44 protein-coding genes and 2 pseudogenes are annotated in these 57,671 nt (G+C 69.1%); 22 read left to right on the top strand and 24 right to left on the bottom strand.

The genetic code is table 11. The features are described 5' to 3' along the window. Positions 1–819: NAD(P)/FAD-dependent oxidoreductase (locus DN069_RS40125; protein ID WP_165845559.1), on the top strand; the 819-nt coding region annotated here is incomplete at its 5' end. Between the two features lie 27 nt (positions 820–846). Here DN069_RS40125 and DN069_RS20220 read toward each other — a convergent pair. The 6 genes from DN069_RS20220 to DN069_RS20250 all read right to left on the bottom strand — a co-directional run bounded on the left by DN069_RS20220 (position 847) and on the right by DN069_RS20250 (position 12,157). Further along, positions 847–2,517, bottom strand: coding sequence for an aKG-HExxH-type peptide beta-hydroxylase (locus DN069_RS20220; RefSeq protein ID WP_243639490.1), 1,671 nt, complete (start codon positions 2,515–2,517; stop codon positions 847–849). Positions 2,518–2,817: 300 nt separating this feature from the next. After that, positions 2,818–3,933 carry an effector-associated domain 2-containing protein gene (locus DN069_RS20230; protein ID WP_111502781.1) on the bottom strand — a complete coding sequence of 372 codons (1,116 nt, stop codon included), beginning with the start codon at positions 3,931–3,933 and terminating at the stop codon, positions 2,818–2,820. Beyond that, complete coding sequence (locus DN069_RS20235; RefSeq protein ID WP_111502783.1) at positions 3,930–5,111, bottom strand: alpha/beta fold hydrolase; 1,182 nt, start codon at positions 5,109–5,111, stop codon at positions 3,930–3,932. The genes DN069_RS20230 and DN069_RS20235 overlap by 4 nt, the downstream gene beginning before the upstream one ends. 82 nt (positions 5,112–5,193) lie before the next feature. Further along, the gene (gene fxsT / locus DN069_RS20240; RefSeq protein ID WP_111502785.1) at positions 5,194–9,588 is read right to left on the bottom strand and encodes an FxSxx-COOH system tetratricopeptide repeat protein; all 4,395 of its coding nucleotides are present in this window, start codon (positions 9,586–9,588) and stop codon (positions 5,194–5,196) included. Then, entirely contained in the window at positions 9,588–10,706 is a 1,119-nt protein-coding gene (locus DN069_RS20245; RefSeq protein ID WP_111502787.1) for an AAA family ATPase, read from the bottom strand. The genes fxsT and DN069_RS20245 overlap by 1 nt, the downstream gene beginning before the upstream one ends. After that, positions 10,703–12,157: a VMAP-C domain-containing protein gene (locus DN069_RS20250; protein ID WP_111502789.1), complete on the bottom strand. Its 1,455-nt coding sequence runs from the start codon at positions 12,155–12,157 to the stop codon at positions 10,703–10,705. The genes DN069_RS20245 and DN069_RS20250 overlap by 4 nt, the downstream gene beginning before the upstream one ends. 215 nt (positions 12,158–12,372) lie before the next feature. Here DN069_RS20250 and DN069_RS20255 point away from each other — a divergent pair. The 3 genes and pseudogenes from DN069_RS20255 to DN069_RS20265 all read left to right on the top strand — a co-directional run bounded on the left by DN069_RS20255 (position 12,373) and on the right by DN069_RS20265 (position 14,062). After that, positions 12,373–12,980 (top strand): annotated as a pseudogene (locus DN069_RS20255) (mycothiol-dependent nitroreductase Rv2466c family protein). Positions 12,981–13,016: 36 nt separating this feature from the next. Beyond that, positions 13,017–13,472 carry a GNAT family N-acetyltransferase gene (locus DN069_RS20260; RefSeq protein ID WP_111502791.1) on the top strand — a complete coding sequence of 152 codons (456 nt, stop codon included), beginning with the start codon at positions 13,017–13,019 and terminating at the stop codon, positions 13,470–13,472. A gap of 89 nt (positions 13,473–13,561) precedes the next feature. Then, a complete protein-coding gene (locus tag DN069_RS20265) occupies positions 13,562–14,062 on the top strand; it encodes a VOC family protein (RefSeq protein WP_111502793.1) in 501 nt (166 codons plus the stop codon). A gap of 555 nt (positions 14,063–14,617) precedes the next feature. On the opposite strand, the gene DN069_RS20270 is transcribed toward DN069_RS20265, so the two are convergent. Next, entirely contained in the window at positions 14,618–15,787 is a 1,170-nt protein-coding gene (locus DN069_RS20270; protein ID WP_133259982.1) for a hypothetical protein, read from the bottom strand. Between the two features lie 384 nt (positions 15,788–16,171). Here DN069_RS20270 and DN069_RS20275 point away from each other — a divergent pair, with 384 nt between their 5' ends. Next, positions 16,172–16,693 (top strand): hypothetical protein, encoded by a 522-nt coding sequence (locus DN069_RS20275; protein ID WP_111502797.1) that lies wholly within the window; start codon positions 16,172–16,174, stop codon positions 16,691–16,693. A 36-nt stretch (positions 16,694–16,729) separates the two neighbouring features. Here DN069_RS20275 and DN069_RS20280 read toward each other — a convergent pair. Beyond that, positions 16,730–17,534, bottom strand: a pseudogene (locus DN069_RS20280) (hypothetical protein). Positions 17,535–17,880: 346 nt separating this feature from the next. Here DN069_RS20280 and DN069_RS42425 point away from each other — a divergent pair. After that, positions 17,881–18,015, top strand: a complete 135-nt coding sequence (locus DN069_RS42425) for a hypothetical protein (protein WP_279387914.1) — start codon at positions 17,881–17,883, stop codon at positions 18,013–18,015. On the opposite strand, the gene DN069_RS20285 is transcribed toward DN069_RS42425, so the two are convergent. From DN069_RS20285 to DN069_RS20310, 5 genes are all read right to left on the bottom strand, one after another. After that, positions 18,006–19,847, bottom strand: coding sequence for a HEAT repeat domain-containing protein (locus DN069_RS20285; RefSeq protein ID WP_133259983.1), 1,842 nt, complete (start codon positions 19,845–19,847; stop codon positions 18,006–18,008). The two genes, DN069_RS42425 and DN069_RS20285, sit on opposite strands and share 10 nt — an antisense overlap. Before the next feature lie 216 nt (positions 19,848–20,063). Then, a complete protein-coding gene (locus DN069_RS20290) occupies positions 20,064–20,621 on the bottom strand; it encodes an SMI1/KNR4 family protein (RefSeq protein WP_111502881.1) in 558 nt (185 codons plus the stop codon). Positions 20,622–20,623: 2 nt separating this feature from the next. Beyond that, entirely contained in the window at positions 20,624–21,544 is a 921-nt protein-coding gene (locus DN069_RS20295; RefSeq protein ID WP_165845560.1) for a DUF2199 domain-containing protein, read from the bottom strand. Positions 21,545–22,141: 597 nt separating this feature from the next. Next, the gene (locus tag DN069_RS42870; RefSeq protein ID WP_424556306.1) at positions 22,142–22,948 is read right to left on the bottom strand and encodes an IS3 family transposase; all 807 of its coding nucleotides are present in this window, start codon (positions 22,946–22,948) and stop codon (positions 22,142–22,144) included. Positions 22,949–22,965: 17 nt separating this feature from the next. Continuing rightward, positions 22,966–23,280 carry a transposase gene (locus tag DN069_RS20310; RefSeq protein WP_111502803.1) on the bottom strand — a complete coding sequence of 105 codons (315 nt, stop codon included), beginning with the start codon at positions 23,278–23,280 and terminating at the stop codon, positions 22,966–22,968. Positions 23,281–23,710: 430 nt separating this feature from the next. Here DN069_RS20310 and DN069_RS20315 point away from each other — a divergent pair, with 430 nt between their 5' ends. The 4 genes from DN069_RS20315 (at position 23,711) to DN069_RS20330 (ending at position 26,473) form a co-directional block, all read left to right on the top strand. Then, positions 23,711–25,435, top strand: a complete 1,725-nt coding sequence (locus DN069_RS20315; RefSeq protein WP_133259984.1) for a S8 family serine peptidase — start codon at positions 23,711–23,713, stop codon at positions 25,433–25,435. An 11-nt stretch (positions 25,436–25,446) separates the two neighbouring features. Next, positions 25,447–25,734: a hypothetical protein gene (locus DN069_RS20320; protein ID WP_111502807.1), complete on the top strand. Its 288-nt coding sequence runs from the start codon at positions 25,447–25,449 to the stop codon at positions 25,732–25,734. A gap of 161 nt (positions 25,735–25,895) precedes the next feature. Next, positions 25,896–26,312 (top strand): Pepco domain-containing protein, encoded by a 417-nt coding sequence (locus DN069_RS39450; protein WP_133259985.1) that lies wholly within the window; start codon positions 25,896–25,898, stop codon positions 26,310–26,312. Beyond that, on the top strand, positions 26,309–26,473 hold the full coding sequence (locus DN069_RS20330; protein WP_279387915.1) for an ATP-binding protein: 165 nt from the start codon (positions 26,309–26,311) through the stop codon (positions 26,471–26,473). The genes DN069_RS39450 and DN069_RS20330 overlap by 4 nt, the downstream gene beginning before the upstream one ends. Positions 26,474–26,870: 397 nt before the next feature. Here the strand turns inward: DN069_RS20330 and DN069_RS20335 are convergent, their stop codons facing one another. Next, positions 26,871–28,913, bottom strand: a complete 2,043-nt coding sequence (locus DN069_RS20335) for a hypothetical protein (protein WP_111502811.1) — start codon at positions 28,911–28,913, stop codon at positions 26,871–26,873. Positions 28,914–29,210: 297 nt separating this feature from the next. On the opposite strand from DN069_RS20335, the gene DN069_RS20340 reads away from it, so the two are divergent. Continuing rightward, on the top strand, positions 29,211–31,199 hold the full coding sequence (locus DN069_RS20340) for an ATP-binding protein (protein ID WP_111502813.1): 1,989 nt from the start codon (positions 29,211–29,213) through the stop codon (positions 31,197–31,199). Between the two features lie 67 nt (positions 31,200–31,266). Here the strand turns inward: DN069_RS20340 and DN069_RS20345 are convergent, their stop codons facing one another. Genes DN069_RS20345 through DN069_RS20365 form a run of 5 tightly spaced genes read right to left on the bottom strand, consistent with a single transcriptional unit; the run spans position 31,267 to position 38,672 of the window. Next, a complete protein-coding gene (locus tag DN069_RS20345; protein ID WP_111502815.1) occupies positions 31,267–32,040 on the bottom strand; it encodes a DUF6339 family protein in 774 nt (257 codons plus the stop codon). Beyond that, entirely contained in the window at positions 32,037–32,969 is a 933-nt protein-coding gene (locus DN069_RS20350) for a hypothetical protein (RefSeq protein WP_133259986.1), read from the bottom strand. The genes DN069_RS20345 and DN069_RS20350 overlap by 4 nt, the downstream gene beginning before the upstream one ends. Then, on the bottom strand, positions 32,966–34,897 hold the full coding sequence (locus tag DN069_RS20355) for a hypothetical protein (protein WP_111502819.1): 1,932 nt from the start codon (positions 34,895–34,897) through the stop codon (positions 32,966–32,968). Before DN069_RS20355 ends, DN069_RS20350 begins: the two co-directional genes overlap by 4 nt. After that, positions 34,894–35,883, bottom strand: a complete 990-nt coding sequence (locus DN069_RS20360; protein ID WP_165845561.1) for a PD-(D/E)XK motif protein — start codon at positions 35,881–35,883, stop codon at positions 34,894–34,896. The genes DN069_RS20355 and DN069_RS20360 overlap by 4 nt, the downstream gene beginning before the upstream one ends. 41 nt (positions 35,884–35,924) lie before the next feature. Further along, positions 35,925–38,672: a Z1 domain-containing protein gene (locus DN069_RS20365; RefSeq protein WP_111502823.1), complete on the bottom strand. Its 2,748-nt coding sequence runs from the start codon at positions 38,670–38,672 to the stop codon at positions 35,925–35,927. A 140-nt stretch (positions 38,673–38,812) separates the two neighbouring features. On the opposite strand from DN069_RS20365, the gene DN069_RS20370 reads away from it, so the two are divergent. After that, positions 38,813–39,280: a very short patch repair endonuclease gene (locus DN069_RS20370; protein ID WP_111502825.1), complete on the top strand. Its 468-nt coding sequence runs from the start codon at positions 38,813–38,815 to the stop codon at positions 39,278–39,280. Positions 39,281–39,352: 72 nt separating this feature from the next. On the opposite strand, the gene DN069_RS20375 is transcribed toward DN069_RS20370, so the two are convergent. From DN069_RS20375 to DN069_RS20385, 3 genes are all read right to left on the bottom strand, one after another. After that, positions 39,353–40,462, bottom strand: a complete 1,110-nt coding sequence (locus DN069_RS20375; RefSeq protein ID WP_111502827.1) for a DNA cytosine methyltransferase — start codon at positions 40,460–40,462, stop codon at positions 39,353–39,355. A gap of 585 nt (positions 40,463–41,047) precedes the next feature. Continuing rightward, positions 41,048–42,121 (bottom strand): UDP-N-acetylmuramate dehydrogenase, encoded by a 1,074-nt coding sequence (locus tag DN069_RS20380; protein WP_111502829.1) that lies wholly within the window; start codon positions 42,119–42,121, stop codon positions 41,048–41,050. A gap of 25 nt (positions 42,122–42,146) precedes the next feature. Next, positions 42,147–43,481 (bottom strand): NsdA family TPR-like regulatory protein, encoded by a 1,335-nt coding sequence (locus DN069_RS20385; protein ID WP_111502831.1) that lies wholly within the window; start codon positions 43,479–43,481, stop codon positions 42,147–42,149. Between the two features lie 250 nt (positions 43,482–43,731). On the opposite strand from DN069_RS20385, the gene DN069_RS20390 reads away from it, so the two are divergent. The 8 genes from DN069_RS20390 (at position 43,732) to serS (ending at position 53,426) form a co-directional block, all read left to right on the top strand. Next, entirely contained in the window at positions 43,732–44,247 is a 516-nt protein-coding gene (locus tag DN069_RS20390) for an ATP-binding protein (RefSeq protein WP_111502833.1), read from the top strand. Positions 44,248–44,372: 125 nt separating this feature from the next. Then, positions 44,373–45,191 carry a sugar phosphate isomerase/epimerase family protein gene (locus DN069_RS40130; RefSeq protein WP_165845562.1) on the top strand — a complete coding sequence of 273 codons (819 nt, stop codon included), beginning with the start codon at positions 44,373–44,375 and terminating at the stop codon, positions 45,189–45,191. A 20-nt stretch (positions 45,192–45,211) separates the two neighbouring features. Continuing rightward, a complete protein-coding gene (locus DN069_RS39225; protein WP_279387916.1) occupies positions 45,212–46,261 on the top strand; it encodes a Gfo/Idh/MocA family protein in 1,050 nt (349 codons plus the stop codon). A gap of 1 nt (position 46,262) precedes the next feature. Beyond that, complete coding sequence (locus tag DN069_RS20400; protein ID WP_165845564.1) at positions 46,263–47,978, top strand: carbamoyltransferase family protein; 1,716 nt, start codon at positions 46,263–46,265, stop codon at positions 47,976–47,978. Between the two features lie 54 nt (positions 47,979–48,032). Beyond that, a complete protein-coding gene (locus tag DN069_RS20405) occupies positions 48,033–49,733 on the top strand; it encodes a radical SAM/SPASM domain-containing protein (RefSeq protein ID WP_111502837.1) in 1,701 nt (566 codons plus the stop codon). Between the two features lie 40 nt (positions 49,734–49,773). After that, complete coding sequence (locus DN069_RS20410) at positions 49,774–51,285, top strand: hypothetical protein (protein ID WP_133259987.1); 1,512 nt, start codon at positions 49,774–49,776, stop codon at positions 51,283–51,285. Between the two features lie 16 nt (positions 51,286–51,301). Beyond that, complete coding sequence (locus DN069_RS20415; protein ID WP_111502841.1) at positions 51,302–52,129, top strand: shikimate dehydrogenase; 828 nt, start codon at positions 51,302–51,304, stop codon at positions 52,127–52,129. 64 nt (positions 52,130–52,193) lie between these two features. Further along, positions 52,194–53,426 carry a serine--tRNA ligase gene (gene serS / locus DN069_RS20420; RefSeq protein ID WP_111502843.1) on the top strand — a complete coding sequence of 411 codons (1,233 nt, stop codon included), beginning with the start codon at positions 52,194–52,196 and terminating at the stop codon, positions 53,424–53,426. Between the two features lies 1 nt (position 53,427). Here the strand turns inward: serS and DN069_RS20425 are convergent, their stop codons facing one another. Together DN069_RS20425 and DN069_RS40135 are read right to left on the bottom strand one after the other, a co-directional pair. Then, positions 53,428–54,042 (bottom strand): HD domain-containing protein, encoded by a 615-nt coding sequence (locus tag DN069_RS20425; protein ID WP_111502845.1) that lies wholly within the window; start codon positions 54,040–54,042, stop codon positions 53,428–53,430. Between the two features lie 225 nt (positions 54,043–54,267). After that, on the bottom strand, positions 54,268–54,723 hold the full coding sequence (locus DN069_RS40135; protein ID WP_111502847.1) for an ATP-binding protein: 456 nt from the start codon (positions 54,721–54,723) through the stop codon (positions 54,268–54,270). A gap of 319 nt (positions 54,724–55,042) precedes the next feature. Between DN069_RS40135 and DN069_RS40140 the strand changes: the two genes are divergently transcribed. Both DN069_RS40140 and DN069_RS20440 read left to right on the top strand, forming a co-directional pair. After that, positions 55,043–55,306 carry a hypothetical protein gene (locus tag DN069_RS40140; protein ID WP_111502849.1) on the top strand — a complete coding sequence of 88 codons (264 nt, stop codon included), beginning with the start codon at positions 55,043–55,045 and terminating at the stop codon, positions 55,304–55,306. A 1,318-nt stretch (positions 55,307–56,624) separates the two neighbouring features. Beyond that, positions 56,625–57,218: a hypothetical protein gene (locus tag DN069_RS20440; RefSeq protein WP_111502851.1), complete on the top strand. Its 594-nt coding sequence runs from the start codon at positions 56,625–56,627 to the stop codon at positions 57,216–57,218. The last annotated feature ends 453 nt before the right edge of the window (positions 57,219–57,671 follow it).

Genomic DNA, 57,671 nt, shown 5'->3' on the forward strand with positions numbered 1-57,671 from the left:
GCGCCCGCCCCGCTGACCGACGCGGCCGGACGCGTCGTCGGGGTGACCGCCGTCGGGGAGGACGGCGAGTCGGCCGAGTACCGCGCCGACGTCGTGATCGCCGCCGACGGCGCGCCGGCGCGGACCGCGCTGGCCACCGGATGGCGGCGCGACGACCGCACCCCGATCGCGACGGCCGCCCGCCGCTACTACCGCACGGACGCCTTCGCCGACGACGAGTTCCTGCACCTGTGGGCGGACCTGCGCTTCGCGGGCGCCGACGCGGCGCTGCCCGGCTACGGCTGGCTCTTCCCGCTCGCCGACGGCCGGGTCAACCTCGGCCTGGGCGGTATTCCGCACCGCAAGCACGGCGCCATCGACCTGCGTGCCAGCTTCGGCGAGTGGATCAAGCGCCTCCCGGAGGGCTGGAAGCTCGACGAGGCCGCGGCGGAGTCGCCGCTGCGCAGCGCGGCCCTGCCGATGGGGCTCAACCGGCGTCCCCAGTACCGCGACGGGATGCTGGTGGTCGGCGACAGCGCCGGCATGGTCAGCCCCTGGAGCGGCGAGGGCATCGGCGAGGCGATGGAGGCGGGCGAGATCGCGGCGGAATCCGTCGCCCTCGCCCTGACCCGCCCCTCGGGCGCCCGCCGCGAGCAGGCCCTGCACCACTACCCGAAGGAGGTGCACCGCCGCTGGTCCCGCCACTACCTCCTCGGCAACGTCGTCGCCGGGCACGTCTTCGCCCGCTTCGGCTACCGCCCCCTGCTCAACCGTGCCGTGACCTCCAGCCCCGCCGCGACCCGCCTCCTGGCCGGCCTCTTCGGCCACCTGCGGGGGTGACGCGCGCCGGTGGGTGGCGGCGGGCCGTCAGGCCCGCGTCGCGAGCCAGGCGGTCAGGCGGTGCAGGTCCGCCGGCCGGGCCGGGGAGCCGGTCGCCTCGACGAGCGCGGCGAGCCGTTCGGGCCGGTACAGCACGGGCCGGTAGGTGGGCCGCTGGGCGACCGCCTCCAGCAGCCAGTCCGCGAGGGCCGAGGGCTCCGGGCGGGTCGTGAAGGCCCGGGCCGGCTCGACGGCGAGAACCGGAGCGAAGGCCGATCCGGGCACGGGGGCTCCGCCCGCGTGAAAGGCCAGAGCCAACGCCTGCCGCTCCTCGGGACGGGAGCGCAGGTTGCGCAGCCTCCACTCGACCCGATGCCGTCTGACCGCGGCACGGGCGCGGGCCCGGATCACGGCCGGAAGCGGCTCCCGGAGCCAGCCGTCGAGCGTGCGGGTGAGCCCGCGGACCAGCCGGCGGCCGACAGGGGTGAGCTGCGCCCGGGTCGACAGCGTGCGCGTCACCAGGCGGGCCTGGAGCCGCCGCTGGGCGAAACGGAAGGCGGCTTCGGGCGAGCCGGTGCGGGCGTGGTGCTCGCGCCAGAACCCGGCCACGCCGGTGAAGGCGTAGGCGCCGTGCAGCAGACCGGTGACGTGGCGGGGGTCGGAGCGCCAGGGTGCGTAGAACTCCTCCCGGCCCGAGTCCTCCAGCAGCGGGAAGAGGTGGAGCAGCGCGCCGAGCTTGCTGTGTTGGAACTCGTGCACCATCGTCGCCGCGAGCGAGGCGCCGTCCTGCGGCAACGCGACGATCATCGCCCCGAAGGCGTCCCCGGTGGAGGCGCTGTAGTCGGCCGCCGACGGGAGACCGGGGGCGGCGTCCACGTTCCAGGGGACGATGCAGCGCACCTGCTCCACGTGCAACCCGCCCGGCCGGCCCGGCGGTGCGGTCAACTGGTCCACGGCTTCGACGAAGCGGCGTCTCCACTGCTCGACCTCGGCGTCGTCCAGGCGCTGCGGCGCGATCGGCTCGTCGAGATCCCGGTACGGGTCGACATCGTCCAGCCAGGTCCAAGCCGGTGATGGAGCATCAGCCGTGAGCACATGCAGCGCGTCCCAGGCCGATCCGCCCGCGCGGTCCAACGGCCGGACCTCCACGGCGCTCCGACCGTCGTCGAGGTGCAGCGCCGGGCCGCGCAGGCGCGCCACAGCGGCCCCGTAGTCACCCGAGGACGTCCCACCCAAGCCTCGGCCGCCCGACCTCGAATCGTTGAGCCTCGCGACGCCCAGGGTCGGCAACGGCACCACGCCGTCGCGCACCGGGATCTCCGTGTCGGCGTCCAGCCCCGCCCGGACGCAGGCCGCCAGCGCGACGGCCGCGAGGTGGCCCAGGTCCACCCGGAGCGGGGGCCCGGACGATGAGCCGTGCAGTCTCCGCAGCGCGTGGCCCAGCCAGGAGCCGACCTGAGGACTCATCAGAATCAGTTCCGCAGCGGCCGGCTGAGCGCGTGCCGCGGCGGAGAGGAGTTTCCACGACCGGTCCACAGCCTCGGCGCCGCCGGGCAGGTCGCCGTCCGCACGGAGCCGGTCGAGCAGTCGGCGCAGCAGCAGCAGTCGGCGGGCGCGCTCGCCCTCCAGCAGGAAGCCGACCGCCTCGGCAGACCCCCCGCCGGCGGCGAGTTCGTCGAACCAGGCGCCCGGCATGCTCAGCGCGGGCGCCTCGCTCACTCCGCCCTGCCCGGTTCGCCGCCCATCGTGGCGCCGCCACGCGGTCGGTGCACCTGGGCCATCAGGCGTGGATGACCGACAGGAGCCACGAGCTCGCACAGGTCGGCGAGAGCCACGCCTGCGAGGTCGGGCACATCCGATGGGACGGCGCCCGATTCGATGACGTCGGCCATGACGACGTCGGGCCCGATGCGGTCCCCGGCAGTCGGTGCACCCAACGTGCGATCCCCCTTCACGCACTCACTGTTGACGTTGTCATGGTCTTCCCATACAGACGCGCCGGTAACCTGGATCGGACGGTCAGCCGGTCTCGCCGCGCTGTCCCACGCACCGCTGCACCGCGGCCTCGAGCGCCTTGCCGCGCCTCTCATCAGGGTCGAGCATCCGGACCAGATCGTAAAGACTCCACAGGCACGCGGGGGTGCGGCTGAGGTGACCTGTCATCATCACCACGTCGGTGCGCAGGACATGGTGCCGCGGCATCCGCTCCACGCAGTCCGTGCTCAGCGCGTCGACGAGGGACTGTCGTTGCACCGGGTCGGCGGTCAGCGGGTAGGCCAGCAGCGCCTCGACGACCTCTCCCCTCGCGACCGTCCGCACGGCCTGGGGCAAGGACCCCGACGGGGACGGGACGACCGCGGACTCCGGCGCGTGGACGGCGATCCGGGGCAACTGATCCGCGCTGCCCTGCCGGCGCAGTTCCGCCAGCCGCGCGTCGACAGCACGGAAGAGCTGCCGAGGCTCGGGAGGCCAGGGCCCAGCGGCCGGTGACCGCTCCAGTTCGGTCAGCACCAGGTCGGAGAAGAGACCGGTGCGCCGGTCCGGGTCGTTCAGGGCCCGCTGGCCGCGGGAGGCGCCCACCAGCAGCACCTGCTCGCAGTCCGGCACCCGTCGGCCCGCAGGCAGCCGTTCGCCGGGCAGGTCGGCGACGAAGCGGTGGTCCTCGACGAAGGTCTGGCAGGCGTCGACGATCCAGATCTGCCGGGTGAAGCAGCGGTTCAGATCGGTCGCCAGGGTGCGCCGCGCCGACTCCAGGTCGAGGTTGCGCTTGTCGGCCGCGCCCGCGTCGGCGCAGAACAGGCGCAGGTGCTCGTCGCGGTCCAGCACGCCGTGGCCGCCCCACCACACCCACAGCAGACTGTCCTGCCGTGGGGCCGAGCAGGTGGTGACGGCGTCACGCACCCGCTCGTAGACGGCCACCTGTTCGCGGGCGGCCTCGCGCGCGCCCGGCCTCTCCTCGGGGGCGGCCAGTGGAGCGAGCAGGGTCACGATGTTCGCGGCCGGGACACCGCGCCCCAGCAGCCAGGACCGGAACCGCAGCGCGTCGGAGGCCGGCCCCGGCAGGTCCCACGCGGGTCCCGCCGCGTACCGCTCCACACCCACGATCAGCGCGTGGGTGAGCTCCGGTGACGTCATGCCAGCCGCTCCGCGACGGCGCGGTAGACGGCGCGGTTGCTCCAGTAGGCACTGTGCGAGGCGGGGAACGGCTGGCCGTTGTCGACCTCCACGTCCTCGACCCGTCCGGGGAAGATCCCCGCGCCGATGTAGGAGAGCAGGTCGCGGCGGTCGTAGAGGTTCAGCCAGCGCGGCACGTGCTCGGGCAGCACCGAGGGGTACGGCAGGGTGGGCAGCGCGTCCGTCTCGTACAGGAAGGGCGCCTGCGAACCCACCGTGACCAGCAGTTCGACCTGCGGCAAGGGCTCGGCGACCAGCGTCTCCAGCGCGGCGATCCCGCCCAGGCTGTGGCCGATCAGCACGACCGGGCCCTCCACGCCGAGCACGGTCTCCCGAAGGCGGGCCCGGATCCGCTCGCCGCGCGCGAGGTAGTGCAGCACGTCGCCCGCGAACGGATGAGCCGCGTCGGTCAGGGACCGGCGTCGGCGTACCGCCTGACGGCTCGCCAGCCACAGCGGCGGACGCAGCAGCAGGCGGGTCGGCGAGGGCGCCCGGTCCGCACCGGGCGCCGCCGCGCCCATGGCGCCGGCCGCGGCGGCCACCGCCCGGTCGCGGGCCGCGCCGTCGCAGACCACGGCGGTGTCCTCGTCCAACTGTGCGGCGACGGCCGCGGCCACCACCGAGCGGGCCAGCATCAGGGCCAGCTCCTGGTCGTCGAGCCGTTCGTCCGCACCCGGCAGCAGTTCGCTGCCCTGCAACGAGGCCGCGGCGTCGGCCATTCCGTCCCGCAGCTCGGCCGGCACCGGCACGGTGGCGGGACCCGTGGCGGCGGTGAGGGCATCGGCCAGGACGCGGAGCAGCTTGCGCGGGCGCTCCCCGGGGAGCGCCGCCCCCGGCGGCAGCTCGCCGGGCTCCGCGGCGCCGGCTGCGGCGGCCGCGAGTTCGGCGAGCGGGTCCCGGTAGAGCACGTCCCAGAGCGCGACCGGGTCCTCCGGCTCGGGCCCGCCGCGTGTGCGGGCGTGTCCGGGTATCGACGCGCCGTCGGCCCGCAACCGTGCGCCCAGGTCGCCGCCCCAGTAGCAGGGCACCGCCGTCAGCTGCGGCGTCTGCTCCCCGAGCCCCTCGCAGACGCGCTGGAAGAGCGCGGAGAAGCGGGGCTCACGAACACCCGTCCCGTGTACGAAGACCGCTGTACCCATGAGCCCCTCTGTACTCCGACCTTCGAACGCCGACGACCGCCTGCCCGTGCCGCCCGGAACGCCACTCCGGGCGCGCCGCGCCTCAGATGGGCAGCGCGGCCAGGTCGAACTCGATGCGCTGGTGCAGTCCCGCGGCCGTGGTGGTGGGATGCTGCTGGCCCAGCACCCGGCGCAGGCCCTCGAGCGCCTGCGCGTGGTGCTCGTCGGCCTCCTCCAGTCGGCCGAGGCCGCGCAGGTCGAGCGCGAGGTTGGCGCGGCACGCGAGGGTGACCGGGTGGTCCTCGCCCGCCTCCGCTTCGAGCAGGCGCAGGGCCGCCTCGTCGCGTTCCCGCGCGGCCTCGAACTCAAGCGCGGCGTAGTCGTCGTTGGCGCGGCTGAGCTCCGCGGTCAGGGTGAACAGGTGGCGCTCCCCGAGCGCGCGCCGGAAACCCTCCACCGCCTCCTCGTCCAGCCGGGTCGCGCCGGAAACCTCGCCGAGCGCGCGCAACGTAGCCGCCAGGTTGACCTGCGCGCTCAGGGTGAACAGGTGGCCGGGGCCGAGGCTCTCCGCGAAGCGCTTGACGGTCTCCTCCCCGATCTCGCGTGCGGCGCCGGGCTCGCCGCGCAGCCGTCGGTCGACCATCGCGTTCATGGCGGTGCTGAGCGTGTCGATGTAGGTGTCGCCGTAGCGGGTGCGCAGGCGCTGGAGCGTCTCCTCGTTGAGCCCGGCGGCGCCGGCCAGGTCCCCGTCGCGCCGACGGCACACCGCGAGCTCACGGGCGGCGCGCACGCTGGCGGCGTTGTCCACGCCGAAGGCGGTGCAGTAGCTGCGGTAGGTCTCCTCCTGGAGCAGCCGGGCCCGCGCGTAGTCGCCCGACTCCCGCACGTCGACGCTGATGGCGTTGAGGGTGTTCAGGGTGCGCGCGTCCAGCGGGCCGAAGACCTGCTCGCGCTGCTGGGCGGTCTCCTCGTCCAGCTCCAGCGCCTCGCCGAAACGTCCCGCGAACTTGAGAGCCAGGCCCAGGTCGTGCGCGATGATCAGCGCGGAGGGGTCGTCCGGGCCGAACAGGTCGCGGGCGCGGGTGTAGGCCTCCCGGTCGATCCGGAGCCCGGCGGATACGTCGCCCCGGTAGCGCAGGGCCATGGACATCTGCCGCATGGAGTCCAGCAGTTCCTCCTCGGCCACGGACGCCCTGCGGGAGACCTCGAGGGCCTGCTCCGTCAGGGTGAACGACTCCTCGAAGCCGCCGAGGAAGCGCAGCAGGAAGGCGAGTTGCTTGGTCATCTGGATGACCAGCGGGTCCTCCTCGCCGGATTCGACCCGCCAGGCGATCAGTGCAGTGCGGGCCAGCTGGGCCGCGGTCTCGTGGGCTCCCCAGTAGAAGAGGTAGTCGACCACCGAGTAGACCAGCTCACGGACCCACGGGTCGGTGCTCTCGGCCGCCCCGGAGGCCTGGACGTGCGGCAGCAGCGCCTGGAACGCGGGCCACTGGTCGGCCGCCGAGGTGGAGCCGGCCGGCTTGGCCGCCGCCAGCAGCACCTGGGCGGCGCGGCGCATCTCCCCGGTGCGCTGCTCGTCCATCCCGGCCTGGAGCACGGCCTGCATCAGCCGGTGCATCTGCAGGGTGCCGGTCTTGTGGTCGAGGCGGATCAGTGAGAGCCGGCTCAACTCGCGCGTGGCCCGGCCCAGTTTGACCGGATCCTGGAGCACCGGGTCGAGCAGCGGGCTGACCTCGACGCTCCGGGGGGTGCGCAGCAGGCTGAGCGGGATCGGCTCCGGGGCCATGCAGGCGCAGACCTGGAGCAGGTCGCGGGCGGCCGGGTTCTCGGCCGACAGCCGCTCCAGCGAGATGTCCCAGGCGGCCGCGACCGGCAGCGGGTAGTCGGGGGCGGGGTCGAGTTGCAGGATGCCGGGGCGCCGCTGCTCGAGCAGTTCCAGGTACTCGCCGACGGTCATGCCGGTGGCCGCGTGCCAGGCCGCGGCCTGCTCGATGGCCAGCGGCAGATCACCGAGCGCCTCGGCCAGTCGGTTCGCGTCCTCGCGCGAGAGCGCCTGCGCCCGGCGCTGGAGCAGTGCGATGCTCTCCTCGCGCTGGAACACGTCCACCGTCAGCGGCCTGGCGACGCGCTCCCACTCCGGGTTGCGCGAGGTCACGATGATCTGCCCGGGGCCGCCGATCGGGAAGTAGCGACGCACGGTGTCGATGTCGGTGGCGTTGTCGAAGACGAGCAGCCAGTTGTCGTACGGCTGGCCCGTGCGCAACGCCTCGCGCACCGCCGGGACGGCCGTGTTGGCCTGGGGGCCGGTCTCCAGACCCAGGCGCACGGCCAGTTCGGCCAGGGCGCCGAGGATCAGGCTCTCGCGTTCTGCGGGGATCCACCAGATCACGTTGTACTCGTGCATCCGCCGGTAGACGTACTCCAGGGCGATCTGCGTCTTGCCGACGCCGCCCATGCCGTGCAGGGCGTGCGGGAGCACGGCGGCGGTCCCGTCCCCGCGCAGCCGGTCCGCGACCGCGCCGAGCAGTTCCTCCCGCCCCGTGAAGTGCGGATTCTTCGGTGGCACATTGCCCATCACTTTGGGCTGACCGGTGCGCACGTACCGGGTCTCCACCGGATTCTCCCTCTCCTGGTCCGACGATCCGATGTTTTCCGCTACCGCGGTGCTTGTCTCAAGGGGCGGCACTGCACCTACTCCTGACGGTCCACCAGCTGACTCGCCCTCTTTTAGCACATTTGCGGCATTCAGCGCGTTTGCTGTCGAAGGCTTGGTATGACCCGACGCGACGGATGCCGCCAGCCGTCTCGCCCGCACCGCGTACGGCCCGGAAAGCGCCCGCATCACCGCCTTCTCCACGGTGATCCACGGCTGGCCCGCCTCGGGCAGCGGCGTGCCCTCCGGGTCGATCAGCGCGGCCCGCAGCTTGGCCCCGCTCTCTCCGGCGGCGGGCAGCTCCGCGAGCGTGCTGACCACCTCGGCCACCTCGGAGCGGGACGTGGTGGCGAGCAGCGCCTCGCGCACGCCCAGGGCGAAGTCCGGCCCGGGCGTGTCCTCACGGTTCCAGTCGATGAGCCCGCCCATGAAGATCTCCGCCAGCTGGGACGGCCCGGTGCGCGGCGACAGCCGCTGCTGCAGGCTCATGATGACGTCGAACTGAAAGGCGGAGGCGGCGAGTTGGGCCGCGAGGCGACGAGCCGGGGGCGAGGCGAGCGAGGCGAACCGGCGCACCGCCGCCTGGGCGTCCTGCGGTCGGGTGGTCCGCGGCGCGCGCATCCCCGGCGCCGGGCTGCCCAGGGCCAGCGCGCCGGCCATGACGCCGGGCAGCACCAGCCGGAGCCCGGGCTCGCCCGCCACCAGGGCGGCCCAGGCCGCGAACGACTCCTTCTTGAGGCTGAGCACCGGCACCGGGACCCGTCCCGGGCCCGGCGCGGCCGCCGGGTTCAGCGGGTCCTCCAGCTCGGGTGGCTGGTCGTGCAGCAGCCGGGTGTTCGGGGCGGCGAACCCGGCCGACCCGAAGCGGGCCCGGTGCGGGACGAGGGAGCTCCGGTGCCACAACGAGGTGGGGAGCACGTGGGAGATGGCGGTGGGCCCCTTGCGGGCAAGCATGCCGAGCAGTCCGTCCATCACGCTGCCGGCCCAGCCCGGGGCCAGGCCGTCGGTGACCACCAGGTACAGCTGGGAGCCCGCCGGACCGAGTGCCTCGCTCGGGTCGCCGACGCCGCCTCCGGCGTGCCGCAGCACGGCCGCCCCGTGCTCGGGGACCTCCAGCCGCAGCATGCGGACGTCACGGAAGGCGCCGCTCCACACGGCCTGCTCGGCGATCTGCGCGACGACCTGCGCCCAGGGCGCCATGGTCGGCGCGGTGTCGACGAAGAGCAGCAGTTCGAGCGCGCGTCGGCAGCGGCGCCGGGTGTAGGGCAGCCAGAGGTCGTCGGCCATCCCGCGCTCGGCGGTGCGCTCCTCGTCCAGTTCCTGGCGTAAGGAGTCGGGGACGTCCCGGCGCAGCACCCGCAGTGCGCGCGCCAGCGGGGCGACCCCGTGACGCCGCGCCAGCCGGAACGGCAGCGCCCTGCGTCCCTGGTCGTGCGAAGCCGCGTCCTCGCCCGACGGCGGCCCGGTCCGGCCCGCGGTCGCCGGCGACTCGTCGGCCCCGGGGGCCTGGGACTCGGGAGCACCCGGTCCGAGGAGCAGCTCCCCCGGTGCGGCGTCGCCCGGGTCGGGGCGGATCAGAGCCGCGTCCGCGCCCGCCAGCAGCTCCTCGGCGCCGTCGTCCGAGGCCTCGCCGCCGACGGGGTCGGAGCCCTCGTCCGGACCGGAACCCGCGTCGGGCGTCTGCCCGGCCTGGCCCTGGCCACCGGTGCTCTGACCGCCGGTGCTCTGACCGCCGGTGCCTTGGTCACCGGCGCTCCGGAGCACCGCCGAGGCGAGCCAGGCGGCGTCGGCGATCTCGCGCCAACTCAGCCTGCCAGGGGCGCGTTCCCTGTGCAGACCCTCCATCAGCGCCCCTTCGAAAGGTCGCGGAGCAGCGTCTCCAGCAGGGTACGGTCATCCTCCTCGGGCCGATAGCCGCCCGCCACCATGTGCACCGCATTGAGTAGCTGGTCGATCGTGTGTGTGCCACCGCCGGAGCTGCGCCGGTGGAACTCGTCCAGCAGGCTCTCGATCCCCTCCGGCCGCCGGCGCAGGTGGCTGGCGACCACGGCGACGAGCTGTTCCCTGGTCGGCGGCCGCATCTCCAGCGGGAGGCAGCGGCGACGCAGCGCGGCCGGGAACTCGCGCTCACCGTTGCTGGTGATGACCACGATCGGAAAGGCGCGGCACTCCACCCGGCCGTGTCGGATCTCGGCGCGCCTGCCCGGGTCGTCGGTGAAGACGCTGACCGGGGACTCCCGACTGCGGACCAGCTCCGGGATCTCGTAGCTGCCGTTCTCCAGGACGTGCAGCAGGTCGTTGGGAAGGTCCAGGTCCGCCTTGTCGAGCTCGTCGATCAAGAGCACGCGCGGGCGCTCGAAGGGAAGCAGGGCGGTTCCCAGCGGACCGAGCGTCAGGAAGTCACCGAGCGCGGGTGGTTCGTCCGTCCCGGCCTCGGGCTCACCGTCGCGCGGGCTTCTTCCGGCCCGTACGCTGTCCCGGCTGCCGTCCCGGATGGCGTCCCTGATGCCGTCCCGGGCGGCTCGCCAGGCCGCGATCGACTGGGCGCGCCCGATCGCGTCGTACTCGTTGAGCCCGCCGCGCAGGGTGGAGCGGCTGACGATGTTCCACTCCAGCACCCGGCCGAGCCCGAGCTCTCGCGCGATCAGATGAGCCAGCGAGGACTTGCCCAGCCCCGGCGCTCCGGTCACCAGCAGCGGGCGACGCAGCAGCACCGCGGCGTTGACGGTGGCCAGCTCCTCCGGACCGAGGGTGGCCCGCGGGTCCAGACCGCCGAGCCTTCGCTCCGCCGTCGTCGGATCGCCCGGCGGTGCCTCGCACAGCGGCGCACCCGCGAACTCACGCCACGGCGGCGGATCGGGAAGCACCGGTGGTTCGCCGGCAGGCGCCTGCCCTGTGCCGCGGAACGCCCACCACCCCTCGCCAGGCGCGGCGTCCGGCGCCGAGGCCTGCTGTTCGGTCATGCCGGCTCCTCCTCCAACTCCACCGGACGGAACGGGTCATCCCACAGGCAGACGACATGACGCACCGCTTCGCCGGAGGCCGGGTCCGCGATGGCCCTGCTACGCAGGGAGCGGATCTGCTCGGGAAGCAGTCGGGGCACGTTACTGGACAGCACCATGAGTATCCCACGAGCCGACGCGGAGTAGTCGTCGTTGGCATGCCACAGCGCGAGTCCGACCCCCTGGGCGATGGCGGCCTGAAGCCCCGCCAAACCTCGTCCCGATACCGGTGGCTGATGCAGCACCACGGCGTTGAGATGCTGATTCTCGATCAGTTCGACACCCCATCCGGACGGTGAGGCGTCCGGATCGGGGAAGAGCGGGGCCCTGGCGGTCGCGAGGCTGCGCCAGCGTTGCCGCCAGTCGGTGCGCAGCCGCCCGTCGCGGGCCCACATCCGCATCCGCTCCAGGCTGCGCACGTGGACGCAGTAGCGCGACCCGATCACCACGGTGTCCAGCACCCCCGCCCGCTGGCGGAACCAGGCGACGTCATGGTTGAGCAGGGAATAGGGAAGCAGGAACTCGATGTGGGTGGCGGGCTCGCCGGGTCTGGTGTCCCAACTGCCGACCGTGGCGAGGATGATGCCCTCGACGACATCCTCCAGGGTGGCCAGGGTCGCCCGCCGGTCCTCCTGAAGGTGTGGCGCCCAGCGGTCGGGGAACCGGTTCACCCAGTGCCGCACCTCGATGTCCTCCGAGCCGTCCCGGACCGGATCGACCATGATGACCAGGCACTGCGGCACGTCCATCGGACTCGCGGCTAACTCGGCCGCCTCCTCGCGGCGGGACCGCAACGCGTCGAGAACCCCCAGCTCACGTGCCCGATCCTCGTTCCAGGCCCGCAGCAGCTCCGCCAACGCCGGGGACTCGCGCTCGGCCACACGTTCCACCAGCAGCAGCACCGGCGGCAGTTCGTCCGGCTGTGCTGTCAGCTCCAGCATGCTGTTGAAGAGCTCGACCACGGTCGAGCGCTCCGGCACGACGTGCGTCAGGTCGCGCGCCAACTGCCGTTGCAGCCAGCGCAGATCCCACACCTCGGCGCGTCTCAGCAGGCCACGGACCCGGTCCAGGTCCTCGTCCCGGAAGACCGGCGCCAGCGGGATCGACGGCGGCTCGGGCGGCGCCCCGGGAGCCACCGCCTCACGGAACCCCCGCGCCGCCTCGTGCCCCTCGAACAGCTTGACGACGTCGACGAGCAGGTCCAGCCCCGACGGGTGCCCCAGGGCCGCGCGGGCGATCTGCCGGCAGTCGTCCCGCATCCGGTCGCCGCGCAACTCGATCGCGCACGCGAGCGCCTCGCCCAACTCCTGTGTCAGCTCGTAGCGCTGCTGGGGATCTCGCAGCGCGGGCAGCGCGCAGAGTGCGTCGACGATCTTGTTCAGCGATGAAAGCCGCCCAGGCTCCCCGACCACGTGCCCCCCGACCGCCAGTGCGCCTGTTGGGCGCCGAAGTTATCACGCGTGTTCGCACACGACCACCCCGTCGCGGAGGCACAACTGGCCTGTGTTGACGGGTGGCTGACGAGTGGGACGAGCGCCGCGACCGCTCCGGTTCCCACAAAGTGGACCAATGGATCACGGTCGAATTGGCTCTCCTGAGCAGGCCAACCACTGACTACGTTAGGGGCATGCCTCAGACCCGCGTTGACTTCTACTTCGACCCCGCCTGCCCCTTCGCCTGGATCACCTCCCGCTGGATCCTCGAGGTGGAGCCGCTGCGCGACCTCGACGTCCGGTTCCACGTCATGAGCCTGTACCTGCACAACGAGGGCAACGAACTGCCCGACTGGTACCGCGATCTCGTCGACCGTTCCCTCGGTCTCGTCCGCGTCGCCGTCGCCGCCGCCGAGCACCACTCCGACGACGTGCTCCGTGACCTCTACACCGCGCTCGGCACCCGCATCCACGGCAGGGAGACCAGGACTTCGACGCGGTCGCCGTCGAGGCCCTGGCCGAGCTCGGCCTCCCGGAGACACTCGCGGACGCCGCACGTTCGACGGACCACGACGCCGCGCTCCGGCGCAGTCACGACGCGGGCAAGGACCCGGCGGCGGGCCGGTACGTGGGCACGCCCACCATGCACATCGACGGGACCGCCTTCTTCGGGCCCGTGCTGAACAGCATCCCTCGCGGCGAGGACGCGGCGCGGCTCTTCGACGCGGTCCGGACGCTCTCCGCCCACCCGGACTTCTTCGAGCTGAAGCGGGAGCGCAGCGGCAAGCTGCGGTTCGACTAGGCCTCCCATCCCACCTCGCGCAGAGAGAAACAGCCTGTGAAGGACTACGACTGGCAGTACGGCAGCGACGGCGTGGACTTCGACGAACTGTGCCGCCTCTACCGGGCGGCCCCCTTGGGGGACAACACCGCGGCCGAGCTGGCGACCGTGTACGGCAACAGCAGGTACGCCTGCTTCGTGTACGCCGACGGCGCGCTGGTGGGGGCGGGCCGCGCCCTCGCGGACGGGGTGGACTGCGCCTACATCGGCCATGTCGCGGTGCACCCCACGCACCAGGGTCAGGGGTTGGGCGCCGAGATCGTGCGCCGACTCGCGGACCAGGCCCGCGACCACAAGAAGATCATCCTCTACGCCAACCCCGGCACTGAGGCCTTCTACGGCCGGCTCGGCTTCCTGCCCATGAACACCGCGATGGCGATCTGGCGCGATCCCGACCGCGCCGTCGAGGCCGGCCTGCTCCGCCGGGAGGGCAGTCGGCTCCCGTCCGGATGAGCGGACCCTCGGCGTTTGTTTCAAATTCGAACCAGTTGGTATCGTCGAAGGGAACCAGTCCACGCTTGAACCTCGCAAGGAGGGCACCCATGCCGGTACGCCGCCTCAATCACGCGGTCCTCTACATCCGCGACGTCTCGACCTCGGTCGCCTTCTACACCGAGGTGCTGGGCTTCAAGGTCGCCCTCGAGATCCCCGGCCGCGCCGCGTTCCTGAGCGCCGACGAGACGCTCAACGACCACGATCTCGGCCTCTTCGCGATCGGCGCCGGCGCACCGGGCCCCCAGCCCGGCCACGTCGGCCTCTACCACCTGGCCTGGGAGGTCGGCACCCTCGGCGAGCTGGCCGCGATCGGCCGGGCGCTCAGCGAGCGCGGCGCGCTCGTCGGCGCCACCGACCACCACCGCTCCAAGTCGTTCTACGCCAAGGACCCGGACGGCAACGAGTTCGAGGTCATGTGGCGAGTGCCGCGCGAGGACTGGCCGACAGCTGACGAGATGTCGAACATGCGGTCCCTGGACCTGGAAGCCGACATCGCCCGCTGGGGCGCCGACCTGACCACCGGAGCGGCCGCCGGCTCCGCGACCTGAGGCCCGTCAGAGCAGCCTGCCTGCCGCGCCGCCCGGCGCAAACTGCGTGCCATGCCACCGTTTCGCCGAACCGCCGCGCCCGCCACGATCCACGGCACTCGCGCCACGCTCCGTGCTGCACTGTCGCTTACGCCCACCGTGCCGTGCTCCCACCCCGCTCCCAGCACAGGCACAAAAAAACCTGCGGCTCCATGATCAGTCATGAAGCCGCAGGTCAGATACCACCTTGGTGGTGCGCCGCCAGGGACTCGAACCCCGGACCCGCTGATTAAGAGTGAATTTGTGTCAGGTGCGGCCACTGCCATCGACTGACCAGGGACGTCATCGAATGCCTATCTGTCCAGGCCACCGCCGAGATGCCGTCCAATCGGGGCCATCGCGTGCCGACCAAGACCGGCGCCGCCGCTCCCACCACGCTCCCACCACCCGATTCGGAGGCGGTCCACGTTCTACCAGACGAATGCCCCGGACCTCGGACCTCAGAGATGGCCGGGGACACGTACATCAAGGCCGAGCAAGATCGGGGTTGAGCTGCAGTCGACGGCCCGCGCGATCTCAGCCCGCGGGCTCCGAAAGTGTAGTCGCCAGTCCTTGCGTGCCCAGCCGATCAGGCTTTCCCTGCTCAAGCACTTCCTTCAGCGGTTTGAGTATCGCTTCCACGGCTGCCTTCATGTCCTGGTACATCTCGAGGTCCGTGCGATCAGACCGCACTGGGAACGGCAGCATCCACCAGGTGAGATCGGAGCCGTCGACTGGTGCCTCAAGGTCTTGGCCAGCTTCGTTGAAGATCAACTGGGCTGCTCGGTGCATCTCTCGGAAGACCGGCCGCAGCCGTTCTGCGCTGCTGTCGGACATGCCGGTGAGACCGAAGCGGAGGGGAGAAGCTGCGCATGCTCCCCAATTCTGGATCGGTTCGAAACAAACCCCAAGCTCGGCGTCAGCACCCGGCAGCTTCTGACGGCTTCCGAACCAGTCCCAGATCCGCGCTGGACTCGACGCGTCCGACGCACGCGTCGTCTGCCACGACGGTTGAAACGGGACGCCGAGTTCTTCGGCAACGATTCCGCACAGCACACGTGTCGAGTAGATCGCCTTCGCGAAGGTCAGGCCAAAGCCGCCCTGGGTCAGCTCGCCGGCGCCCCAGGACCACAGCTCTTGCTCGTGTGTGGCCACGAACTCCTCCAACTGGTAGTGGTCTGAGGCCAGACCGGGGTCCGGCGCAAACGCGGGGGGCCGAATCAGGTCGAGAACGAGACGCCACGAAGTGATTCCGACGCGGCGGCCCCCGGTGAGGGCAAGCCACTCGACACCGTACCCGTCCCTCTCCCAGAGCGAGGTCTGGGCCGCGAGCCCCACAGCGGCACAACGCTCCATGAGCTCAGCGCGCAACCGGGGAATGCGCACAGCCGGACACACGAACAGGAGAGAACCACCACCTTCAAGCCGCTCCGCATAGACAACTGGCTGGGTGGGTTGCAGCGGGGCGTTCAACTTGACCTCGATGGACAGCCATGTCCGGCTACCAATACGTCCTTCGATGTCCACGACGGCCTTGTCATCACCGGACCTGGCCTGTGGCATGAATCGGATCTGCTCCTGCGCCTCCGCGGAAATCCCGCTGCCGGCGAGGACAGAAAGCAGTGTCGTGCGGATGGCAGGATGCCGCTGGAGCATGAAGCACAGCGCCCCGGTTGCTACATCCTCCTTGTGCAGCACCTTGAACATGTCTGCCAAGTGTCCGAGCACACCATTCGATCCCATGGCCCCCGCCTCCAGATGCTGTCCGCACATCCTAGGTCCGGGCCAACCCACGATCTGCCAAACCAATCACCTTTACTTCCAGAGGCTTTGACCATGGGCAAGTCCAAAGCGGCTCGCTCGCCAGCGCCCGACTACAGTCGTCTGAGTCAGTCTGTAACGGCGTCAGGCTGAGGATGCGGTCCGTCTCGATGGGCCAGACGGACGTCCCGAGAGCAGGTGGTCAAAGCGACAGCCAAGAGCACGGTGAAGGCCATATCGGCGCGCCGGGCCAGCGGGCACAGCGGAAGGCCGACGCACGACACCGCACTCTCTTGTCGGCAAGGCGCCAGCGCTGAGCGGAGACACCAGATGCAGCAGCCGATTCTCAATCTCAGCTCCTGGAGCGTCGAGGACGTCGAAGCTCACATGGCTGGGCTTTCGCGCGGGCAGGAGTTGGAACGGGTCCGCGTGGTTGCCCAGACCCGGGTCTATAGGTCCACCGAGCCACGCGAGGTCCGCCTGCGCTGGGCCAGGCTCGCGCTTGCGGCGAACGAGCGGTTCCACGACAACACCCCGTGGGCGCAGGCCCGGATGTGTCACCAGGAGTTCTCGCTGCGGAGCTGGGTCATCGAACACCTCGGCCCGGACGCCGATCCCGACTGGAACCCGCAGGCCCTGGCCACCGACACCCTCGCAGCGCTCCCGCTCGATCCACACCTGGCGGGATCCTTGGCGCGGGGCTGGCGAGAACTCCCGATCGAGCAGATCGGTACGCTGCGCCGCTGCAAAAACCTCACCGCCCATGTGGACCGGCTGATGCTGCACCTGCCCCCGGGACTGATCAGGGATCAGCTCGAAGCCTGGGCATCGGTTCGCGAGAACCTGCCCTGAGCCGAGGCGACGCGATCTTCGCCGGCAGTGCTCTGATCACGTCAGGTAGAGGACCGGGCGGGTCTGGAAGTCCTCGTACATGTCCTCGCCTTCGGGGCCGTGAATGAACTCGGCCATTGAGGGGTTGCGGTTGGCCGTCGCCAGCGGCAGCCACTCAACGAAGTTGCCGTAGCCGCCGCAGACCGACTCTCCTCCGTCGCCGCCGTACACCGAGTCCCGGTCGCTGGTCATCTCGGCCTGGTAGGTGTCTTAGGCGATGCGCAGGCCGAACGCGCTCGGCTGGTGCTGCGGTCCGGTCTTGTCCCCGTAGGGCGAGCGGTCCAGGGGACAGTGGTCGCCCCAGCGGAAGAGCGTGCCGACTCCGGCTCCGCAGGCGTGCTCCCACTCATCCGGACCCGGCAGCCGCAGCCCCTCGGCGGCGAGAGCCGCCGGTACCTCGTCCGGCCGCGCGGGCAGTGCCTCGTTCTCCACCGCCATGAGCACGGCGGGCACGGTGACGGTTCGGCGCGGGCTGAGGACCATGGCCAGGTATGCGCGAGGATCGGGGTCGAAGCGGAACCCGCCCGCCAGGGTCTGGTCCGCGGTAGCAGGTCAGCTGTTCAGGCGACGCCTGCCAGCGGTCCAGGTCGAAGCCGACCGTGACCACGCCGCCCGGAATCAGTGCGAACTGCCGACCGCTGCGCTCGATCAGGACGCGCTGCAGTGGGGCGCCGAGATGTTCGACCGTTTCGACCCGGACGACCCGACCTGCGACCCGGCGGGCGATCTCCTGGGCTTGCCGGGTTGCCGTAGTCAGGTCGAGGGTGCGCCAGCGGTCGAGGGAAAGATCGGCGAAGGACATGGCGCGAAGTCTGCCATCCGGCACCGACACTCGCTTCCGGGTGCAGGGCCGTCTCCGTCGACGGCTGTGCCCAGGTCGGTGGGCAGATCCTTGCAATCGAATGTCCCTCGGCACCGCCCGAGGGCAGAATGGCCGCATGGCAACTTGAAGAGCACCGGCCGGACGAAAGTCCTGGCGCAAGACGGGCCACGGCTGGTCTGTCCGCGACGGTGACCGCTGGATCTGCACTGTATGCCACGAGCCTGTCCGCTCCTACCAGTACCGCTTCCACTCTCCCGGGTCCTCCAGCTTCGAGCGCTGCATCGGGTTCGTCTGGTGCTCGGGATGCCGGATCTACTCGGGCAACATGGTCTACGTTCCCCGCGAGCGGGCCCTGGTCGACGCCCTTGCAGCGCTGCCTGCCGGTAACCGAGACCGGCTGCTCCGAAAGGAAGCCGCGTTGATCGACTATCTGGACGGACAGGGCATCGGTCAGCACTGACTGGCGCCGTGCGCAGGAGACAGCCGCTCCAGCGCCGACCTCGCGGCGCGGGCAATGTGCTCGTCTATCCGGAGTTCCTCGTCCTCGTCGCCCGTGTTCACCCCGATCCGTGTGCAACGGTGCGCCAACGCTTCGATTACGGGAACCACCTGTTGAGCGAACGGACCCATGTCGCCGAGCAGAGCGCAGGTCTCCAGGCCGAACACGTCGTCGGTGAGGTAGTCCGGTAGGAGGTCGAGGAGCAGGGGCGCGACGCCCGGGCCCTGCACATTCCAGAGCAGGCGCATCGCGCGTGGATGGAGACGCCTTGGGTCCTGCGCCATCCGGCTCAGCCGCTCCGCGTGCCGGGGTGCGAGTCCGCCATACAGGTGGAGGCGCTCCATCAGCGGCAGGACGCGGCGCATTGCCCGGACGGTGTCCGGGAGTTGGTCGAGCCGGCGCTCGGCGTGGGTGCGTTCTCCGGTCACCGCGAGGAGCACGGCCGCGCACGTGTCGGCCAGATCCTCCCGCTCGAGGCAGCGCAGCAGCGCCGGTGCGGCTGAGGAAGCCGCTGGTCCCAGAGCCGCGAGGACGTCAAGGGCCCGGCGGCGGACCCACGAGCGGCACGTCTGCGACGAAGACACCGACGTGTCCACCAGTGCCACGAGTTCGGGAACCAGTGGCGCGGCTGCCGCCCCCAGACTGACGGCGGCGGCCAGGGCCCCAGCCAGCGGACAACCCGTGTGCCACCGGTTCTCGGGGCAGTGCTTGTCAGCCGCGCGAAGGGCCTCACGCGCAGCATCCACCCACAACGCCGGGTCGGTGCTTGGCGGGATGACGCCCTCGACGGCCTCAACGAAACCGCGCGCCATGAAGCCTGTTCTCACGAGACCACTCAGTACAGCGGCAGCGCGTTGATCCCCCACCCGTCCGAGACCCATGGCAGCCTCGGTCCGAATCCCCGGGTCCTCCAGCACCGCGGCCAGAACGTCCACGCACAGCCGGGAGGCGTCCAGACTCGCACAGATACTGCTCACCGCCTCGCTGCGCACCCTGGCGTCGATGTCGCCGACAGCCGCGCTCAGAGGCAGGCAGAGCCGGTCGGGCGCGCCACGCCAACGGCGCAGCGCCCCACGGGCGATGTCAGCGCCGGCCAGGCGAGCGACCGAGGACGGGTGGGCGACGAGACGCGACGCCCAGCTGTAGGCCGCCTCCTCGCGGTCCTGCCGGACCAGCGCGAGCGACCACCACCAGCCGGGACGAACGGCAAGCTTGGAGCCTGGGCCTCCCAGGCGCTCTCCGGCCGACGGCAGGCAGGACAGTGCGAGGTCCTCCCACATCGGCCACTGCTCCTCTGGAGCAACGCGGACCGCTGCGAGGGCTGCACGGAGTCGGACTGCTTCGTCCGGGTCGGTCCGCAGGCTTTCGGCGAGCGTGGTTGCCGCGTCGCCGGTGAGGTCCCCGTGCGAGCTGAACATTGCCTCCACGAGGGCGAGACGAGCCACCGGGTCAAGGGGCGAGTCCGGTTCCCGGACCATGTCGAGGGCGTGCTCCGGGTCGGCGGTCGCGAGGAGCCATGCCGCGCTGCGGCGGACGGTTCCGTCCGGATCAGCAAGGCACGATCGGGCATGCTCCGCGGCCACGTGCCAGGGTTGCGCACCCCAGCTCATGTCGTTCAGAAGCTGCAGGGTCCGGCAGCGGGCTTCGGCATCAGGATGCTCGCAGTAGCCGAAGAGCAGGCGGGCCACGGGGCCGTTGCGTTCTTCGCGCACGGCGGTGAACAGGGCGCTGCGGGCGTCACCGTAAGCGCTCCCCCTCGGGTCGGCGAGTGCGGCGGCAAGCCATGCGTCCACGAGTTGGTCCGGCTCGAAGGCCGTTCCGCCGGGGGTCACCGGCTGGAAAGGGCACTGCCCTTCAACAGAGTCGTCATGCGGCCGATCATGTCCAGTCGACGCAGGTTCCGCAACCGGATTCGGGCTGCCCTGACGGTGAACAGGTGCCGGAGCGGTGCTCTGACCCGCACATTCTGCTCGCTGGCCTCCAATCGCTCGGCACGGGCAAGGTGTTGGTCAGGACCCGTCCTCGATGACGTCGCACCACGGCTTGCCTTCGGCCCAGTGACGAACCCAGCCGGCGAAGCCCGACTGGCCCGTGGTGCCGCCGAATTCGGCGCCGAAGGGAGAGGCCCCCTCGCCGCAGATGAACCAGACGTGACCGCGGTGCTCGCCGGTCACGATCAGATGCCAGTTCATTCCGCATCCGTCGGTCCCCAGGACGATGGAGCCGTTCAGGAAGACAGCGTCCGTGTCGGGTTCCTCCTCGTCCTCCTCCCATACCCATCGTTCGGTGAGCGGGAAGGGGATACTCAGGTCGCGCTCTGCGAGGGCGTCCGGCCAGTCGGCGGGCAGGTCGCCGATCGGGAGGATCCCGTCGTAGTCGGTGGGGCCGAGCGATGTGCCGTCGGTGATCTCGGCGACGAAGGTCCGGTAGGGCTCGGGCAGCACGACACCGTTGTGTGCCTCGAAGGCGTGGACCGCCTCCCAGCCGAGAGCATCTTCCGGCCCGCCGTCCCCGAACTCCTCTCGGAGCAACTGCAGGTCGACCGGGGAGGCGTGTTCGGTGTTCAGGGTCATCGGGTGGTTTCCTCTCCGTCCTCAACGCGGATGGAGCGCCAGACGTGCTTAGCCCACGCCAGGTCCACGGTCTCGTCGAAGACGCAGCCGGTGACCAAGGCCGCGCCAGGCACCACGACAAAGCCGTAGAGCGTGTGCTGCTCCTTGCCCTCCCGCACGGTGGTCGTCCAGAACGCATGCCGCAGGCAGCCCGGTTCGCGCTCAGTGAGCTGCTGCTCGGCCGGTACGGACGGGGCGCCCTGGAGAAGCGCGGCGAGCTGGGCTTCAAGGTCGGCGTCCGGCTCGCGCCGCGTCAGGGCGTCGAGGAAGACCGTGCGGCCCGGGCCATGGAAACGGTGGCTGCCGTCGACGACTCGGCCTTGTAGGCCGGGTGTGCGCTCCATGGACCAGCGCCCGTCGACGCGGGTGCGAACGGCCACCGGAAGCGCGTGGCCGAAGCGGCTCAGGACGTAGTCGCGGTCCCATTCCTCGGTCAGGATCTCGGAGACGGCCGTGCTGTCCGCCGCCGTCACATACGGGATCTCGCCCTCGTTCAGGACGGTGGCGGTGACCCGCGCGTCTTGGAGGCGGTCCTGCCAGGGGCGGGTGGCGTTCGCCAGGGTTCCCTCGAACACCAGGTCGCGATAGGCGGGGGTCTCCCACGCCTCCGCGGCGCGGGCGAGGTCGGCGTCGGTGATCCGCAGCCAGGTGCCTATCACCAGCTCGATCCCGTCCGTGAGGCGGACCGGCAGCAGGCAACGGACGAAGGAGCCGTGCCCGTCTGCCTGCAGCAGGGCCTGCAGGTCCGCCGGGTGCCGTCGGCCCTGCTCGTCACCGCCGAACACGGCGTCCGGGAGGCCGAATCTGACATCGATGCGCTTGTCGTCCGGCGTGGGAGCGCCGCAGCAGGAGCAAGCTGGTACTGGATGGCTGATCACGGCGCGCAGCCTAGCCGGACCCGCTGACACCGAAGCACGGAGCGCCATGCGCGGTCCGAAAACCCCTTGCGGCCAGTCGGCCTGCTTGGTGGGATGCGGGGGTTTCGGCGGTGGGAGGGGACGGCTTGGCGGTGTTCGGGTGTGCCGGCTGTGGCGCGGTGCTGACCGCGGCGGTGTCGGAGGTGGCGTTGCCAATCCACCTGGCCAGCACGCATTGGGAGACGTTGCACCCGCCTCTGCTGGAGTCTGGTACGTATGCCGTCGACCCCGAGCCGTATGGGCCCCCGTGGCAGCAGTGGGACGAGGTCGGGGCGCGCGAGGCGGCGGAGCGGGGGCGTTTCGCGCCGTTCGGCGCGCTGTCCGACGGGCCGTCGGGCACTGTCCTCCTCGCGCCCGGCGACCTGCGCGGCACCCGGCTGATCCTGGAACGGGCCGGCGGCTACTGCATGGGAATCGACGGGAGAGACGGGCCGAACCTTGCCTGCCTGGGCTGCGATCTGCCGGTCGGCACGAGGATGGACGACTGCGGGTGCTGGCAGGTGGTCCGGCTCGTCCCGCAAGCGGTGGTGCGGCTGCCCGGCCCACCGGAGCGGCCGGTCATGGACTGGACGGAACTGCTGGCCGCTGGCGCGCTGTGGCACCGGCTGAGCAAGTACCGGGACGTCCCGGCGGGCGTCGCTCTCGCCCAGGTCGTGGTGGCCGCCGGGGACACGGCGGTCGAGGTGTCGCCCGGGCCGGTCGCCGAACTCCTCGGCCGGGCGCTCGGCGCGCTGCAACCCACCGGGGAAAGCGCGAAGCGGCTCGACCTGGCGGGGCCAGGATTCGGCGAGCCAGCCGCCGACCTGGTGCTGGTGCCGGTCCACCCAGAGACCGGAGACATCTGGCAGCCGCACTGCGGGGCGGTGCCGATTCGATCGCGGCGATGTAGTCGTGCTGGTTCGCGGTGGGCGACACGTGCCAGCCGAGCTCGTACTTCGACCAGTAGTCCCGGCAGCCCGCAAGCCGCCAGATGCCGCCGCCGGTCGTCTCGAACTCGGAGAAGTCGAGCTGCCAGACCTGGTTCGGGCCAGTCGGCTCGGTCGCGAAGGCGGCATTGCGGCGGGCGGCGAGCTGGCGCCGTTCCCGCTGGTAGTTCGCCTCCAGGAGCAGGCCCTCGTCCCGCAACAGCCGCAGCACGGTCGCCTGGGAGACGCGGTGGCCGTCGTGGCGGCACATCGCCCACACCTTGCGGTGGCCCCAGGCCGAGTGCGCGAGCGCGTGTCGGCGGGCGGTCTCCCGGACGCTCTCGCGAGCCGGGCGCGGCCACGGTCCTCTGGCCTGCGCGCCCTGGCGGCCGCGGGCCTGGTGGCGACGCCAGGTCCGCTCGGGCACGCCGATGAGCCGGCAGAACCTCGCGGTCGGCATGCCCGCCTCGGTGCGGATCACCTCGAGGTCCTCGAAGGGCCCAGCCGGCCCTCCGCGGACTTCTTCCACACCCGCAGCTCGACTGCCGCCTCACCCAGTGCCTGGGTCAAGTCGGCGACCTGGGCTTCGAGTTGCTGTTCCCGGGTGCTGGGGCCGGACTTGCCCGCGAGGCCGGCCCGGCTGGACTCCAGGAACTGGCGCTTCCAGGTCCCGATCGACTGCTCGGACACCTTCGCCCGCCGCGCGGCCTCAGCGACGGTCATCTCACCGGCCAGGATCGACAGCACGATCCGGACCTTCTCCTCCGGCGGCAGTGCCGGTGGCCTCACCATGATCGATCAGGCTCCTTCAAGCAGCAGGACCCGCAACAAACGAGCCCTGCCACAAAGTCTGACGCGCGACAGGACTACCCCCGGCCGCCAAAACCAGACAGCACCCAACAGGCCTGCGCAGCTTGAACCAGCAGGTCAGCACCCCGCAGTCGCGCGGGTAGCAGCACCGGTCGCCTCAGCAGGGCCCCACCTCGCACCCATCACAAACCGACAAAGCAAAAGGCGGCCAACTCGCGAAGGGTCAACCGCCTGATCAGGCTGCCACTTGGGCAATCTGTGCTTTGTGCGCCGCCAGGGACGCGAACCCCGGACCCGCTGATCAAGAGCGCGCACGTCTGGCGCCAGCTGCCCCGCTCGCGAGCCGCTCGCGAGTCGACGACAATTGAATCCGCAGGGCGTGCATGAAGAACAGTTCAAATTGGGGGCAATCATGAAGTTCAACAAGCTTGCCCCTGGGTTGGAGTTCATCTACCAAGAGTTCCTAGCGCACGGGGCCGAAGGTGCGGCGCGGGAGGCGGAACTGTGTGGCCTCACTGGAGTGGACACCACGGCCAGAATGCCTCGCATGCATGTCTTCCTGGAGTTCATCCCGGAAGCCAGGCTGAGCAACCTCAAGGACCACGGTGCAGTCCTGCATGCCGGGGGTGGATGTGTGCGAACAGCAACCGTTCCACTCGAGAGCTTGGCTGACCTGAGTGACGATCCAGAGATCGAATACATCGCCCCTTCTCATCAAGTGCATGCTTGTATCGATGTTGCGGCCGTGAGCATAGGCATCGACCTGATGAGAGCTCGATGGGGGAACGGCATCGGAAATGGCGAAGGCGTACTCATAGGAATTATCGACACAGGCATTGACCCGACACACCGCGCATTTTCTGGCCGCATTGATCGGATCTGGGACCAGACCCTGCCCGGAAAAGGTTTGCCGGAAGGTAACTTCGGTGAAGAACTACTCGGTGACGGAATCCTCAAATCAACAGATTCGCAAGGACACGGCACTCACGTCGCCGGAATCGCTGCCGGACAGGACTCACAGTTCATGGGAGTGGCCCCGGCAGCACACATAATCGTTGTCAAGGCCCTGCCCGGGACGTTGGGCCTGTCCGCAGGAATCAACTACGTCTTTCGCATTGCAGGACAACTCGACATGCCGGCCGTAGTCAATGTGAGCTGGGGAAGTCATGGCGACGCCCATGACGGAACTGACCCGCTCTCCCGGATGATCGACTACTGGGCCCGGCCAGGCCGGATCGTGTGCTGTGCCGCAGGCAACGAAGGACAACGCGACATTCACGCAGGCGTGGATATCTCTCCGGGAAGTTCTGAGGAAATCGCAGTACAGTCTGACGCTCTCCCAATCAACATAGAGGCCTGGTGCGCGGCGGAGGCTCAACTTAGGATGAGCGTCGTCTCTCCGTCTGGACAGGCGACACCTGTCGAACCACTCGCCCCAGCCCCCGCGAAAGATCCATACACGCTTCCCGAAGGCCGTGCGCGTCTGGTGACCAGGAAGGATCCGGGGAACCAACACCATCACATGAAGGTCTCAATCCGCCCAACGTCGGCGAGGCCGGGGTACCAGTGGCGGCTACACCTGGAGAACGTTGGAACCGAGGCGGTCTATGTCGATGCATGGCTGGCCAATGTCAGGGAAGTCCGTGAAGATGTGAGGTTCATCGGGCCTGGCGTAGTCCGCGGAATGCGAATCGGTTCCCCAGGAGCGGCAACATCCGCCATCACGGTCGCTAGCTACACCACCCGAACGAGTTGGCGTTGTCAGGATGGTTGCGAGAAGAGCCTTCCGCTGACCCCCGGGGCGATCTCCGACTTCAGCAGTGACGGACCTCGACGCGACGGGGCACCGAAACCAGACCTCGCCGCACCGGGCGCGATGATCATTTCATGCCGGTCGCACGCTTACACGGCCACGACGGACTGGCTCATCGACGACGACTACATGATCATGGGTGGAACCAGCATGGCATGCCCCTTTGTCGCCGGGCTTGCTGCACTTATGCTGGAGCGCCAGCCGTCCCTTGATCCCCTGCAACTGAAGGAGATCATGAGGGTGCACTGCGTCAGAGCGGGGCATACCCCAGATGACTTCGACACGAAGTGGGGCTTCGGCCTAATCGATGCCTCCTACCTCTAGGGGTTTGTCAAGTGGACGAGCTCAAGATCGACGCGGACCTGCTGGAAGCGCTCGAGGCGCTGCCTGACGCCAGCGAGCAACGTCTTGCCGTCTTCATCCACCTGGCCGACGAGCCGACCAGCGAGGAACGCGAACTGCTTGCACACGTGGGCGCGGCAATGTTGCCTGCAAGCTCCACGACGACTTACGCGATGATGACCCCCCGCGACGTTAGAGCGCTCTCCGAGGAGCCTTGGGTCTTCGCCCTCACGCTCTCCACCCCGGTGCATCCGCTAGCTTCGAGCAGCTGGCTGGACTGAGTAGTCGTTCCGCGCCCCCACCACCAGCCGGAGCCTTCCCAACTGGCGCGCTTTCCCCCAATGGCCTAGCAATGCGTGAGCCTCGCCGCGGCTTGGGCATACTAGCCCCAGGCGCCAATGGGAAGCGCCTGCGAATGCCGCCTAGATAAGGGGATTCCTCTGTGACTAGTCACGAAAAGCCCGTCAAGGCGAACACGGTGCCAATCATGGTCCCAATCTGGCAGAGTGTTCCGGAAGAGTCTTTTCCCGATATTGAAGACGACAACTTGCCAGTCGATGTTCGCGCCTTTCACTTCGGGGGCGACAAAGGAAGTAGTTTTACAGAAAAAGCAATTCAGAAGACAATCGAACTCGCAGAGGTGCAACTCGACGCCGAAAGTTACAACAGGATCTGTTCGCAGATCTTTACTCTGGCCATGGCGCAGGAGGCGGGGGAGTCTGATTCAGTTGAGCCTCGACGGAAGTTTCGAGTCGAGGAAATCACGGTGCGTCTCGGCGTTCACGCCAATGGCTCGCTGGCTTTCGTTGCCGAGGCAGGTATCGAGGCGGGTGTCGAGGTGACTTTCAAGCGCGCCTGACTCCCCTTCCGACATCCTGGGGAGAGGTCCTCGGCGACGAAACCGTCGCCGCCATGATCGACCGACTCGTTCACCACGCCGAAGTCCACTCCCTCAAAGGCGAGTCCTACCGCATGCGGGGACGCGAACTCGGACGCATCCCCACCGACGACAACGAATGACACACCATCCAGCGAGACTACGACTGGCCCACAAGTGGACCGCCGAGACCGGACCGTTTTCAGCGGTCGCCGACAGCTTCCCAGCGGTATTCCTTGACCGCCCACCGAGGCCGAGCGGATTGAACACCAAGGTCCTCTCGTCGGCCGCCTGCAGTTCTTCGAGCGTCTTGAGGGTCATGTTGATCGTGGCCTTCCTGACCTTGCGTCGTAGCGGACCGGTCAGGATGGGGCTCATCAGCGCACTGACGCAGCCGGACTGACGCCCGCCGACACGATGCGCAAGAGCTCCTGACTGCCGCTGGCCGACGGCGGAGTCTGGATCGTGCTGCTGGACAGCTTCGACGAGGCGTTGGGGCAGGCTGCCCGTCGCGCTCCCTCCCGGTGTGTGCCGGCAACATCACACTTGGAACCAGGGAGGCGCCATCGCCCTACGAGCACGCAAGACCGCCTGCACGGGTGCCAGTGCCGCGTTCAGCGACTCTATGGAGCCGGCGCTCCAGGCTTCCACGGATGCCAACATGCCGTCGATCCGGGAAACGAGCTTCCCTGCACTCTCGTCACCGCTGAGCTCAGCAGCAAGGCCAAGACCCCGGCGGCAGTGCACCACGCACTCATGCAAGCTGGCCTGGGCATCTTCGTCGCCAGCTGCCAGTTCACTGCCCAGCCGCGCTGCCTCTCCAGTCACCTGCGCTGCAGCAAGGGCGATGACATGGCGCACGGCTGGCGCAGGGAGCGAACCGCTGTTGATCAAGGCGTTGACCGTTAGAGGAAATATATCCTCGGGCGCCCGCAGTGTCCCCCCGGTCGCCTCCGCCAGCAGTCGTTCAACCCAGTTGCGATCGAGGGATATCGGCGTGAGATTTGGTGTTCGCTGCCACACCAACCAATGCGAAATGGCAGGGTCCAGCTCCGCAGATCGGACGATCCCGAGACACAGTCGGAGAAAGCTGTCTGAATCGAGAGACTGCACCACGAGCTCAAGGGTGCTGCCGGAGCGCCGGAGGTCGTGGACAGAGATGCCATAGCCCCCCATCGCTTCCAAGATGGCGAGGTTGCGAGCGGACTCAGGTGCCTTTGTCAGCCAGTCTCGAACCGGTGGCTTGGCGATGGCGAACGCGACCTCCATTCCGTGGTGAAAGGCCTGGCAGACTGCCCGGGCTCGCTCGGCTGCCATGAAGAGGGACTCCAGTGTGACGGTATCTTCGCCGAGGCGCGCAGCGCCAAGAGCGGAATCCCACCAGATGTCGCGATGGGCGATTGCGTTCCGCCAGGGAACATCAATCACCGAGGCCAGCGCCTCGAACAACCTTCCCTTGCGACGCGCGAGCGCGTCGTGGACAGGCCTCAGGGTGGAGTCGCCGGGGAGGCGTTGGCCCGCAAATGCGAGCGCGGCGATCGCAGTCCGCCGAGCGTCGCCCTCGACGGCGAGCACGTAGGCGTTCGCCGCCGATTCAAGCTTGTGCTCGTCGTCTCGATCGCTCGATTCAAGTTCACGATGCGCCTTGAAGAAGCCAGCATGCCCCTGCCACATCGTCCGTTCCCCGGCCCACTGCTCCTCCCAGGCGGCCATGAAGGCGGCTTCATCGGTTCCGAGCGCCTCCAGGACCAGGTCCCTGGCGGCCACCGCGACGCGATTCGCCACGAGAGGAAACGACGACGTGATCAGAACTATCAGGTGGCGCCGAAGCGAAGGGCTCAGCGCCACAGAGCTGTCGATGAGGTGCGCTGACTGACCGCGAAGCCGACGATCGAGGTGGGTTTCGTCCCGAGACCACACCGCCTCGAGCCTGGAAGTGAAAGCCAGTCCCTGGCCGTCGACGAGCTCCCGGTCATCGATCCCGATTGCCCTCTGGATTGCGCCGTCCTCGACCTTCACCAGGACGGGGGCCTCATCGATGGTCAACTGGCGAACTTCCGCGGACGCCTGCCCCGTCAACGAGATCAGCTGACGCCAGCCAGGCTCGGACCAGTCCTGCTTCTCGCATACGGCGATCGCGGCGACAACGCGGCCGACCAGACTGACGTACCGGGCCAAGTCTCTGCGCGGTGGGTAGGCGGTCTCGGGGGGCAGGAACCTCAGGATGTCGACGTCGGCGACCATGCTTCGAACGCCGGCGCGCAGTTCATCGACCGCGCGAGCCAGACGCCGCTCCGCATTGCTGCCCTGTGATCCGTCCTCCTGTAGGACCTCCAACAAATGCGCCAGAGCGCCGTGAAGGCTACCCCAAGTAGTCGACAGGTCCGCCTCTCCCAGGACACTGCGCCACTGGCCACTCGTCACGGAGATGTGCGCCCGTGTACGAGCGCTGCCGCCGAGTACCTCGGATGCCGCAACGAGGAAGTCGGGGTCGCGCTGCAGTAATCCTCTGACGGCGGGCCGCTGGCCGGGACTCGCCAGGCCGCTCCAGGCTGGCAACTTGACGATCGCGTCATTGTCCACGAACGGATCATGCCATGCAGACGATCACGCAGTCAGCCGGGTGAGGGAACTGAACCGCTGCCGCTCTGGACAAAGACATCCAGACGCCGCTCCAAGGCCCCTCGGCCTCGACCATGCTGGCTGGGCACCTGCAGCGTTGGCGCGCTCCCGGACTCCGGCGTTGAGACCTGGAGACCGCGGGCTCGGCAGGCATCGGAGCGGTGGATGTTCGCGGGCGGTGATCTTCGTGTGCCGATACTCGCAGCGTTTTCCGTACTACCTTTGTCGCCTCAACTTCCTTCCTGAGGAGGAGCGCTAGTGAGCGCTGCAGTACCTTGCCTGGAGATCCGCTTCCACGGCCGAGTCATCGAACATCTCGGCATAGACATGTACCAGTCGCCGGTCGCGGCGATCGCAGAGTTGGTCTCGAACGCCTGGGACGCGGACGCGAGCCAGGTCGACGTGACCCTCCCCGACAACGTCAAGTCCGACTCGGCGCGCATCGTCATCAGCGACAACGGGGAGGGCATGACTCTCCAGCAGTGCCAGGACAGGTACCTCAACGTCGGGTACAACCGACGTCGTGACAGGGAGTCGGACCGCACGCCCGCTGGCAGGCCGATGATGGGGCGCAAGGGCATCGGCAAGTTCGCCGGCTTCGGCATCGCGCGCTTCGTCGAGGTGGACACGACCAGCAAGGAGACCGGCGAGCGGACGGTTTTCCGACTGGACGCGGAAGTACTGATCGACGGGTCCTCGTCCTACGCGAACAGCGAGCCGTTGACCGTCGAACTCATCCGGCACGAGCCTGCGGATCCGAGTCGGACCAAGGACCACGGGACCGTCATCACGTTGCAGGGGCTCAGTCTGAAGCAGCGGCCGCCCGTTGAGCGTTTCAGGACCAGCATGGCGCGCCGCTTCCTGCTCCTGGAGCGCTCCGACGACTTCAAGGTCCTCGTCAACGGTGCGACGATCTCCGACATCGAGGACGTCGAGAAGATCGAGTTCTCCTTCCCCCGGTCGTACGCCGAGTACGACCTTCCTGTCCCCGCGGGGCTGGAGATCGACGGTGAGTGGGGAGTCGAGAAGCTCTCCGACGGAAGTCGGATTCGCTGGAGGTTCGTCTTCTACCGGGAGCCCATCGGTGACGACGAGCTGACCGGTGTTTCCATCTTCAGCCATCACAAGCTGTCCCAGCGCCCGTTCATCTTCAACCTCTCGGGCGGCCTCGGTGGCCAGACCGCGATTCACTATCTCTCAGGGCGCGTCGAAGCAGATTTCCTGGACGAGCAGGACAAGGACCTCATCTCGACGGAGCGGCAGCGCGTCAACTGGGACGTGGACGAGACTCAGCCTCTGCTGGAGTGGGGCAGGGCAAGGGTTCAAGCCCTTCTGCGAACCTGGCAGGATCTCCGCGCCCGCGGGAAGAAGGAGGCGATCGAGAACCGTATCCGCCCCTTCTCTCAGCGTCTCGGCAAGCTCGAACGGCCCGAGCGGAGGGTCGTCGACAAGGCGCTCCTCTCGCTCGCCAAACTGCCTGCGGTGAACGAGGACCAATTCGCGGATCTGGCCGAGTCCGTGCTCACCGCCTGGGAAGGGGGCCGCCTCAAGAGCCTCATCGACGAGCTCGCAGAAGCAGAGACGATGGACTCCGAGGCGCTCGTCGCCATCCTGATGCAGTCCCAGGTGATGAGTGCCCTGCATGCCGCGGAGCGTGTGAAGAGCCAGCTGAACCTGATCGTGGGGCTGGAGGAACGTGTCAAGCGTCGCGCTCTGGAGCTCGAGGTCAGGGACTACATCGCCGAACACCCGTGGCTGATTCAGCCTCGGTGGGACACCTTCAAGGTCGAACGCGGGATTGACCCGTTGGTGAAGGAGGTCGCGAAGGCGGTTTACGGGGATGCCTGGAACGCACGTGTCGACCTCGTGCTGTCATCAGGGTCGCAGCTGCTCGTGGTGGAGTTCATGCGGCCAGGGCTGAAGGCCGACTGGGACCACTTGAACCGCTACGAACGCTACGTGACGAGGCTGCGCACAGCAGTGATTGCGTCCGACAGTCAGTTCCGCATGGTCACGGGCCTGTTGGTCGCAGATCACATCGACCGTGCGGCGGACGTCGCTTCCAAGGTCCAAACGCTGCGCAGCCAGGACATGGATGCCACGGACTGGCCCGGGCTGCTACGACAGGCTCGTCGTCAGTGGGAGGCCTACTTCGACATCCTGCGTGACCGGGCGCCGGACGACAGCCGCATGCAGCAGCTCGCCGAGGGACAGGCCGAGCCCCGGTCGATCTCGGCCGAGGACTGATTCGGCTCATCGATCAGGGATCGATCCCCGAGATTCGACACGAGGGCCTCGCACAGTGGCGAGGCCCTCAGTGCTCCAGGGCGCGGCGCGTATCGGCACGCACGCCTCTGACCAGGGCGTAGAGGTCGGTGGCGGACGCGGCGTCCAGATCCATGAACGCGGTGAGTCGCAGCAGCCTGATGAGGCTTTGCCGGAACACCGTGCGGGACGGCACCCCATCCGCGTCGCGAGGATCCTCAGCGTGGGCGCGGACGATCGAGCGCACGAGAGCCGGCGATCCTGCGAGCGCGGAGCGTCGAGCCATGATCTGGTCCAGGTCCGCCTCGCCCATCACTGCGAGCAGGTGGTAGGGGTCGTCGGCGTCCGGATCCCTGAGGACGTGCGCACGGGTCCACAACCGGCCGAGGGCGTGCCGGGTCAGGTCGGTGCTCTTGAACCGGTCCCCTGTGTAACCCTTTCCCGGCTTCGCGGGCCAACGCCACGTGCAGACGTCCGGCAGGAGCACCAGGGCGAGGAACGCCCAGATCTGTCGCTGAGCAGCCTCTCCGGGGATCAGCAGAGACTGCTCGTGCAGCACCCGCGCAACAGCGCGGTCGAACGCCGCCCCTTGGGCATTGGTCGGTTCTTCGGGATAGCCCTGGGCGCGGGCGACCGCCAGGACGCTGAGCCGCAGCCGCTGCAGGTCATCGCGTGATGCGCGTTGGCCCCCTGTCGCTGCGAACACGGCGCGCGTGGACTGATAGGCCACCATGTTCTCGTGCGCGCCGCTCGGTACCTGATGGAGCACCTCGAACAGGCGGTTGGCCTCCGCCGGGAGCAAGCGTGGGTAGAGCAGACTCACTTCTGGCCGTCCCTCGGGAAACCGATGCCATTCTGAACGTCAGCCCGGAACCGGGAGGGATCCCGACGCCGTTCGTCGTGAAGCCTCTTGATCGCTTGGTCGACGCCCTCCCCGGGACGTGCAAGGTACGTTCGAATCAGGGCTCGCACGAGGCCGGCCATGGTGATGCCCTGTCCGTTGTCCTCGTGACTCGCCGCCGGCTCGTCCAGGAACGCCTCGTCGTCGAGCGCGCGGCCTATGAGGTCGCACACGATGTCGACCTCCAGAAGCCCCCAGAGGTCACCCGGGGCGTCCTTCTTCTCCGCTTCCAGGGCACGTCTGATTTCGGGATTGTCCTCGTTCAGCAGTACGAGCAGACTCCCCATCGCCGCCTGCTGCCAGTCCCCACCGTCCATGCTGACGTACCAGGCCGCGCCCGGTGGAAGGCCTGCCTCGCGGAACGACACCGGGGCGACCGGCAGAAGGCCCGCCGACCCTTCCAGATGCATCCTCGCCTGGTCGCTCCACAGGATGGAGCCGGCACGGGTCGCGACGAACGGGTCCGAGTACGGCAGGTCCGAGGCGAGTTCCAGCAGCGTCTCGATCGTCAGCTCTCCACCGAGGTCCAAACCCTCTGCGACCACCTGGATCTCGCAGGCCACCTTGTCGCCGCGCATCGGCAGGATCTCGCGGAAGGCCGCGTGCTTGATGAGGGAGGTGGATGGCCAGTAGCGCACGGACAGGCGCAGCCCCGCGTCGGCGGGCAGACCGCAGTCCTCGCGCAGCTCGGCGAGATCGACCTGCACGACTCTGCTCATCGCGATGTCCGTCGTGTAGTCCCAGTCGGGCAACGCCATCGGCAGCGGTTCACCCGCGGCGACCCCCAACTGCCATTTCTCGGCGTGTACTCGGTCGACCGGGCGACGGTACGGCCAGGCGCGCACGCTCATGACTGCCTCACAACGCTGATGTCGACGACCACGTCGGCCACGGCCGTGACGATCAGCTCCACCTCCATGGGCCCACCTTCGTGCTGCAGGACGTCCCCCGGGACGATCCCACCGTCGGCCGTACGCCATCCCATGACCGCTGGTACCGCGGCGCCCACCGGGGGCGAGTCCTCGGCAGCCCCGTCGCCGGTGAGCACGTAGGCCAAGCCCTGGATCCGGTCCGGTCCGTGGACGACGACGCGTTGCACGAGCACGGGTCGTCCGGCGACGACGTCGAAGGTCGGCTCCGACACCAGGGTCGGCCGTCGGGTCGGACCCCCCGGCCTGCCCTGGGTGGCACGGCCGCTCCGGATGCCGCCCCCGCCCTGCCCATCGCCATCGGGACCGGCGCCCCCGGACATTCCGGCGTCCACCCCAGAGGCTCCTGCACGCGTCCGCGAGTCGCCTGCCCGACCGGTCGTGTCCAGCACCGCGGTTCCCGTCCCCCCCGGGCCGGCGAGCAGGTGCCCCAGACGCTGAGAGACAGAGCTCATGGCGTACCGCCCGACCTTCACCTGACGCTTCGCCTGAGCCCCACTCAGAGCGTCGCAGCGATCCTTCAGCCGCCGTCCCGTAGTACGCACGAAGGTGGCTTCCCGACCCTTCAGCTGCCTGTACTCCCACACGTCGTGGGTCGGGGGTTCCGACTGGGAGAAGATCCCGTCCAGGTCGTCCGCGACCTTGAAGACCCCCGCGTAGCCCGCGTCAGGGGTCGAGCGCTCAGGGCCGGCGTAGTAGCGGGTCACCAATTCCGGTCCGCGCAACAGACAGACATGGTGCGGTGCCCCCTCGATGCCCAACTCGCGTGCCGCCGGCGAGAGGACACTTGCCCCGTAAGTGTAGTCGTATGCGAAGGATCCCAGGTCCTTGCGGGGATTACCGCAGACCAGGGTCTCGCTCTGACCGCCTATTGCCTTGCGGTAGGCGTCGGCGAAGGAGGCCAGGGTCGCATCGTCATCAGGGGAAGGCACAGGGACGGTCACTCCGTTGGCAGTGACCGCCACGGTCATGCGGACTCGACGCTCCGGGAGGAGGATCGGCCACAGGTTCCATGCCGAGGCGTCCGCGAGGTGGATGCCTGCGTCCTGGACCGTCAGCTCCTCGGTCGTCTCGGAATCCGGCAACGATGGATCGGTGAGGTCAGGATCGACCACGATGACCGTCGTCCCGGTCTCGTCGGCGTCGAACCCCGCCAGTCCGAGGCTACCCGCTGCGGCGTCGGCGAGTTCGTTCCGGAGCGGCTCGCAATGGTCCTTCTCAGGCAACCCCCACCAATGACGGCCAGTACGTTGAATTCCGCCGTCCCAGAACGCCTTCCGGATGGCGGAGCCGATGAAGCGGGACTCCAAGGCGCCGTCCTCACGCCTGAAGCGTGTATGGATGAAGATGCAACCCGTCCTCGACAGACGGTAGAACGCACCCTTGCCATAGCCGAAGGTGCCGCCACTGGGATGCCCCGTCGACACTCCCTCGCGGTCTCCGCTGTTGAGGACGAACCGCAGCCACTCCCGCCTCTCGGTCCGTCCTGAGTCCGAGCGTGTGGGCCCACCCAGTCCCGTGGTGCCGCGGTCGGAAACCGCCAGGTACCGGATCGACCCCGCCTGCGCGATCTGGCGGAACATCGGGTCCTGGTCCCTGATCTGGGCCGCCGCGCTCGTGAACAGCCTGCGCCATTCGTTGGCATGCCCGGCGCCCACCGTGCACAGGTCGAGCCGGAAACGGACGACCTCCTGCTCGGGCAGGCGCGCGTCCCACGAGTTCTGCGCGGCCTCTCGAACCAGCAGGGAGAGCCGCGAGAGGCTCGGGCGACCCAACTGGTTCAAGAGGCCATCGGCGGTGATGCCGCCATCCGCGCGGAAGGGCTGTGCGTACCAGCCTGGCCGGCTCAAATATCGGCTCCCAACTCGGTGATCACCCGCTCCCGGTCCGCGTGTGCCGGAACCGTGTCGAGGTCGATGCTGTATTCCAGGTCCATGGCGCCAACTGGCACCACGCCCCCGAGGAAGGATCCTGGAGTGATCCTCGGGAACTGGTCCCCCACTTCATACCAGCGTTGTTCGATCGTGACGAACCGGATGTCGGAAGCCGGTCCCTCGCCTTCCGATGGCAGACCGAGGGCCCTCAGCCGCGTCTCCAGTTCTTCAAGGTCCTCGACCCGGGGACTGCATGCCTCGAGTACGTCGAACACCGATCTGGCATCGGGCGCGCTCGACTTGGCCACCCGGAACCAGGCCAGGAAGAGCGCGGTGCCGGGCGGCGTCTCCAACTGGTCCGCGCCGTGGATGCGAACGACACGGTTGTCGGCGGCCGTAGTCGCCTTCACCTCGATGGCGCTCTTGGATCCCCGGAAGTCCTGAGGGCAGCCCAACGGCCCTAGCCAGTGCCTGATGGCTCCAGGTTCTCTGTCGAGCAGCGCCTCCAGGACGACCAACTCGGCGAACAGCCCGGCGAGTCGGGGCAGCGTCCATCGCTCCGTGGTGCCCCCGAACAGGAGCCGCCAGGCGTTGAGTGTGCGCGCGATCCGGGCAGGCCGCCCCTCGGGCTCCGCCGCGATCTGGACGCACAGTTCGGCGACCAGGCTGGTGAACGTCGTCTGCAGGTCAGCACGCCGGCACGACAGGTCCGCGTAGCGGACCGGCAATTCGTCACCGAGCAGGAGCGACCGTGTGACGAGGTGGACTCCGGCGCTGCGCCGGTCGTCGTCCAGCTGGTCCTCCGGGGCTATCGGCACCAGGAGGTGCCGACGTCCCTCCGCGCTTCTCCCTAGCCGGAGCAGTCCCTGGACGGTGGGGATCTGCAGTTCAGCGGACAGCATGCGGGCGTCCGGTTGCCGGATCGCCTCCTGGTCGAGGCGCATCCACATCTGTTCCAGCATCGAGTGCAGCCGAGCGGAAGCACTCGTTCCTCCCGATTCGATCATGCGCCACCCTCGTTCGAGTCGAGGTCCTGCTCGAGCACGGACAGATCCTCCTCGTCGTCCTCGCTGGCCGCGGGGAAGGCGCGTGAAAGATCGGCCTGAACGTAGTCGTACTCCACTGCGAGATCTGTCCCGTTGGTGGGTTCGGGGAAGACCAGAGCAGCGCCCCACACGATCTCGCCAGGAGCGTCGAGCGGCGCACGGCCCTCCAGGGGGCCCAATTCCCCGCCCTTCTTTCGGCGAACGGGCACCGGCGACTTGGAATCGATCGGGTAGAAGAGGATCAGGCCGCGCTCGGGCTGCTGCTGTACGCGCAGTCGTTGAAGTAGGGAACGGTTGACCTGCTCATCGGGGCCGATCTCCAGCCGGAGATCGAGGGCTTCGTCACGCGAACCCGTCAGGGTCTTGATGTCGGCCTCCGGCTTGTTCGCACTGGTGGACAGGCGCGTGCGATTCACCGGGTGGACGAACTGATCCCCCGGCAGTTCCACGATCTTGGTGCCCGGAGCCTGTGCACTCCCAATCACGCCGACATTCCAGATGGACAGGGCGCCAGACTTGTTCCGGCGCTCGATGTATTCGCGCATGAGATCACGAGCCGCGTCCACGGTCTTCGGGTGGAACTTGTAGGCGTCGATGAAGTCCAGCACGGGGTCCAGCGGGACCTCCCGCCAGAGGGCCCGCTCGGAGGCCACCGCTTGATCGATGCGGCCCTCCCTGTGGGCCGCCGTCAGGAGCGCGCGGGCCGCCGCAGCGTTGGAATCGTGCCAGTCGATCTGGTCCGGACCGCAGGGGAAGTACCTGCTCTCCACCAGTGCTCCGCCGTAGCCAGCCGCCGCACGGACGGCGTTCTTCGACTTCGCCGGCGCCGTCACCCGCATCTTCGGGTGGGTGCGGATCCGGACAGCCATCTGCAGCGGCGTCAGATGCTCGGTCAGATAGCGGTCGATCTCCTGGCGCATCTCGGCCTCGACGGTGGCGAGGTGCGCGAACCAGTGGCTCGTCTCGTCGGGCATGTAGATCCGCGGCAGGTCCTCGTAGCCGACGCGGTACCCGAACCAGCGGCCCATCTGCAGCAGGGTGTCGTACACGCTCGACGAGCGGACGAAGAAGCTGACGACCAGCCCTTCGAGCGTGAGCCCGCGCGAGAGAGTGTTGCCGCCGACCGCGATGACGTTGACCGGGCCGGATTCGTAGTCGAGCCGCTCGGTGCTCCGATAGTGGTCCATGACGATGCGCGTGGTCGAAACGATGTTCTCGAGACGGTCGAGGACCGCCTCGAAGCTGGTGACCTCCCGGTCCCATTCCAGCGGGTCCACCCGTTCCACTTCCGACTCCCAGAGCGACCGCAATTCCTCGACCACTCCGGTGCCGTCGCGCAGGCCATGGGCGATCTCGGCCTTCAACGACTCCAGGATCGGGCGGTAGGCATCGTGGACGGTCGTGTCCGAGTGGGCGTGAACCAGCATGGACGAGTGCTGGTCGGCCTGTCCCCGCTCATGACGGGCGGCTGTGGCGAGCCAGAACCAGAGCACCGCACGACGGAGGGACGGGGTCTCGTACGGGGTGAAGTCCGCGAGAGCGGCACGGTTGACCGGGCGCAGATCGTCCAGCTCCTCGGGCGGGATCGACCGGATCATGTCGAGTCCGCCCGGCACGTCCGCAGGGTCCTCCCCGTCGAGCGGATTGCGACCGAACAGAGTCTCGGGCCCCTGGTAGTCCTTTCCGCGCGGCAGGCTGACAATGAAGTCCCGAGGGTAGAAGTCCTGCTCATCGGTCGGGTCCATCAGCAGATTGGCGAACGGCGTGGCCGTGTACCCGAGGTAGCAGACCTTGGGTAGGCGTCCGATCACGTCCCGGATCAGCGGATTGATCTTCCGGGTGGCCGGGGTGGCCTGGTCCGCCTCGTCGTCGATGATGAGGGTCGGGCAGTTTCCGAGCTGCTCCTGGGCCTTTTCCAGCCAGTCACGCAGCTTGCGCAGCACTGGTCCGTTCTTCTTGACCACCAGGAGGAGCCGCTGGTCCTTGGAGGCGAAGAAGGACTGGGCGTTGGGCGGAGGGACGAAGTCGTGCTCGGGCTTGGTGATCTGGTGCCAGAGCGGCGGGTTGAGGTCGACCACGTCCCGGATCAGACGGGTTTGCGTCTGTCGACGCAGGGAGTTGGTCACGCCGGAGAGCACGATGAACATGCGGTAGCCGCGATCAGCCGCCTTGCAGGCCACGGCCGTGAAGTTGCTCGTCTTGCCCGACTGGACGTGACCGACGACGAGGCCGCGGGATCGGAACGCGGGGGTGGCGGGGTGGTCGAGCATGGCCGCGACCACGTCCGAGGCCGTGTCGATCTTCTCGACCTCTTCCCGGCTGAGGCTGCGCAGAAGACGCTGCTCGAAGGCCGGCCAGTTCTTGTCGCTCGTGCGGACCCCGGTGTACCACCGTTGCTCGTTCTCGCGGCCGATTGCGAGCGGCTCCTCGAGTCGGGCGATCCTCGTGGCTTCGGTCTCGTGGCGCTGGAGCAACTGCTCGATGACCTCCTCGGGCACGAACAGGTCCCGCATGGTCTGAGTCGCCTCGTGCGGCAGCATCCCGTCGGTCAGGTTCTGGAACCGGTTCCAGGCTGCTTCCAGCCTCGGATCGCCCACAATTCCTCGCAGAGATTCAAGATCGATCCGGAACCTGGTGCCCGACTCGATGCGCCGCTGTCTACCGGCACTCAAGCTACTAGGCGCCACCGACACGTCGCGCACCATGGGGGAGTCGGTACTCCCGACCGCAGCCCCTGCCCCGGTCCGGTCGTGCCCCGCACCGGGGCGGCAGCGGCCCTCATGAGCAGTGGGCGGAGGGCGACAGGACCACCAGACGCAATGCGGGACGTGCCAGGATGAACGGCATGCCGATGACCCCGTCCTCGCCAGACGTGTCAGTGAGGATGAGCCTCCAGGCTTCCCAGAACACCAGGCCCGAGGTGGCAGTGCGCCGGGCTCTGCGCGCGATAGGCGTGGGCTACCGGATCCACGTAGCCGTCCCGGGGAAACGCAGGCGCTCCATCGACATCGCCTTCGTGGGACCGAAGGTCGCGGTCTTCATCGACGGATGCTTCTGGCACAGCTGTCCCGAACATGGCACTCGCCCGGGGAGTAACAGTGAGCAGTGGCGTGCGAAATTCGCCCGGAACATCGAGCGCGACCTCGACACCACCGCCCATCTGGAGGGACTGGGCTGGTTGGTGCTCAGGTTCTGGGAGCATCAAAGCCCTGTGGACGTCGCTGAGCAGGTCGCTGCCGCTGTCGCGGAACGGCGCAGGAGCCGGCCTGCTGTTCGCCGCACAGCCGCACCCACCGTCATGGGAGAAGGCTGAACGGGGTCACGATCGCGTGGGCCGAGAGGGCCTCTCGTGCCTGTCCGGAAGGACAGGCACGAGGCGTTCCGATCATTCGGCGGGGGCCGGCTTCAGCGGGCTGCTCCCCTTGGTCGTTTCCCACGGACTGTCCACCGCGGCGTCGAGCGCTGCCTCGTCGAGCTCCCATCCCAAGGCGGCAGCCAGCACATGGGCGGCCAGCCGCGGAGGAATGGCATTGCCGATCTGCTGCGCCCTGGCCTTGCCGTCCCAGGGGAAGTCCATCGGGAAGGTCTGCAGGCGCCCCGCTTCGCCCTCCGTGAACCGGCCGAGATCACGCTCCTTGGCATCCGGGGTCACCAGGCGGTTGCGGGTCCACTTCCCTGTGATCGTGAACGACGGCTGATCCGAGGTCCTCCGGCCTCGCCGCTCCGTATTGCCACCGGTGCTGTAGTTGGAGACTACTTTGAACTCGTCCTTCCGGCCGAGCGCCTCCCCCATCGTCACCCAGGTCTTGCGTCCGTTGCCGTCCGCGGGGCGGGGAGCGCCGAGGCGGAAGCGGTGGTGCGTGGGCTTGGGTAGTTTCGCCTCGCCGTCACGGCGAGCGATGAGGATGGCTCGCCTGCGCGTCTGCGGGACCCCGTAGTCCTCCGTGTGGAGAACGCCGGAGACAGTCCGGTAGCCGAGGCCGAGACCGCCGAGAGCCTCTTCAATCGTTTCCCAGACGGGCAGCACACCCGGGACCTGTTCGAGCACGATGGTGTTGTACGGATGTCCCAGCTCCGCCGCGTGCAATGCCCACTTCAACGGCTGGAGGACGAGCCCGGTGCGATAATCGTCACCCAGGTTGGCCAGGCCAGCCGAGACGTCCTCGCCCGTGGCCATGCGCTTGGCGAACGCCTTAACCAGCTCCAAGGCGCGCCGGCCGTCACCATTGCCGGTGAGGGTGTAGGTCTGGCAAGGCGGGCCGCCTGCCAGGATCGTGGCGTCCGGGAAATCAGCCGCACTGCTCTCGCGGACATCCCCCTGCCTTGTCCGGAAACCCGCTGCCTCGCGGGTCTGGCACGCATCCGCGTCCCATTCGACGCCATCGACCGCCAGCCCCAACCAGTGCGCAGCCACGTCGAGACCGCCCGGCCCGGCAAACAGGTCCACCATGTGGATCTGCGAGGTTTGGGGGGTTTGCGGGGGCGCAGTGGTCATGGAGTGGGATCTTATCCGGAGCGGGCGGTCCGGGAGACCAGGTGTCACCGTCACGGGATCGGGAACCGGTCCCCTGGTCGGGGCCGTGAGACCGTGGCGCCAGCCTGACCTCGACGGCATGCCCCTTTCATGATCCGCATCCGTTCGACGGCGAGGGAGGTGCGGTCTCATTGCGCGCCCCCATTCACGCGACGCCCGAACTCCATCAAGCCGGGCGCCCCGCGCTCAACGGAGCCCGAGGACTGTGGTGGCAGATGGGTATGGCACATATGGAAGCTCCTGTCCGTATCGACATGACCCACGACACCAGGGAGACCCCGGAAAGGGCCAGCATGTGCGCGCGAGTAACTGAGCCGGTCCGGATTCCCTAGCGGTCGTTCGACCGAGTGAAGAGCAGTTATTCAGGCACCGATTCGGTTCCCCAGGGACCCGCCGCTACTCGTACTGCTGCGAGGCGATGCGGCACGACGGCACCCCCGCTGACGGAAGCCGAACCCCGCTTCAACGCAGCCAACCGGCGCTGGACATGACCCACGCCCGCAAGACACGGGGCAGAACCATGGACGCCTCCCCCGCTTCAACCTCTCACGGCTGACGGCCATCCCTCATCTGGACGTAGCGAGGCTGTGCGCCGAAGAGATCGAGTTCCGGCGTAAGGCAGATGCCCGTATGGGCCTCAACAGCGCAGGCGATCTTGGCAGCAGCCTGCGTGAAGTCATCGGCAGTCGCTCGGCCATCGGTGACCAGGGTGTACTGCTTGGCGGAGATCCGAACTCCGGGGACGAGCGACTCACCGAGGGAGAAGCCAGCCTGCTTGATGAGCCAGCTGGCGCTCACGCGGTTGGTGCCGTCTGCGAAGTGGTGGAGCGGCATGCCCTGACGCGTCAACGCCGCAGCCTGGCCGATGCTGACGGGCGGGCTGAGGAAGACGCTGCCAGCGGAACGATGGTCGGGATCCGTGGGGTCGAGGACCATGCCCTTGCTGCGGCGGACGGCCAGAACAGCTTCTGCGGCCTCCGCAAGAGGAACGCTGGTGCCGGGCTTCACGCCGAGCTCGTCGGCCACCTGCCCGTAGGTGATCGGGACGCTCTGCTTGGTGCGCGGGAGAAGGAACTGAACGGCGAGGATGGTCCACTGGTCGCTGTGCTTGAACTGGCTGGTGCGGTGGCCGAGATGGCAGTCGGCCGCTCCGAGCCGAAACGTCTTCCGCTGTTGCCAGTCCCACGCGTGGACCGCGGTGAGGGTATCTGCGACCTCGATGCCGTATGCGCCGACGTTCTGGATGGGCGTGGCCCCCACGGTGCCGGGAATGCCGGTGAGGCTCTCCAGGCCGCCGAGGTTCTCGGCAATCGCCGTATCGACCAGGTCCTGCAGCAAGTGGCCGGCCTGAACCGTAACGAGAACGGCGTCACCGCCGGGGGCCTCCTCGAAGGTCAGGCCGCTCGTCTCCATCTTGATCACGGGAGCCTGGACGCCGGTGTCGGCAGCAAGCACGTTGCTACCGCAGCCCAGGGTCAGCGGCGTGAAGCCGTCAGCAGAGGCGAGGCGAGCAACGGCGTCCCACTCGGTGGCGTCTCGGTGGTGGATGACAGTGGCAGCAGGGCCGCCGATCTCCAGAGTCGTGAGCGTGGCCAGAGAGACCTGGTGACGAACGTGCATGGGCGCCTTTCCGTCGGAGGACCCGTCAGGAGGATCGCAGGATGTGATGCGCCCTGTCGACGACCTCATGTGCCCTCCTGGAATCCACTCTCTCAAATCGGGTCTGTAGGGTGCGGAGCCTCGCCTTGGCGCGGCCGGAGATCAGTCGTTCTCCCAGATCGAGCGCCTGGCAGGCCGCATCGGCCGCGCCTTCCAGGTCACCGAGGCCGAGGCGCGCTTCGGCGAGCGAGGCATTGTGGAGCATGCGATTTCGCGGTTGGTCCTGACCAAACAGGTTCAGGCCACGGACGAGGTGGGCCTCAGCCCGGTCGGAGCGGCCAAGCTCGAGCCAGGCTCGTCCTGCATCGGCAGCCAGGACGGCCGGGGTGACCCAGTACGCCCATGCTGGTGCGTCGCTGGGAGAACCGTCGGCGTATGCAGCAGACGCGTCGTCGAGGGCGCGAGCGCACGCCGTTTCGTCGGCGAGCTGGGCGTGGACCCGGGCCTGCCGGGTCGCCAGCAGGGCGTGAACCGATCCGTGTCCGGGCCGGTCCGCCCCTTTGCGGGCGGCACGGATGAGGCTGAGCGCGGCGCCGTGTTCTCCGGCCCAGGCGGCTTGGTAGCTGAGGCAGGAGACGATGTTCGCGCCCAGGGCGGCATCGCCGGCTGCGTGCGCGGCACGAAGTCCCGTCAGCAGGTAGCGCTGTCCGAGGCCGGTGAGGTCCTGATCGCAGGCCAACCACCCGGCAAGCTGAGCGAGCTCGGCGAGGATCTGATGGAGACGCTGGCCTGTGTCGGCGTCGTACGAGCCGTCTCTGGCCAAGGTGGCTGCCCGCCGGAGGTCGTCGGTGACCCAGTCCAGGACCAAGGGGCCACCTTGGACGTCGTCGAGTCGCCGCAACTGGGCTACTCGGTCGGACAGCACGTACGTCATCTCGGGAGTCACCGGCTGCCGGCCGACGACGCGGCCCTGGATCTCGACGGGTTCGACCGTGAGCCAGTCGAGGACCGGAGCGGTCAACGCGTATCCGGGCAGTCCGGGCAGGGTGCTCGCGCTGTCCGATGCGGCATTGAAGACGTGGAGGGGGCCGGACCAGAGAGAGCCTCCTGTCCATGGTCCGTAATGGCTGCTCAAGGCGGCCGGCTCGACGGTGGGCTCGGGACGCGGCCACAGCATCGGTACGGTGACCGCCTCGCCCAGCTTCGTCGACAGGATCGCCGTAACGATCTCCGGAACGGCGCCGCGTGGCTTGGCGCCCTTCAACCACGCGTACGGAGCCTTGCGGCTCACGGTGTGCAGGCCGGCTTCCCGGTTCACCTCGCGACCGAGTCGTTCTGCCGACCATCCGAGCCGATCCAGGTACTCGGCGAGTGTCGCCATCGCGCACACCCTCCCTGACTGACCATCAAATCAACTACCAGGCTGGCACAACCGCAAGGCCATCGGCTGGGCGTTTGACCATTGCTGACCAAGCTGACCCGACACTGACCCGCCTGACCACGATGAAGGCTTCCGGCGGTCCGTGTGCGCTGCTGAAGTGGCGCTGCAGGGCTGGTCGCAGTTGCCAGCTGGAAGTCGGGATTGGCCTGCCCAACCATCACCGGCCTGTTACCGGGCGATCGGAGTACGCATGGGACACATTGCCGTACCTGGGGGCGGCACCACGCTGCATCTGAAAACGCGAGCGGGGCCCGTACACCGCGCTGAAGAATCACTCGCCACTCAACCGCCAAGCTGGGTCCGCGACCTGGTCTTCGAAACGCCCGTCAGACCGGAAGCTGTTCCGACAGCCAGGGAATGGCTGCGAGAACGCTTCGGGCAGATCTTCGACCAGGAGGTCCTCTCGGATCTGCAGCTGGTCCTCACGGAACTCGTCACGAACGCAGTGACCGCGAGCCCGAAGGACGAGCTCGTTCGCGTGGCGCTGCGTCAGGTACTCAGGGGCCTCCTCATCGAGGTGACCGACACGAGCCCGCAGGCTCCGCGTCTGCGGCAGCCCACCGCCCGGGACCAAGAAGGCCGGGGCCTCGTGCTCGTGTCCGCGATTTGTCCCGACTGGGGCTGGCACCCGCAGGACCCCGGCAAGGTCGTCTGGGCTCTCTACCAGATCTCGGACAGCCGGAACGAAGCACCCACTTCGGCCTAACCGTCACTCTCGACGACCCGCCGGGAGCGCAGTCAGGCGCCGCAGAGGCGCTGGAGAACCATGCCCTCTTCCGGGTGACGCCCCCAATCCGCGTCACCCCACGCTCACGACTCTGCGAGGTTTCCATGGAACTGTCCCTCATCACGGACGAGGTAAGTCAGGACCCGGAAGACGCGATCGGCCTGGCCCTCGCTCACGGCCTTCGGAAGGTCGCCGTGCGATCGGTCTGGGGTACGAACGTCGCCTTGCTCGACCGACCCGCGGTCGACAGGCTGGCGAAGCTCTTCGCCCGCCGCGGCGTCGGGGTGTCCAGCATCATGTCCCCACTCTTCAAGTGCCACGCTCCTGGCGCGGATGAGTCGGGCCTCGTCGACCCGCACTTCATCGGGCTCCCACCTGTGTTCGAACAGCACGTCGCAGTCGCGGGATGGCTCGGCCAGATCGCGGATGCGGTCGCCGCTCCGCTGGTTCGCATCTTCACCTTCCTCGATCCATCGCCGGGCGGTCGGCCCTGCCGGCTCGGGGCGTCGGAGCTCGCCACCATGCGGGAGGCCGTGACCGACTGGCCCTACGGAGTGGAGCCCGTCATCGAGAACGAGTTCGTCTGCAGGGTGAAGACGCTCCCCGAACTCACGGCGTTCGGGCTACGGAGCGGTTGGCGCGCCGTCGCGGACCCGTGCAACGGCCTCCTCGCCGGCGACTCCGACGGCCTGGAGCACATGACCGCCGAACTGCTGACCGCGACTGCGGACGTGCACGTCAAGGACCGGTCCGGTGCGCGTTACGTCCCGGTGGGCGATGGCGAGCTGCCGTGGCAGCAGATCTTCGAGCGGCTGCGTCAGTTCGGGTACAGCGGCACCGTGACGCTGGAGTCGCATCTTCGCCGCGACCTCGACGGCGTCGAGGCGTCGCTGCGGGCTCTCACCCGGCTGGCCGCCTCGTGAGGCCGCTGGGACTGGCCGTGGTGGGCTGTGGTCGCTGGGGACAAAACCACGTCCGCGTGGCCGTCGGCGCGCCGAACGTGGCCCTCGTAGGCGTGGTGGACCCGGACCGCGCGCAGCGCCAACAGGTGGCGCGTGAACACGCGGTGACGGGTTGGTCTCACCTGGACCAGGCCCTGGAGGACCCGCGCGTCGAGGCCGTCGTGATCGCGACGCCGGCCACCACGCACAGCGAACTGGTGGCGCGGGCTCTGGTTTCCGGTCGGCACGTGCTGGTCGAGAAGCCGGCGACGATGAGCGTCGCGGATGCGACTGCTCTGGTCAGTGCCGCGGAAGAGCAGGGTGTCCAACTCTCGGCCGGGCATACGTTCCTCTACTCGCGGCCCGTCCGGAACGTGGCGGCCTGGCTGCGCGAGGGGGCGCCCAGCGCGCCGTGGCTGATCCGGAGCGAGCGGCTGGGCGGGCAGCGCCGCGGGGACTGCGGCGTGCTGTGGAACTTCGGTCCGCACGACGTGTCGCTCCTGCTGCACCTGGTCGGTGACCCGGTGGTGGAGGTGGCCGCGCGAGGACATCGCTTCCCCGGAGGCGGTCACCTGGACACGGTGACGATCGACGTGACCTTCTCCTCCGGAATGCGGGGCGAGGTCTACCTGGGCTGGCGGCACGCCGGGGCCAAGCGGTCGCTGCGGCTGCTCGGGGAGGACTGGGTGCTGCGGTACCGGCACGGACACCTCGACGGCGGGGACGTCATGCTCCTCGGCGGCCGCGGTGAGGGTCCCGCTGCGGACGCCGCGCTCACGGCGGGCTGCGAACGCGACCGCCGCGGTGCGCTCGCCGGGTACGGCGAGCCGCTACGGGTGCAGTTGGAGGAGTTCGTGGCCGCCTGCCGTTCGGGGGTTCCCAGCCTCACGGGCCCGGATCACCTGCTGGCGGTCACCGCGGTCTTGGAGGCGGCCGAGTACTCCGCGGCTCTGGGCGGCCTTCCCTACCGCCTGGCGCCTTTCGCGCCTGCGCTCACGGCTCCCGTGTCGCCCCTGCCAGCCGTCCACGAGTTCGCGACGGAGGAGGTCTGACGTGTCTTCATACGTCCTGGGTGTGAACCTTACGCGTACCTCCACCGGCATCGGGCTGGACGACGGCGCGGCAGCCCTGCTCCGCGACGGCGTGCCCGTGGCGGCCATCGCCGAGGAGCGGCTGGTCCGGCGCAAGCACAGCGGCGGAGTCAGGAAGGCCGTCGGCTACTGCCTGGTGGAGGCGGGCATCGAGATCGACGCGGTGGACGCCGTCGCGGTGAGCATCTGCTGCGAGCTGACGCCCTCACCGCGCTGGGCTGCCTCGGCGCTTCGGCGTGAAGGCGTCCTGGTGCGTGACGACCAGGTCGTCGTCGTGCCCTCCCACCACCTTTCGCACGCGGCCAGTGCCTTCCTGCCCAGCCCGTTCCGCGAAGCCGTCACCGTGGTGGCGGACAACGAGGGCAACATCCTCGGCCCGCGGCTCCACAGCGACTACTGGCGCAACTCACTGGAACGAACGACCGTGTGGGACTGCTGCGACGACGGACGGCTGCGCCTGGAGCAGGTGGGGCGTCACGGAGACGGTCCGGACGAGCTGTCTCTGGGCTCGGCGTACGGCTACATCACGCGTTGGCTGGGCTTCCCCAGCTATCACGACGCCAGCCAGACCATGGCGCTGGCCGCGTACGGGACCGGCAAGTGGACCGACGCCGAGCTGTTCACCTGGCACGACGGACGCCTCAGATGCCGTATGCCGCAGCGCCACCGGGCCAAGACCGAAGCCGTCTCCGACTGGCTCCACGAGCAAGCGGGTGTCAGCGCTCCCCCGCGCACACCCGGGGCCGCGCTCGACGGGACGCACCACGAAGTGGCTGCTCTCGCCCAGGCGGCACTGGAGAATGCTCTTCTCCGACTCATCGGCGACGCCGTCGAGCGGACGGGCCTGCGCTCGGTGTGCCTGGCTGGCGGGGTTGCACTGAACTGCGTCGCCAACCACCGGATCGCCCGCGAGCTCGACCTGGACGGTCTCTTCGTCCAGCCCGCGGCCTCGGACGTGGGCCAGGCGTTGGGCAACGCCCTCTGGGCCCACCGGCGGCTCGGTGGCGACGGGCGATGGACGATGGCCAGCAGCTCCCTGGGTCACACCTACACCACGGCGGAGATCGACGCCGCGCTCGCGCCGTGGAGCGACCAGGTCCGGGTCACCCGGCCCGAAGACCCCGTCGCCGATGCGGCGTCCCGGATCGCCGACGGGCAGGTTGTCGGCTGGTTCGACGGCGGCAGCGAGTACGGCATCAGGGCGCTGGGCCAGCGCAGCCTCCTCGCTGACCCGCGCCGCGCCGACACCAAACCGCGGCTGGACGCGGAGATCAAGAGGCGCGAGGCGTTCCGCCCCTACGCCCCGAGCGTCACCGCGGGCGCGGCAGGCGACTGGTTCGACGTCCGCCCGGCGGAGACGGCTGCTGCTGGCCCGGCCACGTTCATGCTCCAGGCCGTCCCGGTCTTGCCGGATCGGCGCGCGCGCATCCCGGCCGTCGTCCACGCCGACGGCACGGCGCGCGTCCACGTGGTGCGACCTGAGATCCAACCGCGCTATCACACGCTGATCGAGCGGTTCGCCGCCCTCACCGGTGTCCCGGTCCTGCTCAACACCTCGTTCAACGCGGCCGGGAACCCCATCGTCGAGAGCCCCGCCGACGCTGTCGCGGAGTTCCTCACGCTCGGCCTCGACGCCCTGGTCTTCGACGACCGCGTCGTCACCCGCGCCGCGAACTGACCGGCGCCAGTCCGGCACCGGGCGCCCACTCCCCATGACAAGGAGCGCAAAGCGATGACCGAGTCCTTCTCCCCTCACTCCGTCCACGACGGGGGCTGCGGTTCCTGCGGTCCCCGTCCCGCGGGCGGCAGCACCCCGGTGCTACTGCCCCTGCCGAGGCCGCGGCGAGCGGGCGCCGAATCCGGTGACTCGCGCGACGGCCTGCCCGCACTCGCCGCCGGGGCGGACGCGGTCCTGACGGCGGTCCACGCCAACGCCGAGGCCCTCCCGGCGGTGGCACCGCGTGAAGACGGCCCGCAACTGGAGTCCAACACACAGCTGATCGACCTCGGCGACGGCGCCTGGTGCCTCAACCACGCGCTGCGCCAGCAGCAGGTCTTCGGCGGAAGGTTACTTCGCGACGCCGTCGAGGACCTGCGGGCCGGACGAACCCCGTCGGCATCAGACCTGATGGCGAGGCTCGTCGCGGAGGGCTTCGTCGTGGACGCCGGGGGAGAGCCCGAGGCGTTCCACCGCCGGCTGATGGCTCAGGAGGACTCCAAGGAGGAGACCGAGCCGTCGTTTACGCTCCTGCGCATCCTGCTGACCGACGTCTGCAACCTCTCCTGCCAGTACTGCAAGGTCATCCCCAACGTGCTCGCCCCGCAGGCCGAGCCGACCGACGCCGACCGCCTCACCGAGACCATCGCGTTCTTCTTCGCCCACTCCGACCCCGCCCGCCCGAAGATCATCCACATCACGGGCGGCGAACCGACGCTGTTCTTCCATCAGGTCCAGCACGTCGTGACCACCGCCGAGCGGCTGGCCCGCCCGGGCGAGAACTTCTGGTTCGTCATCGGCACGAACGCGGTCCTCATCCGCGGACGGCACGCGGCCTTCCTGGCAGAGCACGACGTCAAGTGCATCGTCTCCATGGACGGCCCCGCCGAGATCCACGACCAACTGCGCCGCAACCACGGAGGTCACGGCTCCTGGCGGATGGTCGACGCCGGTGTCCGACAGCTCCAGCGCGCCGGCGCGGAGGTGTCCTTGTCCATGGTCCTGGGACAGCACAACCTCGACCGGGCCGAGGAGATCATCGCCTGGTTCCTCGACACCTACCAGCCCACCGGTCTCGGCGTGAACTTCATGAAGCCACCCACTCCCGAGCAGCAGGACTACGCCCAGCTCATCGACCCCGACCGCTACGCCGACCGCATGTACGCGATCCACCAGGCCTTCCGCGACCGAGGCCTGTTCCTGGAGCTCGTCCACCGCAAGCTGCAGCCCTTCGTCGAACGCCGGTACCGCTTCCACGACTGCGGCGCGGCCGGCGGGACCAACCTCAACGTCGACGCGAAGGGCAACGTCGGCCCGTGCAAGAGCTTCCTGGTCATGGACAAGCTCGCACTGCGCACCCTGGACATCGACGCATACCGGGACACCGTGGTCACTCGCTGGCGGAAGCGCTCTCCCATCTACTACCAGCACTGCGAGGGGTGCGCGGCCAGGGGGATGTGCGGCAACGGATGTGCGTACGACGCCCTGGTGCACAGCGGGGACGAGATGGCCATCGACGTGCGCAGCTGCCACTACACTCAGCGCTTCAACCAGCTCTTCGTGCGGGACCTTTTCGACCAGGTGCGCCCGCCCGGTCCCGTTCCCGCGAACTGGTGGCACGTTCCCACCGCCGAGGAGCGGCACCTGCTGCTCGGCGCGGTCGCCGCCCGTCCGCGCACCCTTTCGTACTCCATCGGCCACCAGACGCTCGACTGAGGGGCCGTCCATGACCACCATCACTGCTTCGCCTGACTCCGTGCGTCTTCGCGACGCCGCTGCGGACGCCTTCCAGCTGCATGTTCTCCCCGCGATCCGCACCTCCCTCCCGGGCGTGGAGGACCTGCTGACCGCGACGGTCACCTCGTCCGTCGCCTACGGCGCCGCCGACGAGCACTCCGACCTCGACGTGTTCCTGGTTTTCCGGCGCGAACGGGACTATCGCGCACACGCCGCGGCCCTTGGAGCCCTCATCGACGGCCTCAGCCTCGACGAGCTCTACGGGCCCATCTGCGACAAGGGCATGCGCTTCGAGATCGAGAGTCTCCCCCGGGCCGACCTCTCACGCCTCTACCACCACCCCGAGAACCCGGATCACTGGCACCAGCAGAGCGAGTGGCTGCTCGCCTGGTTCCTGGACTCCTGGCCCCTGCACGACCCTGGGGGCGTCCACGCGCGCATGCGCCGGCTCGCCGGGACGTGGCCGCCGGCCGTCCTGGCGGCGCGCCAGGACGAAGCGTGGACCCGGGTCACCACCTGGACGGCGACGGCCCTGCGGCTGCTGCACGACGAGGGCACCACCTATCCGGCCGTCCGCGCCGCGTTCCGCGCGGCAACCGTCGGTCTGGAGGCGGCGTACCTGTGTGCGGGGCGCTTCGCCCCTCATCCCAAGTGGCGTGAGTCTTACGCCCGCCGGCACCTCGCGCACTCACCGGACGCCTGTCGCGTGCTCGCCTCCCAGCAGCAGCTCGCCGAGGTCCTCGCGCACCCGCCCTATCGGTCGGAGGACCTCGCCGAAGCGCTCGAAGAGCACCAGGACAGGCAGAAGCCGCCGGGCGACGGGCAGGAGCCCTGCCTCGACTGGCACGGGCCGTTGACCGCTGCGTCGGATACCTTCGCCGACAGGCACGGCCGTATCCACCTGCTGCGCCGGCGCGCGCCCGGCGCCCTGGTCCTCGGCGCCGCCCGCGCCGCGGCGCACGCGGGCGAGACCGTCTATCTCGCGGGCGAGACCGGATACGACCTTCTCCTGTCGCAGCGTCCCGGCTACGACCACTCCATGCGGGTGTCCGAGCCGCTGCGCTGGCTGCACGCGCACGGCCTCAGGGGCGACCCGGCCGGGGACACGTCGGCCACGGAGAACCTTCGCTGGAGGTACCTGAACTTCGTGCTGTGGCGCAAGCTCCGCGTGGTCGACAAGACCCGGCGCCGCGGCCTTCACTTCACCTGCCGCTGGTACCAACTGCAGGTCGTCGACCACCTGCTGGAGGCCGAGACCCTCCTGGCCGGAACGCACGCACCGCCCCTGCACCGCCTCACCAGAGCGCCCCGTGGCTTCACCCGGCCGCCCCTCGCCGGCCTGCTGGATGAAGCCCGCGCGGACACCGGCCTCTCCGACGTCGGCGCGTTCCTGTCCCAGGGCTGGCGAGACCTCGCCGGAGTGCAGGACCGCCTGGTCCGGCACCGCCTGCTCGACCCGCGCGACGTCACGGATCCCCTGGCGGGCCAGTGGGACGTCCAGTACTGGAAGTACGAGAACCTCTTCAGCTGAAGCCGGAGCCACCACGATGTCCCGACTCGCCCTCCTGGGCTCAGCCACCGGTGGAGCCCTCTCGCCCGTCCTTCACCGGTCCGCCTATCACGCACTCGGCCTGCCCTGGACCTACGAGGCGATCGACTGCGCGCCCAGCCAGCTCGGCCGTCGGCTTGACGAATGCCGCGCCGGAGAATGGGCCGGATTCTCGCTGACCATGCCGCTCAAGCAGGCGGTCGTCCCGCTGCTGGACGAGATCGGCGACACCGCCCGGCAGACGGGCACGGTCAACTGCGTCAGCGCCCGGGATGGCCGCCTCCTCGGCGACAACACCGACGTTCACGGCATGACCGCCGCTCTGAGCCAGGTCCTGCCCTCCGCCGAGGACGTCGTCGTCCTCGGCGGCGGCGCAACAGCGTGCTCGGCGCTCGCAGCCGCGCATCGCTTCGGCGCGAAGGCGGCCACCCTGCTACTGCGGAGCCCCGACCGCGCGCCCATCGTGCGGGAGATCGCACGCCGGGTCGGGATGCGCCTTCGTGTCCGCCCCTGGACCGAGGCCCGTGAACATCTCGACGCGCCATTGGTCGTCTCCACCGTGCCGCCCGGCGCGGCAGACGTCCTTGCGACGGGCTGGCGGCCCGGGGCTGGCGTGCTGCTGGACGTGGTCTACCGGCCCTGGCCCACCCCACTCGCCGCCGCCGCGCAGCCCGCCGGACGGACCGTCGTCGGCGGACTCGCCATGCTCGTGCACCAGGCCGCCCGGCAGGTCGAGCTGCAGACCGGATGCGAGCGGGCACCGCTCCAGGCGATGTTCGCGGCCGTTGATGAGATCGCGAGTGACGTTACGTCAATCAGTCAATAGGAGTGGATCATTGACATCAGGAACCGGATCGAAGACTGGCCGCCGCATCACTATGATGGGGCAAGTGATCGATCTGAAGGCCGCACGCCTGGAGCCAGAGACCTACCGTGCCGCCCTCGCCCGACGAGGCGCGGCTGACGACTTCGACGCCCTACTCGCTGTGGACGCGAGTTGGCGCGAACTGACCGAGCGCGTGGACCAGCTTCGATCTCAGAACAAGCCGAAGGGAGCGCCGACTCCCGAGCAGATCGAGCACCTCAAGCAGCTCAAGGAGCAGCTGCGCATCTCCGAGGACGAGCTCGCCCAGGCCGCCGAGAAGCGCCAATACCTGCTCGACCGCCTACCCAACCTCCCCCACCCCACCGCGCCCGACGGCGGCGAGGACGAGGGTGAGATCGTGCGGACCTGGGGCTCGATCCCCACGTTCGGCTTCACGCCCAAGGACCACCTGGAGCTCGGCTCGCAGTCGGGCTGGGTCGACATGAAGCGCGGCGCGCGCCTGTCCGGTTCGCGCTTCGCGTACCGGGTCGGCAACGTCGCTCTCGCCGAGACCGCCCTGTACCGGTTCGTCCTGGACCACGTGATCAGCAAGGGCTTCACCTACCTGCTGCCGCCGGTGCTGGTCAACGAAGCGGCCATGTACGGCACGGGCTACCTGCCGAACGAGGAGAGCAACCTCTACCGGCTCGACAAGGACGAGCTGTACCTCAGCGGCACCTCCGAAGTCGCTCTCGGCGGCTTTCACATGGATGAGCGCCTGGAGGAGGCCGAGCTGCCGGCCCGCTACACCGCCTTCTCGACGAACTTCCGCCGTGAGGCCGGCTCGGCGGGCAAGGACACCCGCGGCATGTTCCGGGTCCACCAGTTCGACAAGGTGGAGATGTTCGTCTTCTGCCTGCCCGAGGATACCGAGCGCATCCACGACGAGATCCTGGCCATCGAGGAGGAGATCGTCCAGGCCCTCGGCCTGCCGTACCAGGTGGTCAACATCGCCGTCGGGGACCTGGGCAACCCGGCCGCGAAGAAGTACGACATTGAGGCATGGTTCCCGGCCCAGCAGCGATACCGGGAAGTCACGTCCTGCTCGAACACCACCGACTACCAGGCGCGGCGCCTCAACGCCCGTGTCCGGCGCGAGCACGGCAGCGAGTTCCTTCACACGGTCAACGGCACCGGCATCACCGCCCGTGCCCTGCTCGCGGTGATGGAGAACTTCCAGGACGAGCACGGCGTCGTGGCCGTCCCCGAGGTCCTCCAGAAGTTCGGTGCACCGGCGCGACTCGGAGCCACCGACTGATTCAACCCCTTTCGGTGTCGGACGACTCACTGATCGTCCGGCACCAAGGGCTGTCCAGCTCCAGCTCCAGCTCGTCCAAGAAGGTGTGGGCATAGGCTCGACGAGCGGGGGCGAGACGTTGAGCCGTGGGTGTCCGGAACTCGGGACGGTCGACAAAAGCCCTTGCGATCCGGAGCGTCTCCTCGACCCGCTGACCACGCGCCCCGCCGGTCGTGAACGCCTTCGCGATACCGAAAGGCCCCATGGCCTCCCAGTAGTTGGCGTCGTACACCAACTGCTCCTCCGGCGAGACCGGCTCGGTCAGATGCCGTTCCAGTGCCGCGATGCCCTCTTCCGCCTCGACGGAAGTCCAACCCAGGCCCTCCAGAAAGCGCTGGGTCCGCTCACGGAAGCAGGAGTCCGCCATCTTCTGGACCAGGCCGTGGAAGCAAGCCAGGAAGTACAGCAGATCCTGTCTTGGAGTCGTCCCCTCAGCCAGCAGTTCGGCCCGCGCGATGACGCGCTCGATGTGCACGAAGTCATGCGCCGGGTCCTTGGCCTCGTACAGGGGGCGTGCCTCGGCGGCGTAGGACGACAGGCGATAGCGCTGCGCCTTCCCAGAAGCAGGCGGGGTCATCACTCTCCTCCGCCTCGGCAGCAGTAGCTGTCTCGGGCAGCACCTCCACCCCCGTGGTTCCATGAGACCTACTGGTCGGGGCAGGGGCATGTCGGGATCCGCCGAACAGGGGAATCGACGCCAGAGCGGGTCCCGCCGGGATGCCGGCGTTGGCGGAACCGATCGAGCCGCCGGTTCGAGTGACTGCGGCGCACCGATGGCCACATGGCTCACGCACCGTGCGGCTCACCCCGAGAGACGGGCCCCGAAGACGACGAAGACCGCTTTTCCCGACGGCGTCCGCCTTGCCGACAGGCAACCCTGGAACAAGCTGCTCAGCAGGCTCAGCCCGCGTCCTCGCTCACCCATCAGGTCAAAGCCGGGCCTTACCTGCCCGGTGCCCTCAGGCGGCGCGACGGGGTGCAGCGCGATAGGCGGGAGATCCGGACTGCTGTCATGGCACTCGAGGACGTACTCGCCGCCGCTGGTCAGCAACCGCAGCTCGTACGGACCGGCGGCGTGCTCCGTCGCGTTGGCCACGAGCTCCGAAGCCGCGAGCAGCACGTCATCCACGACGGCCTCGCTCAGGTTCAGGCCCAGCAGCTCGGGACGCAGCCGCAAGCGGGCGAGCCGGGCCGGCTGCACGGTTCCGGCGTTCCAACGGCAGACGATCACGCTCTGCCCGCTCGGCAGGCCGGTCATGCCGCAGCCCACCGAGGTACCGGGCGAGCGTGCCGACGCTGACGGCGATGCCGCCCCCGGCCCGGGCTCAGGAACGAGCGCGTGCCGCGGGCGACAAGTGCGACGTTGAAAGGGCCGTACCGGAACGTGTCGAGCACGACGAGCAGAACGAGCATGAACACCACGGGCCTCCGATCCACGCTGGGCGGAGCACCACGACACCCTGACCAGGGCGATAAGGGCCAGGGGTGATCGAAAAGACTTCTGTGCGCACCCAGAGGGACCTCGACAAGGGGCGACGACAGCCGTCGTCGGCGCGCTGAGAGCGAGGTGGCCAGTCGTGGTTTCCATGATCGCGGGGATCGCAGCCCTGCTGCTTGTGCAGCTCCCGCTACGGCTGGAGACGGCAGCCGTCTGCTTCGTCCTGGCGGTGCTCGGTCCCGATCTGAGCACCGTCGATGTGGCCCTGTTCCGCCTCCCCGATGCCATCGTGCTACCCGCCGTCGTCGTGCTGGCGCTCGTCGCAGCCTCGGCGTCCGCTTACAGGCGCCCGGATCTGCTGGCGCGTTCACCGGTGGCCAGCCTGGCCTCGGTCTGCTCATGACCGGTCTTGCACTCCTCTCGCAGGGCGCCGCGGTGCTGCATCGCCTCCTCCGAGCGGGCGGCCACCCCACTGCCCGGGCCAGAGCGGCGCGCTGACGAACCGCCGGGCCAGCGAAGGCCGGCACCCTGTCCAATCATCCGTATCCACCACGGGTGTCCACGACCCCGTCCATCCACAGACGGGATACCCCCGGGACCGGGAAAACCGCAGGTCACACGGCAAGCCTCCGCCCTCGGAGCTGCCCCGACTCCATACCCGGGGAGCCTATAACCCCCGGTCTTCGCGCGCGGCCGCCCACCCGGTCCGACCAGTGTGTATCTCCTGGCCTCACGTTGCTCCCTCCCGTCTCCCTCCTTCTCCCTCCTTCGTCGGGCCAGCCAGCGCGAGACGGTGTCGGCCGGCATCGGGGTGTGACGGTGCGCGCCCGGCCGGGGCGGGGGGGGTCGCGGGCCGACCCGCGTCGGCACGACCGGCTCATCGACGCCTACCAGAGCCTTAGGCGGCACACACGGGCCGCCGACCCCGGGCGGCTGCGACTGGTGCCCAGACAGCGCAGGAAGCGCGCCACACGCCCCTGTCTGTGCGCCTGCACCCGCCCCTGCGGCTGCGACCGCGCCACGTGCACCGCCCTGACCCCAACTCCCGCCCAGGGGCGACCAGCTGGCCGCCCCTGGGCGAAAGTGGGCTCCCCCCATGAACGCGAACACCGGCTGCCTGCCTGACCTCGACTTCCCCCTCCTGACCATGCGCCCCGCTACCTGGCCGGACCGGGCGCACCCGACGCTGCCCTCGATCGCCTCGACATCTCCGGGTGGTCCTGGTCCGACGACTCCGCGTACTGCCACACCTTCTCCCCCTGCCAGCGCTTCTACGCCGGATTCCTGCCCCAGCCGGGGACCCGCCCGAAGCTCGAGCTGTGGCGGATCTGGGCCCGCCCCGACCGCAGGGCACCGCTCGCCCCTTCGGTGCGGACCGCGACATCCCCGCCGAGCTGGTCGGCGCTCTCAGCGCCGCCCTCGCCCACGACTGACACCGGACCACACCCGAGGCGGAAGCGGCGGACCTGACGGCCGAGACGCCTTCGCCCCCGACGGTCGCTCAACGGCGGCGGCCCTGGTGCAGCCGCGCCGCCGACCGGCGTCCACGGAGGTGGACGCCATCACCACCCGACCGGTCCGGCAACCACCAGCTGGAGCCCCTCCTCGGACTTTCGGGGGTACCAGCCCAGCGCAAGCCCTTGAAAGGATCTTGCTCATTCGGCCGCACCCGGCCCCAGAGGGGCTCGCCGGGGCGCGGCACAACAACTTGAGGGGGATCCATGCGCAGGGGCAAACTCATCCTGGCCGCAGCTATCGGGCTGTGCCTGGGCGGAAGCATCGTCACACCGGCCACCGCGGCCGAGACCACCGCGGAGCAGGCCACCGTTTCATCAATATCCGTCCAGGCCGGGGACTCCTCCCTGGACATCACCCTCGACAAGCCTGTCACGCCGACGACCGCGGCAAGCCTGCAGTCCCAGCTCCAGGCGGAGCTGGGGCCCGACGCACCCAAGGTTCAGCCGCAGAAGATCGACCCGGGTCCCACCTACCCGGTGGTGCACTGCTCCGCGCCGGACAACACCTTCAGCGACCGCAACGGCACCTTCCACACCCGCTACAACTGCAAGTACAACAACGTCAACTGGGGCTACAAGGTCGCCCTGCCCCTGCAGGCGATCGCCGCCGGTCCGATGAACGAGGCCGGCATGCGCTGGTACAAGGGAACCGGCCACTACCTCGGCGCGAACGCCCCCCCACACCGTCGGCGTCTCCTACCTCCTGCACGGTACCCAGGGCGGCATGGCCAGTGGCGACCTGCTGAGTTGGTGGGACACACTGACCTTCCCGGTCGAGGTGGCCGGGAACCCCGGTAAGGCCGTGCTCCACATAGGCGGAAACTTTGTCGTCCTTCGCTGAGCCCTCCCCGCTCCTGCTCTCCGTCCTGGCCGGCGTAGCCGAATCGCTCCGACCACTCACCGGCCCTGCAGTGAACGTCCAGTCCGTCTCCCCGACTGAAACCGTCCTCGCTCCGGGCTGGGGAGAGCCGTCGGGGCAGCCGCCCGCGTTCCTCGTCCAAGCGGACGTCGACGGACAGGACTTCGCGTTCCACGTACATGAGGGCGGCAGCGCCGCCGAGCAATCATGGCGCTGCGCACAGGCGCTCATGGACGCGGCCCAGGAGGCCGTGGGCTCCACGCCGTATCCGCCCTGTCCCGGCCACCGGCACCCAATGACCGTCGAGCGGGACGGGGAACGGGTCTACTGGTGCTGCCCCGGGGCACCCCGCGTCCCCGTGGCACCCATCACCCAGGGCTTCTGACGCCGAC

This window comes from Streptacidiphilus pinicola, assembly GCF_003258295.1.
In the GTDB taxonomy this organism is placed as follows: domain Bacteria; phylum Actinomycetota; class Actinomycetes; order Streptomycetales; family Streptomycetaceae; genus Streptacidiphilus; species Streptacidiphilus pinicola.

Excerpts from the sequence above, each read along its gene's own strand:
- DN069_RS20230 (WP_111502781.1), bottom strand. The coding sequence starts at position 3,933 with ATGACGTCACCGGAGCTCACCCACGCGCTGATCGTGGGTGTGGAGCGG.
- DN069_RS20235 (WP_111502783.1), bottom strand. The coding sequence starts at position 5,111 with ATGGGTACAGCGGTCTTCGTACACGGGACGGGTGTTCGTGAGCCCCGC.
- fxsT (WP_111502785.1), bottom strand. The coding sequence starts at position 9,588 with ATGGAGGGTCTGCACAGGGAACGCGCCCCTGGCAGGCTGAGTTGGCGC.
- DN069_RS20245 (WP_111502787.1), bottom strand. The coding sequence starts at position 10,706 with ATGACCGAACAGCAGGCCTCGGCGCCGGACGCCGCGCCTGGCGAGGGG.
- DN069_RS20265 (WP_111502793.1), top strand. The coding sequence starts at position 13,562 with ATGCCGGTACGCCGCCTCAATCACGCGGTCCTCTACATCCGCGACGTC.
- DN069_RS20270 (WP_133259982.1), bottom strand. The coding sequence starts at position 15,787 with ATGTTCAAGGTGCTGCACAAGGAGGATGTAGCAACCGGGGCGCTGTGC.
- DN069_RS20275 (WP_111502797.1), top strand. The coding sequence starts at position 16,172 with ATGCAGCAGCCGATTCTCAATCTCAGCTCCTGGAGCGTCGAGGACGTC.
- DN069_RS42425 (WP_279387914.1), top strand. The coding sequence starts at position 17,881 with ATGGTCTACGTTCCCCGCGAGCGGGCCCTGGTCGACGCCCTTGCAGCG.
- DN069_RS42870 (WP_424556306.1), bottom strand. The coding sequence starts at position 22,948 with ATGCCGACCGCGAGGTTCTGCCGGCTCATCGGCGTGCCCGAGCGGACC.
- DN069_RS20310 (WP_111502803.1), bottom strand. The coding sequence starts at position 23,280 with ATGGTGAGGCCACCGGCACTGCCGCCGGAGGAGAAGGTCCGGATCGTG.
- DN069_RS20315 (WP_133259984.1), top strand. The coding sequence starts at position 23,711 with ATGAAGTTCAACAAGCTTGCCCCTGGGTTGGAGTTCATCTACCAAGAG.
- DN069_RS20350 (WP_133259986.1), bottom strand. The coding sequence starts at position 32,969 with ATGAGCGTGCGCGCCTGGCCGTACCGTCGCCCGGTCGACCGAGTACAC.
- DN069_RS20360 (WP_165845561.1), bottom strand. The coding sequence starts at position 35,883 with ATGCTGGAACAGATGTGGATGCGCCTCGACCAGGAGGCGATCCGGCAA.
- DN069_RS20365 (WP_111502823.1), bottom strand. The coding sequence starts at position 38,672 with ATGGTGCGCGACGTGTCGGTGGCGCCTAGTAGCTTGAGTGCCGGTAGA.
- DN069_RS20370 (WP_111502825.1), top strand. The coding sequence starts at position 38,813 with ATGCCGATGACCCCGTCCTCGCCAGACGTGTCAGTGAGGATGAGCCTC.
- DN069_RS20375 (WP_111502827.1), bottom strand. The coding sequence starts at position 40,462 with ATGACCACTGCGCCCCCGCAAACCCCCCAAACCTCGCAGATCCACATG.
- DN069_RS20380 (WP_111502829.1), bottom strand. The coding sequence starts at position 42,121 with ATGCACGTTCGTCACCAGGTCTCTCTGGCCACGCTCACGACTCTGGAG.
- DN069_RS20385 (WP_111502831.1), bottom strand. The coding sequence starts at position 43,481 with ATGGCGACACTCGCCGAGTACCTGGATCGGCTCGGATGGTCGGCAGAA.
- DN069_RS20390 (WP_111502833.1), top strand. The coding sequence starts at position 43,732 with ATGGGACACATTGCCGTACCTGGGGGCGGCACCACGCTGCATCTGAAA.
- DN069_RS40130 (WP_165845562.1), top strand. The coding sequence starts at position 44,373 with ATGGAACTGTCCCTCATCACGGACGAGGTAAGTCAGGACCCGGAAGAC.
- DN069_RS20405 (WP_111502837.1), top strand. The coding sequence starts at position 48,033 with ATGACCGAGTCCTTCTCCCCTCACTCCGTCCACGACGGGGGCTGCGGT.
- DN069_RS20415 (WP_111502841.1), top strand. The coding sequence starts at position 51,302 with ATGTCCCGACTCGCCCTCCTGGGCTCAGCCACCGGTGGAGCCCTCTCG.
- DN069_RS20425 (WP_111502845.1), bottom strand. The coding sequence starts at position 54,042 with ATGACCCCGCCTGCTTCTGGGAAGGCGCAGCGCTATCGCCTGTCGTCC.
- DN069_RS40135 (WP_111502847.1), bottom strand. The coding sequence starts at position 54,723 with ATGACCGGCCTGCCGAGCGGGCAGAGCGTGATCGTCTGCCGTTGGAAC.
- DN069_RS20440 (WP_111502851.1), top strand. The coding sequence starts at position 56,625 with ATGCGCAGGGGCAAACTCATCCTGGCCGCAGCTATCGGGCTGTGCCTG.